Source organism: Rhizobium sp. Root483D2, from assembly GCF_001426685.1.
Lineage (GTDB): Bacteria > Pseudomonadota > Alphaproteobacteria > Rhizobiales > Rhizobiaceae > Pararhizobium > Pararhizobium qamdonense.
The window spans coordinates 336-56,343 of sequence record NZ_LMFB01000011.1 but is presented as its reverse complement, the minus strand read 5'-3'; the positions used below and the strand labels follow the sequence as shown (position 1 = coordinate 56,343).

The 56,008-nt window shown below is 59.2% G+C and carries 57 protein-coding genes and 1 tRNA gene (1 of these 58 running past the window's edge); 23 read left to right on the top strand and 35 right to left on the bottom strand.

All coding sequences use genetic code 11. The features are described 5' to 3' along the window. Positions 1–1,007: the 3' portion of an HlyD family type I secretion periplasmic adaptor subunit gene (locus ASD32_RS09325; protein WP_060637758.1), read on the top strand. 403 nt of this gene lie to the left of the window's left edge; the window shows 1,007 of its 1,410 coding nt (coding positions 404–1,410); its start codon lies off the left edge, out of view; its stop codon occupies positions 1,005–1,007. A gap of 85 nt (positions 1,008–1,092) precedes the next feature. Here ASD32_RS09325 and ASD32_RS09320 read toward each other — a convergent pair whose 3' ends face one another. From ASD32_RS09320 to ASD32_RS09305, 4 genes are all read right to left on the bottom strand, one after another. Then, a complete protein-coding gene (locus tag ASD32_RS09320; protein WP_060637757.1) occupies positions 1,093–3,210 on the bottom strand; it encodes a catalase in 2,118 nt (705 codons plus the stop codon). 391 nt (positions 3,211–3,601) lie between these two features. Continuing rightward, entirely contained in the window at positions 3,602–3,868 is a 267-nt protein-coding gene (locus tag ASD32_RS30000; protein ID WP_060637756.1) for a DUF982 domain-containing protein, read from the bottom strand. Between the two features lie 118 nt (positions 3,869–3,986). Next, the gene (locus ASD32_RS09310) at positions 3,987–4,433 is read right to left on the bottom strand and encodes a hypothetical protein (RefSeq protein ID WP_060637755.1); all 447 of its coding nucleotides are present in this window, start codon (positions 4,431–4,433) and stop codon (positions 3,987–3,989) included. Between the two features lie 326 nt (positions 4,434–4,759). Then, entirely contained in the window at positions 4,760–5,491 is a 732-nt protein-coding gene (locus tag ASD32_RS09305) for a GntR family transcriptional regulator (protein ID WP_060637754.1), read from the bottom strand. A 242-nt stretch (positions 5,492–5,733) separates the two neighbouring features. Here ASD32_RS09305 and ASD32_RS09300 point away from each other — a divergent pair, with 242 nt between their 5' ends. Continuing rightward, entirely contained in the window at positions 5,734–6,747 is a 1,014-nt protein-coding gene (locus ASD32_RS09300; RefSeq protein ID WP_060637753.1) for an SIS domain-containing protein, read from the top strand. A gap of 133 nt (positions 6,748–6,880) precedes the next feature. Further along, positions 6,881–7,693, top strand: coding sequence for a PfkB family carbohydrate kinase (locus ASD32_RS09295; RefSeq protein ID WP_060637752.1), 813 nt, complete (start codon positions 6,881–6,883; stop codon positions 7,691–7,693). Positions 7,694–7,756: 63 nt separating this feature from the next. Here ASD32_RS09295 and ASD32_RS09290 read toward each other — a convergent pair whose 3' ends face one another. From ASD32_RS09290 to ASD32_RS09270, 5 genes are all read right to left on the bottom strand, one after another. Next, on the bottom strand, positions 7,757–8,509 hold the full coding sequence (locus tag ASD32_RS09290; protein WP_060637751.1) for an amino acid ABC transporter ATP-binding protein: 753 nt from the start codon (positions 8,507–8,509) through the stop codon (positions 7,757–7,759). Between the two features lie 54 nt (positions 8,510–8,563). Further along, positions 8,564–9,535, bottom strand: a complete 972-nt coding sequence (locus ASD32_RS09285) for an amino acid ABC transporter permease (RefSeq protein ID WP_060637750.1) — start codon at positions 9,533–9,535, stop codon at positions 8,564–8,566. 19 nt (positions 9,536–9,554) lie between these two features. After that, positions 9,555–10,835 (bottom strand): FAD-binding oxidoreductase, encoded by a 1,281-nt coding sequence (locus ASD32_RS09280; RefSeq protein ID WP_060637749.1) that lies wholly within the window; start codon positions 10,833–10,835, stop codon positions 9,555–9,557. A gap of 54 nt (positions 10,836–10,889) precedes the next feature. Next, the gene (locus ASD32_RS09275) at positions 10,890–11,714 is read right to left on the bottom strand and encodes a transporter substrate-binding domain-containing protein (RefSeq protein WP_060637748.1); all 825 of its coding nucleotides are present in this window, start codon (positions 11,712–11,714) and stop codon (positions 10,890–10,892) included. Between the two features lie 292 nt (positions 11,715–12,006). Further along, positions 12,007–12,642, bottom strand: coding sequence for a TetR family transcriptional regulator (locus ASD32_RS09270; RefSeq protein WP_060637794.1), 636 nt, complete (start codon positions 12,640–12,642; stop codon positions 12,007–12,009). Between the two features lie 90 nt (positions 12,643–12,732). Between ASD32_RS09270 and ASD32_RS09265 the strand changes: the two genes are divergently transcribed. Next, entirely contained in the window at positions 12,733–13,386 is a 654-nt protein-coding gene (locus ASD32_RS09265; protein WP_060637747.1) for a class I SAM-dependent methyltransferase, read from the top strand. Between the two features lie 62 nt (positions 13,387–13,448). Then, positions 13,449–14,342, top strand: coding sequence for an SDR family oxidoreductase (locus tag ASD32_RS09260; RefSeq protein WP_060637746.1), 894 nt, complete (start codon positions 13,449–13,451; stop codon positions 14,340–14,342). A 62-nt stretch (positions 14,343–14,404) separates the two neighbouring features. Here the strand turns inward: ASD32_RS09260 and ASD32_RS09255 are convergent, their stop codons facing one another. Genes ASD32_RS09255 through ASD32_RS09240 form a run of 4 tightly spaced genes read right to left on the bottom strand, consistent with a single transcriptional unit; the run spans position 14,405 to position 20,813 of the window. Then, complete coding sequence (locus ASD32_RS09255) at positions 14,405–15,970, bottom strand: response regulator (protein ID WP_060637745.1); 1,566 nt, start codon at positions 15,968–15,970, stop codon at positions 14,405–14,407. 6 nt (positions 15,971–15,976) lie between these two features. After that, positions 15,977–16,543 carry a chemotaxis protein CheB gene (locus tag ASD32_RS09250; RefSeq protein ID WP_060637744.1) on the bottom strand — a complete coding sequence of 189 codons (567 nt, stop codon included), beginning with the start codon at positions 16,541–16,543 and terminating at the stop codon, positions 15,977–15,979. Beyond that, complete coding sequence (locus tag ASD32_RS09245) at positions 16,540–17,370, bottom strand: CheR family methyltransferase (RefSeq protein ID WP_060637793.1); 831 nt, start codon at positions 17,368–17,370, stop codon at positions 16,540–16,542. The genes ASD32_RS09250 and ASD32_RS09245 overlap by 4 nt, the downstream gene beginning before the upstream one ends. A 5-nt stretch (positions 17,371–17,375) precedes the next feature. Then, complete coding sequence (locus tag ASD32_RS09240; protein WP_060637743.1) at positions 17,376–20,813, bottom strand: response regulator; 3,438 nt, start codon at positions 20,811–20,813, stop codon at positions 17,376–17,378. 599 nt (positions 20,814–21,412) lie between these two features. Here ASD32_RS09240 and paoA point away from each other — a divergent pair. The 6 genes from paoA to ASD32_RS09210 all read left to right on the top strand — a co-directional run bounded on the left by paoA (position 21,413) and on the right by ASD32_RS09210 (position 27,375). Beyond that, positions 21,413–22,051, top strand: a complete 639-nt coding sequence (paoA, locus tag ASD32_RS09235) for an aldehyde dehydrogenase iron-sulfur subunit PaoA (protein ID WP_060637742.1) — start codon at positions 21,413–21,415, stop codon at positions 22,049–22,051. Continuing rightward, a complete protein-coding gene (locus ASD32_RS09230; protein ID WP_060637741.1) occupies positions 22,048–22,998 on the top strand; it encodes a xanthine dehydrogenase family protein subunit M in 951 nt (316 codons plus the stop codon). Before paoA ends, ASD32_RS09230 begins: the two co-directional genes overlap by 4 nt. 3 nt (positions 22,999–23,001) lie before the next feature. Beyond that, a complete protein-coding gene (paoC, locus tag ASD32_RS09225; RefSeq protein WP_060637740.1) occupies positions 23,002–25,197 on the top strand; it encodes an aldehyde oxidoreductase molybdenum-binding subunit PaoC in 2,196 nt (731 codons plus the stop codon). Positions 25,198–25,241: 44 nt separating this feature from the next. Next, positions 25,242–26,174 carry an XdhC family protein gene (locus ASD32_RS09220; protein ID WP_060637792.1) on the top strand — a complete coding sequence of 311 codons (933 nt, stop codon included), beginning with the start codon at positions 25,242–25,244 and terminating at the stop codon, positions 26,172–26,174. Positions 26,175–26,372: 198 nt separating this feature from the next. Then, on the top strand, positions 26,373–26,819 hold the full coding sequence (locus tag ASD32_RS09215) for a PRC-barrel domain-containing protein (RefSeq protein ID WP_060637739.1): 447 nt from the start codon (positions 26,373–26,375) through the stop codon (positions 26,817–26,819). Positions 26,820–26,907: 88 nt separating this feature from the next. After that, positions 26,908–27,375 carry an MgtC/SapB family protein gene (locus tag ASD32_RS09210; RefSeq protein WP_060637738.1) on the top strand — a complete coding sequence of 156 codons (468 nt, stop codon included), beginning with the start codon at positions 26,908–26,910 and terminating at the stop codon, positions 27,373–27,375. Positions 27,376–27,400: 25 nt separating this feature from the next. Here the strand turns inward: ASD32_RS09210 and ASD32_RS09205 are convergent, their stop codons facing one another. The 4 genes from ASD32_RS09205 to ASD32_RS29475 all read right to left on the bottom strand — a co-directional run bounded on the left by ASD32_RS09205 (position 27,401) and on the right by ASD32_RS29475 (position 28,675). Further along, entirely contained in the window at positions 27,401–27,664 is a 264-nt protein-coding gene (locus ASD32_RS09205; protein ID WP_162252653.1) for a DUF982 domain-containing protein, read from the bottom strand. Positions 27,665–27,815: 151 nt separating this feature from the next. Beyond that, entirely contained in the window at positions 27,816–28,061 is a 246-nt protein-coding gene (locus ASD32_RS09200) for a DUF982 domain-containing protein (RefSeq protein WP_060637736.1), read from the bottom strand. Positions 28,062–28,233: 172 nt separating this feature from the next. After that, complete coding sequence (locus ASD32_RS09195) at positions 28,234–28,470, bottom strand: hypothetical protein (RefSeq protein ID WP_060637735.1); 237 nt, start codon at positions 28,468–28,470, stop codon at positions 28,234–28,236. A 58-nt stretch (positions 28,471–28,528) separates the two neighbouring features. Continuing rightward, on the bottom strand, positions 28,529–28,675 hold the full coding sequence (locus ASD32_RS29475; RefSeq protein ID WP_156383115.1) for a hypothetical protein: 147 nt from the start codon (positions 28,673–28,675) through the stop codon (positions 28,529–28,531). A 242-nt stretch (positions 28,676–28,917) separates the two neighbouring features. On the opposite strand from ASD32_RS29475, the gene ASD32_RS09190 reads away from it, so the two are divergent. Continuing rightward, on the top strand, positions 28,918–29,313 hold the full coding sequence (locus ASD32_RS09190; protein ID WP_244490145.1) for a response regulator: 396 nt from the start codon (positions 28,918–28,920) through the stop codon (positions 29,311–29,313). Positions 29,314–29,419: 106 nt separating this feature from the next. Beyond that, on the top strand, positions 29,420–29,635 hold the full coding sequence (locus ASD32_RS09185; protein ID WP_060637733.1) for a hypothetical protein: 216 nt from the start codon (positions 29,420–29,422) through the stop codon (positions 29,633–29,635). Here the strand turns inward: ASD32_RS09185 and ASD32_RS09180 are convergent. Further along, the gene (locus tag ASD32_RS09180) at positions 29,619–30,137 is read right to left on the bottom strand and encodes a 2'-5' RNA ligase family protein (protein WP_060637732.1); all 519 of its coding nucleotides are present in this window, start codon (positions 30,135–30,137) and stop codon (positions 29,619–29,621) included. The two genes, ASD32_RS09185 and ASD32_RS09180, sit on opposite strands and share 17 nt — an antisense overlap. A gap of 52 nt (positions 30,138–30,189) precedes the next feature. Next, on the bottom strand, positions 30,190–30,510 hold the full coding sequence (locus ASD32_RS09175) for a hypothetical protein (RefSeq protein ID WP_060637731.1): 321 nt from the start codon (positions 30,508–30,510) through the stop codon (positions 30,190–30,192). 353 nt (positions 30,511–30,863) lie between these two features. Between ASD32_RS09175 and ASD32_RS09170 the strand changes: the two genes are divergently transcribed. Continuing rightward, positions 30,864–31,208, top strand: coding sequence for a DUF4112 domain-containing protein (locus ASD32_RS09170; protein WP_060637730.1), 345 nt, complete (start codon positions 30,864–30,866; stop codon positions 31,206–31,208). 70 nt (positions 31,209–31,278) lie between these two features. On the opposite strand, the gene ASD32_RS09165 is transcribed toward ASD32_RS09170, so the two are convergent. After that, entirely contained in the window at positions 31,279–33,198 is a 1,920-nt protein-coding gene (locus tag ASD32_RS09165; RefSeq protein WP_060637729.1) for an AI-2E family transporter, read from the bottom strand. 243 nt (positions 33,199–33,441) lie between these two features. Between ASD32_RS09165 and ASD32_RS09160 the strand changes: the two genes are divergently transcribed. Further along, a complete protein-coding gene (locus tag ASD32_RS09160; RefSeq protein WP_060637728.1) occupies positions 33,442–33,924 on the top strand; it encodes a pyridoxamine 5'-phosphate oxidase family protein in 483 nt (160 codons plus the stop codon). A 239-nt stretch (positions 33,925–34,163) separates the two neighbouring features. After that, positions 34,164–34,448: a hypothetical protein gene (locus ASD32_RS09155; RefSeq protein WP_060637727.1), complete on the top strand. Its 285-nt coding sequence runs from the start codon at positions 34,164–34,166 to the stop codon at positions 34,446–34,448. A gap of 46 nt (positions 34,449–34,494) precedes the next feature. Here the strand turns inward: ASD32_RS09155 and ASD32_RS09150 are convergent, their stop codons facing one another. The 6 genes from ASD32_RS09150 to ASD32_RS09125 all read right to left on the bottom strand — a co-directional run bounded on the left by ASD32_RS09150 (position 34,495) and on the right by ASD32_RS09125 (position 39,631). Next, positions 34,495–36,186 carry a response regulator gene (locus ASD32_RS09150; RefSeq protein ID WP_060637726.1) on the bottom strand — a complete coding sequence of 564 codons (1,692 nt, stop codon included), beginning with the start codon at positions 36,184–36,186 and terminating at the stop codon, positions 34,495–34,497. Then, complete coding sequence (locus ASD32_RS09145; RefSeq protein WP_244490144.1) at positions 36,179–36,472, bottom strand: circadian clock KaiB family protein; 294 nt, start codon at positions 36,470–36,472, stop codon at positions 36,179–36,181. The genes ASD32_RS09150 and ASD32_RS09145 overlap by 8 nt, the downstream gene beginning before the upstream one ends. Positions 36,473–36,504: 32 nt before the next feature. Beyond that, on the bottom strand, positions 36,505–36,852 hold the full coding sequence (gene kaiB, locus ASD32_RS09140; RefSeq protein ID WP_082546710.1) for a circadian clock protein KaiB: 348 nt from the start codon (positions 36,850–36,852) through the stop codon (positions 36,505–36,507). Then, on the bottom strand, positions 36,849–38,549 hold the full coding sequence (gene kaiC, locus ASD32_RS09135) for a circadian clock protein KaiC (RefSeq protein WP_060637724.1): 1,701 nt from the start codon (positions 38,547–38,549) through the stop codon (positions 36,849–36,851). Before kaiC ends, kaiB begins: the two co-directional genes overlap by 4 nt. A 5-nt stretch (positions 38,550–38,554) precedes the next feature. Next, the gene (locus tag ASD32_RS09130) at positions 38,555–38,743 is read right to left on the bottom strand and encodes a YlcI/YnfO family protein (RefSeq protein ID WP_060637723.1); all 189 of its coding nucleotides are present in this window, start codon (positions 38,741–38,743) and stop codon (positions 38,555–38,557) included. A 183-nt stretch (positions 38,744–38,926) separates the two neighbouring features. Next, positions 38,927–39,631 (bottom strand): GntR family transcriptional regulator, encoded by a 705-nt coding sequence (locus ASD32_RS09125; RefSeq protein WP_060637722.1) that lies wholly within the window; start codon positions 39,629–39,631, stop codon positions 38,927–38,929. Between the two features lie 267 nt (positions 39,632–39,898). On the opposite strand from ASD32_RS09125, the gene ASD32_RS09120 reads away from it, so the two are divergent. From ASD32_RS09120 to ASD32_RS09100, 5 genes are all read left to right on the top strand, one after another. Then, positions 39,899–40,987, top strand: a complete 1,089-nt coding sequence (locus tag ASD32_RS09120; protein ID WP_060637721.1) for an ABC transporter ATP-binding protein — start codon at positions 39,899–39,901, stop codon at positions 40,985–40,987. Positions 40,988–41,020: 33 nt separating this feature from the next. Beyond that, a complete protein-coding gene (locus ASD32_RS09115; RefSeq protein ID WP_060637720.1) occupies positions 41,021–42,310 on the top strand; it encodes a PotD/PotF family extracellular solute-binding protein in 1,290 nt (429 codons plus the stop codon). A gap of 210 nt (positions 42,311–42,520) precedes the next feature. After that, positions 42,521–43,390 carry an ABC transporter permease gene (locus ASD32_RS09110; RefSeq protein WP_244490146.1) on the top strand — a complete coding sequence of 290 codons (870 nt, stop codon included), beginning with the start codon at positions 42,521–42,523 and terminating at the stop codon, positions 43,388–43,390. 1 nt (position 43,391) lies between these two features. Continuing rightward, positions 43,392–44,213 carry an ABC transporter permease gene (locus ASD32_RS09105; protein ID WP_060637719.1) on the top strand — a complete coding sequence of 274 codons (822 nt, stop codon included), beginning with the start codon at positions 43,392–43,394 and terminating at the stop codon, positions 44,211–44,213. Between the two features lie 6 nt (positions 44,214–44,219). Next, positions 44,220–44,951 carry an aspartate/glutamate racemase family protein gene (locus tag ASD32_RS09100; protein ID WP_060637718.1) on the top strand — a complete coding sequence of 244 codons (732 nt, stop codon included), beginning with the start codon at positions 44,220–44,222 and terminating at the stop codon, positions 44,949–44,951. Positions 44,952–45,024: 73 nt separating this feature from the next. On the opposite strand, the gene ASD32_RS09095 is transcribed toward ASD32_RS09100, so the two are convergent. Then, a complete protein-coding gene (locus tag ASD32_RS09095) occupies positions 45,025–45,858 on the bottom strand; it encodes an AraC family transcriptional regulator (protein WP_060637717.1) in 834 nt (277 codons plus the stop codon). Between the two features lie 271 nt (positions 45,859–46,129). Between ASD32_RS09095 and ASD32_RS09090 the strand changes: the two genes are divergently transcribed. Beyond that, complete coding sequence (locus tag ASD32_RS09090) at positions 46,130–47,050, top strand: AraC family transcriptional regulator (protein WP_244490143.1); 921 nt, start codon at positions 46,130–46,132, stop codon at positions 47,048–47,050. A 94-nt stretch (positions 47,051–47,144) separates the two neighbouring features. On the opposite strand, the gene ASD32_RS09085 is transcribed toward ASD32_RS09090, so the two are convergent. The 7 genes from ASD32_RS09085 to ASD32_RS09055 all read right to left on the bottom strand — a co-directional run bounded on the left by ASD32_RS09085 (position 47,145) and on the right by ASD32_RS09055 (position 54,579). After that, a complete protein-coding gene (locus ASD32_RS09085; RefSeq protein ID WP_060637788.1) occupies positions 47,145–47,981 on the bottom strand; it encodes an alpha/beta hydrolase in 837 nt (278 codons plus the stop codon). 284 nt (positions 47,982–48,265) lie between these two features. Beyond that, on the bottom strand, positions 48,266–49,867 hold the full coding sequence (locus ASD32_RS09080) for an MFS transporter (protein ID WP_060637716.1): 1,602 nt from the start codon (positions 49,865–49,867) through the stop codon (positions 48,266–48,268). Beyond that, positions 49,864–50,307 (bottom strand): DoxX family protein, encoded by a 444-nt coding sequence (locus tag ASD32_RS09075; RefSeq protein WP_060637787.1) that lies wholly within the window; start codon positions 50,305–50,307, stop codon positions 49,864–49,866. The genes ASD32_RS09080 and ASD32_RS09075 overlap by 4 nt, the downstream gene beginning before the upstream one ends. Before the next feature lie 201 nt (positions 50,308–50,508). After that, positions 50,509–52,491 carry an amidohydrolase gene (locus ASD32_RS09070; protein ID WP_060637715.1) on the bottom strand — a complete coding sequence of 661 codons (1,983 nt, stop codon included), beginning with the start codon at positions 52,489–52,491 and terminating at the stop codon, positions 50,509–50,511. Beyond that, on the bottom strand, positions 52,491–52,781 hold the full coding sequence (locus ASD32_RS09065; RefSeq protein ID WP_060637714.1) for a XapX domain-containing protein: 291 nt from the start codon (positions 52,779–52,781) through the stop codon (positions 52,491–52,493). The genes ASD32_RS09070 and ASD32_RS09065 overlap by 1 nt, the downstream gene beginning before the upstream one ends. Before the next feature lie 72 nt (positions 52,782–52,853). Continuing rightward, positions 52,854–53,543, bottom strand: a complete 690-nt coding sequence (locus tag ASD32_RS09060) for a hydrolase (RefSeq protein WP_060637713.1) — start codon at positions 53,541–53,543, stop codon at positions 52,854–52,856. 106 nt (positions 53,544–53,649) lie between these two features. Further along, positions 53,650–54,579, bottom strand: coding sequence for a ring-cleaving dioxygenase (locus tag ASD32_RS09055; RefSeq protein WP_060637712.1), 930 nt, complete (start codon positions 54,577–54,579; stop codon positions 53,650–53,652). Positions 54,580–54,698: 119 nt separating this feature from the next. Between ASD32_RS09055 and ASD32_RS09050 the strand changes: the two genes are divergently transcribed. Continuing rightward, positions 54,699–55,598: a LysR family transcriptional regulator gene (locus ASD32_RS09050; protein WP_060637711.1), complete on the top strand. Its 900-nt coding sequence runs from the start codon at positions 54,699–54,701 to the stop codon at positions 55,596–55,598. A 177-nt stretch (positions 55,599–55,775) separates the two neighbouring features. On the opposite strand, the gene ASD32_RS09045 is transcribed toward ASD32_RS09050, so the two are convergent. Continuing rightward, positions 55,776–55,852: transfer RNA gene (locus ASD32_RS09045), tRNA-Met, on the bottom strand. Positions 55,853–56,008 lie beyond the last annotated feature (156 nt).

The following is a 56,008-nucleotide window of genomic DNA, read 5'->3' as shown; positions in this document are numbered from 1 at the left end:
GCACCAAATTTACGGCCCTCGATGCCCAGGTCAAGCGTATCAACGCCGAGATTGCCGGCACGGATTATTCGAAACTGGCGGGAGGGTCTCCCGACGAGCAGCTGCAGGTCCAGCTTTTTGCGCAGCGCCACGCTTTCTACACCGCCCAGGTGCAGAATTTCGATCAGCAAATCGCCGGGCAGGCCGCCGCGATCCAATCGGGTACAAACCAGGAGACGGTTCTCACCAGCCGCCGCGACAACCTGATCCTGATCGAAAAAGCGCGCGAGACGCTCTACAGGAACGATACCGGATCGCTCGTCGCCTTCCTCGGTTCGCGCGACGCGCGGCTTGATGTCGATGCCGATATCACTGCGCTGCACGGCAAGGCGGCGGAGGCCGGGCATTCGCTGGCCAAGCTGACAGCTGACCGGCAGGCGTTCATCGAGGACTTCCGGCGTGCCTCCATGGAGCAGCTGGTCGAATTGCGCAACCAGCGCGACATGGCGGGCGAAGAATTGAAGAAGATGGAGCTGCGCCGCAACATGGTGACGCTGACGGCCCCGGAAGATGCCGTCGTGCTCGACCTTGCACAACGCTCGGTCGGCTCGGTCGTTCGGGAGGCCGAACCGATCGTGACACTTGTTCCGCTGGATGTTCCGCTTGAGGCAGAGGTTTCGATCACCTCGCAGGACATTGGCCGTGTCGCCGTCGATAAGGAGGCGCGGGTCAAGCTTGATGCCTACCCATTCCAGAAATTCGGTACCGTGACGGGGACCGTCAGAACCATCAGCCGGGACGCGTTTCCGCCTCCGGAAAAACCAGCAGGTGGCGGCGAGCCAGCCGTGCCGTTCTTCAAGGCACGCGTGCTGCTCGCCAGCACACTTCTGCAAGCCCCAGGGGAGCCCGTTCGCCTCTTGCCGGGGATGACCGTTTCAGCAGAGATCAAGGTCGGAAGCCGGACAGTGATTTCCTATTTCCTTTACCCGCTGCTGCGCGGCCTCGACACAGCCATCCGGGAGCCTTGAAGCTCGACCTTCAGTTCAGGACAGAAGTTTGGCGATCTTTGTTTTGATCATGGGCAGGACCGCAAAGGCCCTGCCCATATCACGATCAGTTCAGCTTTACAGCGAGCTCACGCGGCCAGAAGCGTAGATTTCCGGCTTGATCCAGGAAGGACGCTGCCGTTGCTTTATCCTTGATTGCAACAGTGCCCTCATCGAGATCACCAGCTATTCCCACCTTTTCAAGCAAGGGCATAGCCTCGGCAACATAGGCGATATATTTGCAATGCGTGAACGCGTCGGCAACGAAGTCCTTGGCTGACGCCTCCTTGCAAAGATCGGCGACACCGGCAGCGGACACGACAAGCGCGACTGCATCGTAGAGGACCGAGGGACCGCCATCGATCATCTGATGCGCCTCCACCCGGCTGCCATCCGACATCACGGCGCCACCGATCTTTGGCGCAATGACCTCAAACGACGCTTTCTGCTTTTTCACGCTGTCAAGCAAGGCGTTGAAGGTCTGGATATCGGCGCCATCGGTGACAAGGATCCCAAGCTTGCGGCCTTCGAAGCGCTGAGGCGCACGGGCCGCGATGCTGAGCGCTGGCGACGCTTCCAAATCCTGCCGTGTCGGCACGGCCGCATCGGCTGCCTTTGGCATCGAAGCCAATCCAAGCGCATCGGCAACCTTTTTGGCAAGCGCCTCGTCGATGTTCAACAGGTGAGACACCATCCGTTCGCGGATGACCGGCATCTCCACTTTCGACAGCTCGAAAATTAGCGCAGCGGCGATGTGGCGCTGCTCCGGTTCCGTCTGGCTGATAAAGAATTGCCGCGCTTGGCTATAATGGTCGGCAAAGCTCTCGGGGCGCAACCGCGCCTTCGGCCCTTGTTCTTCGGCGGGGAAATGACGATAGCCCTTTACCGGCGATTCCCTCGGGCCCTCGCCAAACGAGTTCGGCTGATAGTTGACCTGGCCCACAGGATTGCGCATCGCCATGTGCCCATCCTGCTGGAAATGCGCGAACGGACACTTGGGCGCATTGATCGGCAGATGGGTGAAATTCGGCCCGCCCAGACGCTTCAATTGCGTATCGAGATAGGAAAAATTGCGGCCCTGCAGCAGGGGATCGTTGCTGAAATCGATGCCCGGCGGCACGTTCTGGGTCATGAAGGCAACTTGCTCGGTTTCGGCAAAGAAATTGTCGGGCATCCGATCGAGCACAAGGCGGCCGATCGGCTGCGGCGGTAGAATTTCCTCCGGAATGATCTTGGTCGGATCGAGGACGTCGAAGTCAAAACTGTCGGCGAAGGCCTGGTCGAAAAGTTGGACCTGCAATTCCCATTCCGGGAAATTACCGGACTGGATCGACTGCCACAAATCGCGGCGATGAAAATCGGGATCGGCGCCGTTGATCTTGACCGCTTCATTCCAAGCCACCGACTGAACGCCAAGCTTCGGCTTCCAGTGAAACTTAACGAAGGTCGATTCATCCTTGGCGTTGACGAGACGGAAGGTATGGACGCCAAAGCCTTCCATGAAGCGGAACGACCGCGGAATGGTGCGGTCCGACATGATCCACATCACCATGTTCATGCTTTCGGGCGTCAGGCTGATAAAGTCCCAGAATGTATCATGCGCGGTTTGCGCCTGCGGAAAAGACCGGTCGGGGTCCGGCTTAGCGGCATGGATGAGGTCCGGAAACTTGATGGCGTCCTGGATGAAGAACACCGGGATATTGTTGCCGACGAGGTCCCAGTTGCCTTCCTTCGTGTACATTTTTACGGCAAAGCCGCGCACGTCGCGTGCAAGGTCTGCCGACCCCTGGCTACCGGCAACGGTGGAGAAGCGCACGAAGGCGGGGGTGCGTTCGCCGGGGCGCTGGAACAAATCCGCGCGCGTATACGAGGCAAGGGATTCATAGGTTTCGAAGAAACCGTGCGCCGCATATCCCCGGGCATGGACCACCCGCTCCGGAATGCGTTCATGATCGAAATGGAACATTTTTTCACGGAAGTGAAAATCATCGACGACAAGCGGGCCGCGAGCGCCGACGCGTAGGGAGTTCTGGTCGTCGGCGACGGGGCCTCCCTGCGCCGTGGTCATGACCGGTGCGCCGTCTTCGGCGAACTGGTGCAGTTCCCCGCCTTCGCCCCGGTGCAGTTTTTGATCGTGGATGGTGGCGGCGTTTGCAGGCGACGCAGGTGTGGACTTCTTGGCCATCAAGGGGGCTCCGGATTTGAGGATAGAGCCAAGACAATCGCCTCATCTGCCTTTTGTTCCGTCAATTGAAGCCAAGCCGCCCTCATGTGCATTCAGCGCAGATCGCATGTGAGTCTGAAGGCCGACCGGAACTGAGTCTGAAGGCTGACCGGAACACGCTCCGATATGCCCGACCCCTGCCGAAAATACCATTTTTTCTAGGCACATTGACTAAGCGACAAAATTGAAATCAACGGAAACGCTAGCCAAAACCAGATGGCGCTGGCCAATCCAGAGGCTCTTGCACTGTTTTCAGCCATTGCATAACTGGAAGTAAGATGCTTGCAACCGGGCGCAGCATGAATGGCGTGTTTCAGAAGTCCTGATCAGACTCTGGCCGCTGAAGCCAACATTACTCGGCGAGGATATCAGCCTCAACGCATGCGGCGACAAAGTCGTCGCGGATGGATGCCGCCGGGACGCGTCTGCCAAGCGCCGCCATGCAGAGTTTTCGGGCGCGCTCATACTGCTCGCCGCCTGTCTGCGGCCATCGTTGCATCATGGTGTTTAAGGCGGATTGCGGGCCATCGATATTGACGGGGACACCATGGCCGACGCGCACGCGCACGGGCTCGGCCCAGCAGATATCGCTGCAATTCATTTCCGTTTCGATGATCATTTTGGGGCTCCTCCCAGAGCCATCAAAACAACTCGGATCGCTAATATTTGTTCCATGCCAGGAAACGGCATTGTTCTGACAAGGCTGGCTGTCAGACGGTCGGATGCAGCGAAAACGGTTATGACGCCGGGATGAATTTTCCCTCATAGCGCACCCGAAAATTGCGGCGTTCCGCTTCGTCGCGAAAGCAGACGAAAATCAGTTCGAGATCGCTGTTGCTGTCGGCCCGGCCCAGCAGGCAGAACGTGACGACGACGGCTTGCGCATAACTGCGGCTCAGGCGGATTGCAGCGCTGCGGATTTCGTTGATGCTGAGATCGTCGCGGCTCTCAACGCGCTGGTAGACCAGCCAAAAGCGCGTTGTCTGCCATAATGTTCTCAATGCGTCCGTCACCTCGTCCTTGAACTCGTCCGCGCTCATGGCCGGAGCCCAGGAAAGGGTCAACTCGTCCTCCTCACCATATTGATTGAAGTAGCCGTCGAAACCCTGTCCGCTCGACAGCCGTTCCTCCAGCATCGCGAATGCTGCGGCATCGGTAATCGCGGTTTTGAAAAATATCGCCATGCGGCACCCAAAATGATGGGTAGAAAGGCTTTAACGCTGGGTTCGATAAAGCGGCTGACTACGGATGAAGGAAAGACAGGAATTGCTCAAGCGCGACCGGTGGGACCGGGCTGCATTGCGGCCGGGAAGGGGGCTTTGCACTGGCGTTTTTTCTTCAGCACGCATCGTGCCTGATCGATTTCGTAATCGCGAACCCATACGTGCATTTGAAACCTTTGAGCGTGGACCTTTGAACGTAGTGGTAATTTATCGACTGTTCGAAAATTTACCAGCGGTGCAATGACCATTTCACTTGGCGCGCGCTATGGCGTGACGGCCGCTCAAGTCTACTTGCGCACCAGGCTGAAGGAAAAATGACTGCCGCGATGGTAGTCGATCGCGTAAATGACGGGGGTGCCCGCCGCGTTGAAACAGGTTTCGGTAATCAGGAGTGCCGGGCCGAAATCGCGCAAGTCGTTGCGCGCGACGACGTCATCGGGAAGCATCACGGCCGTTACCGAGGCGGCGGACATGCGTGGCCGCTGCTTTTGCTGATCCAGCAAGGACAGGAGCGATCCGCTCCAGTCGATATCGTAAAGGCGCATCGGGATAATGGCGCGCGGCACATAGTCGATGCAGTACATGATCGGGGTGTCGTTTTCCAGGCGCAGGCGCTCGATGCGAATGACGCGGTCGCCCGGTTCGAGCCGCAGCTGTTTCGCGACGGTTTCGTCCGGAGCAAGTTCGGAGATCGACAGAACCTTGTTTTTGGGCGTGTAGCCATATTGCTGCGCCATCTCCGTGACGCTTTCAAAGACGGTAATCGGCCGGTCGACCTGCACGGCAGAGATGGCCGAGACAAAGCGGCCGCGCCCATGCTCGACATAGATGATGTTGTCCTGTTCCAGCAGTTTCAGCGCCTCGCGCACGGCCGGGCGCGAGATCTTGAAGCGCGCGGTCAGCTGTGCCTCGGTCGGGAGTTTATCGCCGGGTTTCAGGCCTTCATCCCGTATGAGATCGGCAATGCGATCACGAAGCTGGATCACCAGGGTGCGGGCATCACGAAGGGGTTCGTCCAAGGCAATCCTCGATTTCCGTTCCGGCTATTCTTCTCATTGTCTGACAAATGTCGGGAGGTCAAGCCAAGTGTCAAAACTCTGCAGCAGTATGGTGCGCCGTACATTGATGATTTTGGGCCCTTCAACGAAGCAAAGACCCTTGACACCATAATTTCAAGATGTCAGTTGTCTTACAACTTGCCGGCCATGGCAGGATCAAACGATCGCGGGTGGGCCGTGGTCTCCACAACAGTGAGTTTTCCATGCTGAATTTCGATGAAGAAAGATACCTGCGCATCCAGTCCGGCGCTGCCGGTCTTGCCGGACGGTTCGATCAGGTGATTGCCGATTGCCTTAAAGCGGGCGCCGAAAACATATTCTTCCTTGGAACGGGTGGCGCCGCCATCCTGATGCAGCCGGCCTATCAGCTGCTGCAGCGCAAGTCCCGCTTTCCGTCTTTCATCGATCTGACAGCCGAACTCTTCATCACGGGCTCGGCAAATCTGACGAAAAACTCGATCGTCGTCATGCCGTCGCTGTCGGGAACGACCAAGGAGAGCGTTGCGCTGCTGGCAAAGGTCAAGGAAACCGGCGCTACGGTCCTCACCTTGGTTGGTCACGAGGACACACCGCTCGGCAAGGGTGGCGATCATGTCTTCGTCAATTTCGCCGAAGACGATACGTCCTGCGAATCCTTCTATCTTCAGTCGCTGTTCATCGCGCTGTCGATCATGAAGCATCGCAACGAGATTTCGAACTACGAGCAGCTCGCCAGTGAACTGCAGCAGCTTCCAAAGCGTCTTGTCGAGGTCAAGCGCGCCTATGAAGACAAGGCCGACGGTTTTGCAAAAATCCTTGCCGCCTCCGATTATCATATCGTCACCGGCAGCGGGAACGTCTGGCCGCAGGCTTTCTATTACGGCATGTGCATTCTTGAAGAAATGCAGTGGATCCGCACCCGCCCCGTCCATGCGTCCGACTTTTTCCACGGCACGCTCGAACTGGTCGAGAAGGGCGTCAGCGTCATCCTGTTCAAGGGCGAAGACGCGTGCCGGCCGATTGCCGACCGGGTCGAAAAATTCGCGCCCAATTACACCGACAAGCTCACGGTACTGGACACGGCGGACTTCGTGCTGCCGGGCATTTCGCCGGAGGTGCGTGGCCTGATCTCGCCGATCCTGCTGGCAACGGTGCTGGAGCGCATCAGCGCGCATCTCGAAGTCATGCGCAACCATCCACTGACGACACGGCGCTATTACAAGAAGGTTGCCTACTGAGCCCTCATCGGCAAGATGACCGTCAAGCGGCGGCGCATGTTTTTGCAAGTGTCAAAGCTGGCTGAGTTAAGAAGGCCGCGGCCGTCAAAATGACAGTCGCGGCCTTGCCGTTGCAATCAATCTTTGAGGTTCCATGTCTCACTACCGTTTCGCCATCGTTGGCGACAATTGTGTCGATCGCTTCCAGCCTCCCGTCGGCCAGTCGCTGGTCGGCGGTAACGCCGTCAATGTTGCCGTCCAGCTCGCTCTGTTGGGCCACATTGTCTATTATTTCGGCGCCGTGGGCGAGGACGCCGATGGTGCGCGCACCCGCAGCCTGCTGTCACAGAACGGTGTGAAGCTTGACCATCTCCAGACGCTGCCTGGAAAGAGCGCCTACACAAATATCGAGATCACAGAGAGCGGAGATCGCATCTTCGCCTTTGAGGATTTTGGTGTCTGCCAGGACTACAGGCCAAACGACACGGATTTTGCCGCACTTCTAACCATGGATCACGTTCATATCGGCTGGATTGCCGACGAAGGGGCCACGCGCCGCCGTTTGGCTGCCGCAGGCATCAGCGTGTCGCAGGATATTTCCGTCAACAATGATCCGGTTCATCTCGGAATAGACGGTCTGCGTATCGCCTTCGGTTCGGCGGGTGAAGACCGGGAGAGGGCCGAGACGTTGATGAAGCTATTGCTTGCTAAGGGCGCAAAGCTTGCAGTCGTCACGCGCGGCAGCGAGGGGTCGGCGGCAACCGACGGCAACGAATGGGCTGAGACCGGAATAACTCCTGTCGATATCGTCGATACCACGGGTGCCGGCGACAGCTTCATCGCCGGTTTTCTGCATGCGTTTATCGCAGGAAGCGGACTTCAAGCCTGCATCGTCTCCGGCCGCGACAATGCGGCCCGCACCTGCACCCATGTGGGCGGTTTTCCGCAGGAACCGCACCCGCTCTGAGCCCGCCGACCACGCAGCAAAAGAGCCGGTGCGACGGGTCCGGCTCTTTTCATCGTCCAGATGTCAGTGAAGGATCTGGCTGAGGAACAGCCGGCTCCGTTCGTTCTGTGGATTATCGAAGAATTGGGTCGGCGGCGCCTCTTCCACGATACGGCCCTGGTCCATGAAGATCACCCGGTCGGCAACCTGACGGGCAAAGCCCATCTCATGGGTCACGCAGATCATCGTCATACCCTCTTGCGCCAGCGATACCATCGTATCGAGCACTTCCTTGACCATCTCCGGATCAAGCGCCGAGGTCGGCTCATCAAACAGCATCACCCTGGGGCTCATGCACAGCGCGCGGGCGATGGCCACTCGCTGCTGCTGGCCTCCGGACAGTTGGCCCGGATATTTGTTAGCCTGTTCTGGAATGCGCACGCGCTCCAGGAAGTGCATGGCGATTTCGGTTGCTGCTGATTTGCTCATCTTGCGGACCCAGACGGGTGCGAGAATGCAGTTCTGCAGAACGGTGAGATGTGGAAAGAGATTGAAGTGCTGGAACACCATGCCGACTTCGCGGCGCACGTCGTTGATGTTTTTCTCGTCCTCGTTCAATTCGATACCACCAACGGCGATGATGCCTTCCTGGTGGGCTTCGAGCCGGTTGATGCAGCGGATCAACGTGGATTTGCCTGAGCCGGATGGCCCGCAGATCACGATCCGCTCCTTCTTGGCAATCTCAAGGTTGATATCTGTGAGCGCATGGTACGCACCGTACCATTTGTGCACGCCGGTCAGCGCGATCTCGATGTCAGGCTTGGATGATGGCAACATGGACGTTCCTTCAAGGATTTCCCGCAATGAGTGGTTCCGGCAGGCATTGTGGGATCAGCGGGCGTTGAAACGTCCGAAATGGCCTTCAATGCGCGACTGCAGGTATTCGAGGCCCATGGACAGAACCCAGTAGATCATCGAGGCGGTGATCAGCATTTCGATATGGCGGAACTCCGTCTGCCCCTGCGTGCGGGCGAGATACATGATCTCCCAGACACCGACGACGGAGACGAGCGACGAGTCTTTCAGCATGGCGATGAACTGATTGCCGGTCGGCGGGACGATAACCCGCATCGCCTGTGGAAGAATGACCAAGAACATCGTCTGATTGGGGCTCAGTCCAAGCGCTGTCGCCCCTTCCGTCTGGCCACGCGAGATGCTCTCGATGCCGGCGCGGAAAATCTCGGTCATGTAAGCACCGTAGCAGAGCGACAAAGCGAGGATGCCTGCGGGAACAGCGCTGATGACGTAGCCGACCTGCGGCAGCCCGAGATAGATGATATAGATCTGCATCAGCAAGGGCAGGCCACGGAAAAGCGACGTATAGAAAGTGGCAAGACCGTAGACCACACCATTCTTCGAGAGCTTCGCCATCGCCCCCGCCAGAGCAATGACGGTCGCAATCGCAATCGAGATGGCGGAGATGTAGAGCGTCGTGACCACGCCTTGCGAGATCATGAAACCGATCTTGCGGGCGATGAAGGACAAGGAGAGATCGAAGGAGTAGAAGAACAGCATCAGGAGGACGAACAACTCGATCCAGACCGTCACGATCTGTTGCCGGCGGGGCAGAAGCTGCAACAGTTTCCAGTTGAACGCGATGATCAGGGCAATCGCGACGGCAGAAAGGGCGCGCCCAAGCTGCTTGTTGTCTTTCAGCCAGTCGATCGCCGGCGGATAGAGCTTGCCGATCCAGGCGGAGCTTATTCCCAGCGCATAAAGTGCCGCAGCGACCAGGGCAAAAATCAGCAAGACGCCGATGCGGCGCGCCACCGTGGGATAGGTGAGTAACAGTCTTCCGAGCATAATGTCCCCGATTTTTTGATCAGGCGGCGCGTTCGCGCCACCAGTCCTGCGCCTGCAATTTCCAATAGGTGAGTTGTGCGGTCGCAAGCCCCGCAAGACCGCCCGCCCAAACGAGGCCGAACGGTTTGAAGAGCCGGTAGCGGTCCGATTGCTTGAGAATGCCTTCAGCCACCAGCTTGCCGCCAATCGCCGTCGTGTTGAGGCCGTGTCCCCCGAAGGCGGTGCAATGCCACACACCCGGCTGCATTTCCCCGATCTGGGGCATGAGATGGCGGGCATAGGACATGAGGCCGGACCAGGCCAGCTCGGTCTTCAGGTCTTTCAGCTGGGGATAGGTGGTCGTCATCTCGCGGCGTAGTTCACCGGCAAGCGCTGCGGGCGAGGCAGCCCGCGTGGTGATGCGGCCGCCCCAAAGGATACGCTTTCCATCCTCGACGACACGGTAGTAGTCGCCGGCACGGCGGTTGTCGCCGATCGCATCGCGGGTGGCAATCGCGCTACGGATGAGGTCCGGCGCTTCTTCCGTCAGCATGACATAGGTGGCAATCGGCAAATAGGCGCGATTGAGTTTTCCGACCAGCGAGGATGTGTAGCCCCCCGTGGTAAAGACGATCTGGCGGGCGCGCACCTGTCCGCCCTGGCATGTGACGAGCTTTTGTGCGCCCGCCAGGCTGCAACGCGTCGCCTGTGAATTTTCGTAGATACGGCCCCCCAGCCGCTCGATCTCTGTTGCGAGCGCCCGTAGATAATTCAGCGGGTGCATGTGGAAGGCTTTCGGATCGCGCAGCGCCTGGAAATAGCGGTTGGATTTGAGGCGCCCGCGGACCGCGTCGGTCCCGATAAACTCGAGTTCATAGTTGTATTCGCGGCGCATATGGTCCGCATGCGCCTTCAGGCTTGCGCCGTCATCGTAGCGTGTCACGCTCATGATGCCGGCCTGCGGTTTTGCCTCCGAGATTTCCAGTTCGCGGATCGTGTTGCGGATAAAATCCACGCCCTCGATCGAAAGCAGATGCAGTTTTCGCGCAGCATCAGGGCCTGCGGCACGGGCGATGGCGTCGCTGCCGGTTGCAAAACCGGGGCTGACGAAGCCACCATTGCGGCCGGATGCGCCAAAGCCGACGCTGCTGGCTTCGAGAACTGTGACGGAATGGCCCGCACGGGCAAGCTGCAGGGCGGTCGTCAGGCCGGCGAGGCCACCGCCAATGATCACGGTGTCGCAATCGACGGAGCCGGAGAGTGCAGGACGCTCGGCCGCGTTCGCCAAGGTGCGGCGGTAATAGGTATCTGGATAGGTCATGGGAGGCTCATCTGGCAAGAAGATGCCGGGCTCGCGCCCGGCATTATTGAAGGCTTAGTCGGCGCTGTAGTCCTTGCCATACCATTTGGTCGTCAGGGCAGCGAGCGTGCCGTCCTTTTTCATGTCGGCGATGAAGCCGCCGATCTTTGCGGTCCATTCCGGATCGGTCTTTTCGCCGATGACGACCAGCGGTTCGCGGAAGGCGTAGCCGTCTTCGAGAATGCGCAGCGGATAGCCATTCTTGATCGCGTTCTTGGCAGTCTGCTCGGGCGCAATGACGGCATCGAGACGCACACCGGCGCCAAGGCGCAGGTCGTCGAACGGCAGCATCGAATCGGCAAATGTGCGGATTTCGCCCGGCTCCAGCTTGTACTCGATCGGCGGCAGGCCGGGAGCATCGATTTCCAGCTGACGGCGGATAAAGTCTTCCGATGTCGTGGCGGTCTCGACGCCAATGACCTTCCCGTTCAGATCGCTCACCGCCTTGGCGGGGCTATCCTTGTGAACCACGTAGACATAGGGGCTGTAATAGTAGATGCCGGCAAAATCGATGACCTGCGCGCGCGCTTTGGTCGGCGTGACGGAACCGACGCCAATGTCGTAGCGGCCCTGCCAGCGTCCACCCGTCAGTGTGGCCCAGTCCGGTGTCTGGAAGCTCACTTCGACGCCGAGGCGCTTGGCGATCTCACGGGAGACATCGATATCGAAGCCAACCATTTCATTGTTGTCATCGAGAAAGCTCTGCGGCGGCCAGCTGCTGTTGGTCGCAACAACCATCGCCTTGTTTTCCATGACGCGATCCAGCGTTTCGCCTGCATAGGCAGAATTTGCGGCAGCCAGCAGCGCAGTGCCAGCAATAAGCTTTGCGAAAATATTCATAGTGCCTCCCAGCATACTCAGCGACATTTTGTAAGATGTCTGACAACGACATATTGAGGGTGCAGCCACGGCTGTCAATCGATGCATTGCCGGAGTTCATGAGGAATCAGGATGAGCATGTGCGACGGGGTCACAATGTATGCGCCGCAACATTTTTGTGCAGCGCAGGGGAAGACAGGCCCTAACGAAAAGTCTCAAGTCCGGTTTCAGTTTCCCGAGCGCTGGCATTCCACAGCTGTCAGCAAGGATACCCAGCGCTAAAAAGTTACTGCGCGTCCGGCACCCGTCTGCTTCATTTCCCTGCTGCCACACCGAGCAGGTATGAGCTGAACATGTCGGCCATCGCACCGGCATAGACCTCGATTTCCTTGTCTGTGCGTGGGCTGGTGGAAAATTCTTTTCCAACCGTGCTCAGCGTTGTGGTGACGAGATCGCCGGCGAGTTCGCGCGCTTGCGGCGATGCCTGCGGCAGAAGCTCCAGCATGAACCGGGCGATCAGCGGCTCGTCCGTCTCCTTGGCGGCATGCGCCTCCGACGCGTCGCGATAAAGCGGGGCCGCATCGCTCAAGGCTCCACGCACCGCCGCCTCCTCGCATTCGGACTGGAGGAAAGCGTGAACGAGGGATCGTAGCCGATCCAATGGTGGCCGGGAATAATCAGTGAGGATCGCGCCGAGCAGGCTCGACGTCTGCCGCCACTCGTCGCTTTGCAGCCGGAACAGGATCGCCGCCTTGTTGGGGAAATATTGGTAGAGTGAACCGACGCTGACACCCGCCCGCTCCGCAACCCGCGCAGTGGTGAAACGCTGCGCGCCTTCCTGCGCCAAAACCTGAATAGCAGCCTGGAGAATGGCTGTGACCAGATCGTTCGAGCGGGCCTGCTTTGGTGCTTTTCGTGAAGAAATACGGGCACTTGCGCGATCTGTCATCTGGGGCACCTGCAATGCGATTAGCGAACACGACGAATTATTCGTATTTTCACTCTCGAAAGCAAGTTACCTGACACAAAGGCATTTCCGATGACCACCCTGACACGCCAGCCACTGGGCGCACTTCTTGACCGCCTGTTCGACGAGGCCGATGCGGCGACCAGCCCCGCCATGGGCGCCCTATCCGAAGAGGAGCGTGAGCGCCTCCTGCGCAGCAAGACGGACTATCTGCATTTCTACGGCCTGATAAAGGAACTTTGGCTTCCGGTGTCGCGCGAGACAGGCCGTCTTCTGTACCTGTTGGCGCGCTCCAGTTACGCCCGCACGATTGTGGAATTTGGAACGTCCTTCGGTATCTCGACGTTGTTCCTGGCCGCAGCATTGCGCGATAATGGTGGCGGCCAATTGATTACGAGCGAATTCGAACCATCCAAAGTGCTTCGTGCAAAACAGAACCTTGACGCAGGCGGACTTCTTGACCTTGTCGATCTCAGGCAGGGCGATGCCCTCAAGACGTTCACCGACCTTCCAGACGCGATCGACCTGGTTCTGCTCGATGGTGCCAAGGCCCTCTACCTCGATATTTTCAAGCTGATTGAGCCGCAACTGAGCCCCGGTGCATTGATCATTGCCGACGATGCCGATGATTGCCCGGAATATGTCGATTATATCCGGTCCAACCCCGGCCGCTATATGTCCACATCCGTAGCAGACGATATTTTAGTGACCATGCGCAGCGCCTGATCCGGCATTTCAGACACAAACGTCCACCCGCTCAGGCGGCGACCTTATCAAGGAGAATATCAATGCATGTATTTGTTACAGGGGCGACCGGTTGGGTCGGCTCGGCGATCGTCAAGGACCTGATCGAAGCCGGCCATACGGTTTCCGGACTGTCCCGATCAGCGGACAAGGCGATTGCACTGACGGCAAGCGGCGCCCGCCCCGTCACAGGCAGCCTGGAGGATTTTGCCGTGCTGCAGCAGGCTGCCATGGAAGCGGATGCTGTTATTCACACGGCTTTCAATCACGATTTCATCCAAGGAAATTTGGGCAACGACTTTTCCAAGTTTCTGGAAAGTGCGGCGCTCGATGAGCGGGTCATCGAATTTCTCGGCAAGGTGCTGTCCGGTTCAGACCGTCCGTTGCTGGTAACTTCGGGCCTCTCGGGCCTGCCGCTCGGCGCCATCGAAACCGACCTCCCGAACCCGGCTGCGCCACGCAAATCGGAATTGGCCGCCCAGGCCGCTGCCGAGCGCGGCGTTCGGGCAGCAACCGTGCGGCTTGCTCCCTCCGTTCACGGACTAGGAGACTACGGCTTCATCCCGGTCCTCGTCCGCCTGGCCCGTCAAACAGGTGTCTCGGCTTATCTCGACAACGGCTCGAACTGCTGGTCGGGGGTGCACCGCGATGATGCCGCCCGCATCTATCGCCTCGCGCTTGAAAGCGGCGTGACCGAGCGTGTCTATCATGCCGTAGCTGACGAGGCGGTCCCGTTACGTCAGATTGCCGAGGTCATCGGCCGCCAGTTGGGCTTACCCGTTGAGCCGCGCCCTCGCGAGCATTTCGGCTGGTTTGCCAGCATGGCCGGCGGCACTATGGCGGCGTCCAGCGCCCGGACACGCGCTGTCCTTGGATGGGCTCCGGCCGGTCCGGATCTCTTGTCCGACCTGGATCAAGCGGACTATTACGCCGCCTGATCGGAAAACTACCGTCACCCTGGAGATGTATGGTCAGAACTCCCTCCAGGGTGACAAGCTCTTCACATTCCAGAAGCCTGCGGCAAGGCCGCCTCTGCCAAAAGCTTTTCAAGATCCTCGAAGGCCACGGGCTTGGTCAGATGATGATTGAACCCTGCCTCCTGCGCCAGCGTCTTGTCGCGGCTTTGTCCCCAGCCTGTCTGCGCGATGATAGGCGTATTCCTGAAGAGCTCGTCCTTTCGGAAAGCCCGGCAGACCTCGTAACCGTCCATGCCGGGCAATCCGATATCCAGAAGGATCGCATCGGGACGATACCGCTGTGCGGCTTCAAGCGCTTTTGGCCCATCCGACGCGATTTCGAAATCATGTCCCATCTCTTCCAGCATCAAGCCCAGCATGAAGGCGAGCTCGGCATTGTCATCGACCACAAGCACCTTCAAGGAATGCGCGGCCGGAATTTCGCTCGATGAAACTTCCATCGGACGGTCCTGCGTTTCCGTTTTGGACGACAGCGGCAAATGAACGCTGAACACGCTACCGATGCCATCGGCGCGGCCCTTTGCCTCAACGGTCCCGCCATGCAGGCCCACCAGCTGCTTGACCAGCGCCAGACCTATTCCGAGGCCTCCCTGCGCCCGGCCCAGATGATCATCGACCTGGGCAAAGAGCTGAAACACTTCGGATCGCATGGCGGCGGGTATGCCGATGCCATTGTCCGAAACCTCGATGACGGCCTCGCCACCCACAGCGCGCACGGAAACATCGATCCGGCCGCCAGAAGGTGTGTATTTCGCGGCATTGTTCAAAAGATTGGCGATGACCTGCGAAATGCGGGTGTGGTCGGCATCGAGCCAGAGCTGCTCTGGCGGAATATCGACAGTGAGTGAATGCTGCGCCGCTTCGATAAGGGGACGGCTCGCCTCGATCGCCGATCGCACGACATCCCCAACCACGATCGCATCCTTGCGAAGCTCGATCTTGCCCTGGCTGACCCGCGAGACGTCCAGAAGGTCGTCGATCAACCGCACCAGATGCACCATTTGCCGATCCATCATATCGCGAATGCTGCCGGCATCCGGCCCGTCGGGATCCCGGCGCAGGATATCCAGCCCGTGGCGCAAGGGCGCCAGCGGATTGCGCAATTCATGCGCCAGGGTTGCCAGAAACTCGTCCTTGCGGCGATCGGCCTGCTTTAAGGCGTCGGCCTGCGCCTCCAGCTCGTCGCGCTGCGATGCGATCTGCTGGCGCTGCCGGTAGAGTTCGAAGAACACATCGGCCTTGCTGCGCAGAATGTCGGTTTCGATGGGCTTTTGAATGAAATCGACAGCGCCTGCCTCATAGCCGCGAAAGCGGCGCTGGCCATCGGCGCTGCCGGCTGTCACGAAGATGATCGGCACACGCCGGGTGCGCTCATTGCCGCGCATCAGTTCTGCCAGCTCGAAGCCATTCAGGCCCGGCATCTGGACGTCGATAAGGGCGAGCGCCACATCGTTTTGCAAAAGCAGTTCAAGCGCCTGATCGCCGGAGCGCGCCTTCAGAAGGACCAGACCCTCGCGGCGCAAAAGCGCCTCCAGAGAGAGGAGATTTTCCTCAAGATCATCGACCAAAAGAAAGGATACGGGGCTCATGTTCGGTCAAACCTTTTGCAAAAATGAGAGGATGGCGTCGAGCGGCATGACGTGAGCGGTGGGACACATCGCTATCGCCGCTTGCGGCATCGCAGGCGCAAACGCGCCGTCTGGAGTTTGAACAATCGCCGTTCCGCCTGCCTCGACAACCGCACGCAGACCGGCAGCGCCATCGTGATTGGCACCGGTGAGAACAATGGCGATCAGGCCGGCGCCATAGGCATCCGCAGCCGTTTCAAACAGAACGTCGATGGATGGACGCGAAAACAGCACCGCTTCGTCGCTGGACAAGGACAGGCTTCCGTTGGCTTCGACAAGCAGGTGATAGTTCGGCGGCGCAAAATAGGCGGTGCCGCCACGGATCGGCTGTTTGTCTTCGGCCTCAAGCACAACGATCCGGCTTTTCGCCTGGAAGAGTTCCGCAAGCACGCTGCGCTTGTCAGGCGGGATATGAACGACCACGATGAGAGGCAGATCGAAATTGCCGGGCAGTGCCGGCAGAATGACCGACAGGGCCTCCAGCGCACCCGCCGAGGCTCCGATCACGATGGCTTGCGGCCGGTTCTGGTTCATTCGCCTGACCTCTGATAGATTTTCTCCTCGCGGACAAAATCCTTGAAGGCGCCAGAATGATCGGAAAAACGCAGGCTTTCCTTGGCACCGAGGCCGAGAAAGCCCTTGCGGGCGAGCGAATGCTTGAACAGGCCGATGGCGCGATCCTGAAGCGGCCGGTCGAAATAGATCAGAACGTTCCGGCAGGATATCAGGTGCATTTCGCCAAAAACCGCATCGGTCACCAGACTATGATCGGAAAAGACAACATTCTGCCGCAGCGACTTGTCAAACACGGCTCGTCCATAAGCCGCGCTGTAATAGTCCGACAATGAGGACTTGCCGCCGGATTTCCGGTGGTTTTCGGTAAACAGCTGGATGCGGTCGAGATTGTAGACCCCCGCTTCTGCAGTGCGAAGCGCCTCCTGGCTGATATCCGTGGCGTAAAAGATCGTCCGGCTCTCAAGCCCTTCCTCGCGAAACAGGATGACCAGAGAGTACAGTTCCTCGCCGCCGCTGCATCCCGCAATCCAGATCTTCAAGGATGGATAGGTGCTTAAATGAGGTACGACCTGTTCGCGGATCGCCTGGAAATAGCTCGGATCCCGGAACATTTCGCTGACCTGCACGGTCAGATATCCGAGCACGCGAGGCAGCATCTGCGGATCGTGCAAAACACTTTCCTGCATTGCCGAAATCGTTGCGAACCCCAATTGATCGCGTGCCTGCCGCAGGCGGCGCTTGATCGACGCCATCGCATAATTGCGAAAGTCATAATGATAGCGGACATACAGCGCTTCCAGCAGAAGCCGGATTTCAATGTCCTCTACCTTTTCTGGCGCTGACATTTCGGTCACCGGGGCATCCAGACGCGAACGAGGGACAGAAGTTTTTCGACATCCAGGGGTTTGGCCATGTAATCATTAGCGCCGGCGTCGATGCAGCGCTGCTGATCATCCGGCATCGCCTTGGCGGTGAGCGCGATGATCGGCAGCCTCTTCCAGTCCGCATTCCTGCGAATTTCCCGGGTGGCGGTCAGCCCATCCATGACCGGCATCATGACATCCATGAGCACGAGGTCGATCGCCGACCCAGGTTGACTTGCGGCCTTTGCAAGCGCGTCGAGCGCTTCCTGGCCGTTTCGCGCGATCTCGATGATGGCGCCGCGCGGCTCAAGGATATTGGTGAGCGCATAGACATTGCGGACATCGTCTTCGACAACCAGAATACGCCGCCCCTCAAGCAGCGCGTCTCTGTTTCTCGCCTTGCGGATCATCTTCTGCTGTTCGTCCGGCAGTTCGGAGACGACCTGATGCAGGAACAGCGTGACCTCGTCGAGCAGACGCTCCGGCGATTTCGCGCCTTTGATGATGATCGATTTGGAGTAGCGCCGCAGCTGCTGTTCGTCATCGGCTGACAGCACGCGGCCGGTATAGACGATCACGGGCGGAAAGGCGTAGGCGGTTTCCTTGCTCAGCGTCTCCAGCAGGGAATAGCCGGATGCGTCCGGCAGGGACAGATCCAGCACCATGCAGTCGAACGTCTGTTCCTTCAGAAGCTGCAGGCATTCCGCCGCAGTACCGGCGACCATGGTCTCGACGTCATGCGAGGTCAAAAGCTTTGCCACGGCATCGCGTTGGATCTGGTTATCCTCGACGATCAGGACGCGGTGGACACGCTGCGAGAGCTTGGCTTCGAGCTTCTGCAACACCTCGATCAGCTGCTCCCGCTTCACGGGCTTCAACATGTAACCGACGGCGCCGAGCGAAAAGGCCGTTTCGGCGTGATCGTCGCCGGAGACGATATGGATGGGTATGTGGCGGGTGCGGACATCGCGCTTCAGCCTGTCGAGAACGGAAAGGCCTGACTGGTCCGGCAGGCCGACGTCGAGGACGATGGCGCTCGGCATGAATTGCTTTGCAAGATCCAGAGCCTCCTGCGCCGTTCCGGCCACCAGGGTTCGAAAGCCCATTTCGCGGGAGATATCCCGCAGGATGGCGGCAAAGGTATCGTCATCTTCGATGACCAGAAGAACCCGCTTTTCGTCAGATGGCGCCGCCCGGTCGTCGTCCACGAGATTGTGCCGCTCGATGGAAACGGCGCGTGTTTCGATCGCCGGGGAAATCGTAGGCGCCGCTGACACCGCCGTGCTGCGAGCGTCGCGGGGTGCAACGGTTGCCGGATCGTAAGCTTCCGGAATGGTGATCGTGAACGTGCTTCCATGCCCTTGACGGCTGGTCAGATGGATCGCGCCGCCGAGCAGACGGACGAGTTCGCGCGAAATCGAGAGGCCAAGACCGGTGCCGCCATATTTGCGGCTGATCGTGCCGTCGGCCTGATGGAAAGCCTCGAAGATGCTGCGCTGCTGTTCCTCGGCAATGCCGATGCCGCTGTCCGTCACGGCGAGCGCGATCTGCCCGTCAGGAGCACGCCGGATCGAGAGACCGACGCGTCCGGTTTCCGTGAACTTGAAAGCATTCGACAGAAGGTTCTTCAGCACCTGTTCCAGCCGCTGCAGATCCGTCTGGATGATGGCAGGGCATTCCGGTGCAATGTCGATGTCGAATGTCAGCCGCTTGTTTTCCGCGATCGGCTGAAACAGCTGGCGGATATTGTTGGCCAGACGCTCCACTGACACGGCTTCCGGCCTGATATCGATATGCCCCGCCTCGATCTTCGAGAGGTCGAGGATATCATTGATCAGGTTGAGCAGGTCATTGCCTGACGACTGAATGGTCTGCGCATATTTGACCTGCTCTGCCGTCAATGTGTCATCCGGATTATCCGCAAGCAGCTTGGCGAGGATGAGGGAAGAGTTGAGCGGCGTGCGCAGCTCATGCGACATGTTGGCGAGGAAGTCCGATTTATACTGGCTGGCCTGCTGCAGCTCGCGTGCCTTCAGTTGAACGGCAGCATTCGCGCGCTCCAGATCGTCGCGCTGGCCTTCCAGCTGCTGCGTCTGTTCCTCAAGCTGCGAGTTCGTCTGCTCCAGCTCAACCTGCTGCTGCTCCAGCCGCACCTGCGATTCCTTCAGCGCCCGGCTCTGTTCCTCCAGCTCTTCGTTGGAAACGCGCAGCTCCTCGCTCTGAACCTGCAGCTCTTCGGACTGCCGCTGTGTTTCTTCGACCAGGTTCTGCAGCTCGACACGATAGTTTGCCGAGCGGACCGCTGTCGCGATCGAGGGGGAAACCTGCTCGAGCAAGACCAGTACACTTTCGTCGACCGGCCGCAAAAAGCCCAGTTCGATCACCGTATTGACATCGCCATCGACGCTGCCGGGAGAAATGACCAGATGCCGCGGCTTGTCCCGCCCCAGCGCCGATCCGAAGGTGATGTAACCATCGGGGATATCGCTGACCACGTTGGGCCGCCCCTCAGCCGCTGCCTGTCCAAGCAGACCTTCCCGCAATTTGAATTGCTCTGGAACCGCTGATACGTCCGGCACGCCATAAATCGAGGCGCGGCGAAATACGCCCTTGCCTCCGACGAAAACCGCGCCGGCGATCGCGCCGGCATATCCGGCCAAAAATTCGAGGATGCTCTCGCCCAGCTGCTCGGTACGCTTGTCGCCCATGATCGCGGCGCTCAATCCGACATGGCCTGACTGCAGCCATTCCTCACGTCTTCTCGCGAGCGTCGCCCGGCGCAACAACACCCCGATCGCGGCGGTCAGGAGAATTCCAAGAAGGCCAGAGAGTATGCTGCTGGCATAGGCCGTACGGTAGGCGCCATCCATTTCGGCAAGGCGCTTCACACGCAGATCGCTTTCTTCTTTTCCCATGGCCGAAAGCTGCATCCGGATCGCATCCATCTGGACTTTGCCCCGCTCCGAATTGACGACCGCAAGGGCGGCATCAATACCCTGCGTCCCGCGCAGATCGATGGTCTCCTTCAGCTCGGCAAGCTTGGCCTCCACATGGGTTTTGAGTGCCCCGATCCGGCGTTGCTGCGCCGGGTTATCGCTGGTCAGTTCAGTGATTTCAGTCAGCTTTTGCGGGATCGCGGCCACGGCGGAATTATAAGGCTCAAGATAGCGCTGGTTGTTGCTCAGCAGGAAACCGCGCTGCCCGGTCTCGGCATCCTGTACCCTCGACAGCAGCTCGTCCAGAGCGACGATCACGTCATGGGAGTGAACGACTTCCCCATTGTTTTCGCGCAGGCTCTGAAGATTGAGATAGGCAACCAGCCCGCTGATCAGAAAGAAAGCGATGGCGCCAGCCAGGCTGAAGGCCACAACCGGGTCCAGACCCAACTTTCGCGCTGATGTGTTGGGCATATTGCTCTGCTTCATGAAAGATCTCGTCGGATGGATAAGAGGACAGGTGGGCGCGGGGCCAAGTCGTCATGCGAAACTGTTCAGCGCAACCCCGTAAATTAGAAACACACGCATTATTTTCAGGGCGACCCCAACCGCCGGCAATTCGACCACGCCCGCGCGATGTAGCGCGCCGGACGAAACCTTCAAGCGAGAGGAAGGCAAGTTTCCGGTTCTTTCGACGCCCGATAAGGGCAAACCGCCCAAAGGCCGTCCTTCTGATTGCGGGCGATGGCAGGAGGCGATAACCCGCGCCGGTTCTGTCCCCTCCAAAACAGCCAGGCATCAACTGCACCGCCGCCCATCGAAATGCGGCAGACGTGTCCGCTCCTGCGCTTTTCAAGATTTCTGAGCCGTCCTGACGGAAGCGTGAACGCAGCGGAAAAATTTATCGCGAACTTTTCACCGGCTCGATGGTTATCGGGCCAGGGCAGGACTCGTTTTGCTTGAACGAACGCGGACTGCCGATGCGAGGGTCATGATGGCGCGATGGTGCGTCAGCCTCTTTCACCACGCCAACCCAGTCAAACTTCGCCTTTACACCTGCCCATTGGGCCAAAACACGGGAGCTGGATATGCAGCCTACGATCCAACTGGAAATATCCCGCCGGAACCTACTGATCTCGTCGGCTGCGACGATTGCGATCACCGGCGCCACGACGAACAAAGCCGCAGCACAAACAGGGGGAAACCAGATGCCGGATATGACCAACCTATCTTTCGTGGTCAACGGAGAAAGCCGGGATCTCGCCGTCGATAACAGAACCACGCTGCTGGATGCCCTTCGCGAGCATCTTCATTTGACCGGAACCAAAAAAGGCTGCGATCACGGCCAATGCGGCGCATGTACCGTTATGGTCGATGGCCGCCGTATCAACTCCTGTCTCACACTCGCCGTCATGCACGAAGGAGACGAGATTACAACGATCGAAGGTCTGGGCAAACCCGGCGACCTTCACCCCATGCAGGCCGCCTTCGTCAAGCATGACGGGTTCCAGTGCGGCTATTGTACGCCGGGGCAGATCTGTTCCTCCGTGGCGATGCTGGAAGAGATCAAGGCGAACATCCCCAGCCACGTCACCGAAAATCTGACCGCAGACGCAGGCGTTACCCCAGCCGAAATTCGCGAACGCATGAGCGGCAATATCTGCCGGTGCGGCGCCTATTCCAACATTGTCGAAGCGATCGTCGAAGCAGCGGGGACACGAGCATGAGAGCCTTCACCTACGAACGCGCGTCCTCCATCGAAGCGGCCGCCAAGGCAGCTGCCTCCAATTCGGACGCCAAATTCATTGCAGGCGGCACCAATTTGCTCGACCTGATGAAGCTTGAGATCGAGACCCCGACACATCTGATCGACGTGAACGGTCTTGGCCTCGCCGAAATCGAGGGCACATCGGACGGTGGCCTGCGCATCGGCGCTCTGGTTCGAAACACCGATCTTGCCGCCCACGCAACCGTGCGCCGCGATTACGGGCTGTTGTCGAGAGCGCTTCTCGCAGGAGCGTCAGGCCAGCTTCGTAACAAGGCGACCACCGCAGGCAATCTCTTGCAGCGCACCCGCTGTCCGTATTTCTATGACACCAACCAGCCGTGCAACAAGCGCCAGCCGGGCAGCGGCTGTTCCGCCATTGGCGGCTTCAGCCGCCAGCACGCCGTCACAGGAACCAGCGAAGCCTGTATCGCAACTCATCCCAGCGATATGGCCATCGCCATGCGGGCGCTCGATGCCGTCGTAGAAACCGTGCAAGCGAACGGCAGCCGCCGCTCGATCCCGATCGCCGATTTCCACCGCCTGCCGGGTGATACGCCACATATCGAAACCGTTCTGGAGCCCGGCGAATTCATCATCGCAGTATTGCTGCCCGCACCGATCGGCGGCCGGCACATCTACCGGAAGGTCCGGGACCGCGCTTCCTATGCCTTTGCGCTCGTCTCCGTTGGGGCTGTCATTCAACCGGACGGGACTGGACGGGTCGCAGTCGGTGGCGTTGCCCACAAACCCTGGCGCATCGATGAAGCGGACGAAGCACTGCCAAAAGGTGCGCGGGCAACGGCCGGCATTCTTCTTGCCGGTGCCCACCCGACCGAACAGAACCGATTCAAGGTCGATCTCGTCGAGCGCACGCTCGGCGCAGTCATCGCCGAAGCAAGGGGTTGAGCCATGCAGTTCGATACACCAGCAACCACCAATCCCATCGACAATCTCAAGGTCGTCGGTCAGCCGATCCCCCGCATCGACGGTCAGTTAAAGACAACCGGGCGGGCAATGTACGCCTATGAATGGCACGATGCAGATGTGCGCTACGCCTATGGCTATCCGGTCGGTGCTGCAATCGCCAAGGGCCGTATCAAATCGATGGATATCTCCGCGGCAAAGAAAGTGCCGGGCGTGATCGCCGTGGTGACGGCACCGGAAGTCGGTAAGCTGAAGAAGGGGAAATACAACACCGCCAATCTTTTCGGTGGAGACGAAATACAGCATTATCATCAGGCGATCGCCGTCGTGGTGGCGGAGACCTTCGAGCAGGCACGCGCGGCCGCAGCCCTGATCGAGGTCGATTACACCGAAGAAAAGGGCGCATTCGACCTGAAGGCCGCGATGGATACCGCCGTGAAGCCCGAGACGGAAGAGCCGGACTCGGCCGCCGGCGATTTTGAAAGTGCCTTCAAGACCGCGCCCGTCACCCTCGACCAATCCTACACAACGCCTGACCAATCGCATTCAATGATGGAGCCGCATGCCTCTATCGCCGCATGGGACGGCGACACGTTGACGCTGTGGACGTCGAGCCAGATGATCGACTGGTGGCGATCCGATCTGGCGACCACGCTCGACATCGACAAGGAGAAAATCCATCTGATGTCGCCGTTCATTGGCGGCGGTTTCGGTGGTAAGTTGTTTCTGCGGGCAGATGCCCTGCTGGCCGCTCTCGGGGCCAAGGCTGCGAAACGCCCGGTCAAGATCGCGCTGCCGCGCCCGCTTCTCGTCAACAACACGACCCACCGCCCGGCGACCATCCAGCGCATCCGCATCGGCGCCGAACGCGACGGCAAGATCACGGCCATCGCGCATGAGAGCTGGTCGGGCGACATTGAGGGTGGAAATCCCGAGACCGCCGTCATGCAGACACGTCTGCTTTATGCCGGTGAAAACCGCATGACGGCGATGCGGCTGGCGACACTCGATCTTCCAGAGGGCAACGCCATGCGGGCACCGGGAGAGGCGCCCGGCCTGATGGCGCTCGAGATCGCGATTGACGAGATCGCCGAGAAAGTCGGCATCGATCCCGTCCAGTTTCGTATTCTCAACGACACCAAGGTTGATCCCGAAAAGCCCGAGCGGCCATTTTCCCATCGCGACCTCGTCGGTTGTCTGAAGCTTGGTGCGGAGCGTTTTGGCTGGGATGTGCGTGGCAAACCCGGATCAAAGCGCGAAGGTCAATGGCTGATTGGCACCGGCGTTGCGGCGGCGTTTCGAAATAACCTTGTGATGCCGTCAGGCGCGCGCGTGAAGCTGGACAGCGAGGGCGTCATCACGGTCGAAACGGATATGACCGACATCGGCACCGGCAGCTATACGATCATCGCGCAGACGGCCGCAGAAATGATGGGTGTCGCGATGGACAAGGTCGGCGTCCACCTTGGCGATTCCCGTTTTCCCGTTTCGGCCGGTTCCGGCGGGCAGTTCGGTGCCAATTCCGCAACATCCGGCGTCTATGCCGCCTGCGTAAAGCTGCGGGAGGCAATAGCGCAAAAACTTGGCTTCAATTCCGACGATGTGGCCTTCGAAAATGGCACCGTTCGCTCCGGCAACCGGTCCGTCCCGCTGGCGGAGGCGGCAGGTTCCGGTGGTCTGGTGGGCGAAGACACGATGACATGGGGTGACCTCTCGAAGACCCATCAGCAATCGACGTTTGGCGCGCATTTCGTTGAGGTCGGCGTCGATGCCATGACGGGAGAAAGCCGGATTCGCAGGATGCTGGCCGTTTGTGCGGCCGGACGTATCCTCAATCCGGTCACGGCGCGCAGTCAGGTGATCGGGGCCATGACGATGGGCGCTGGTGGTGCGCTGTTTGAAGAGCTTGCGGTTGACAAGAGCCGTGGGTTTTTCGTCAACCACGATCTGGCCGGTTACGAAGTGCCCGTTCATGCCGATATCCCCCATCAGGAGGTCATTTTCATGGACGAGACCGATCCGATGTCGTCGCCGATGAAGGCAAAGGGGGTCGGCGAACTTGGCCTGTGCGGCGTGGCAGCCGCCATCGCCAATGCCGTCTACAATGCGACCGGGGTCAGGGTGCGCGACTATCCGGTCACGCTGGACAAGCTGATCGGCGGTCTTCCGGAGATCGCGTGACCATGCAGCCGGTATCGATGGCTGATGTTGGGAAAGGGAACAGCATGCTTGAAATCTCCACTACCGCTCTGCTCCCAACACCGGTCAGGGCGCTGCTAATCGATGACCCTGCGGAAATCCTTGGCTTTGCAGTCGAGTGTTTCCGCGAAGGTGCCGGAGTTGCATTGGCCACCCTCGTCGAAATACGCGGCGGTGCGGCCCGCACTCTGGGATCCCATGTGGTGGTCGCCGCCGATGGCCGCTTTTGCGGCTATGTTTCCGGCGGCTGTGTCGAGGCAGCCGTTGCTGCGGAGGCTTTGCTTGCCATGGAGGCCGGACGCGACCGCACGGTCCTGTTCGGCGATGGCTCGCCCTTTATGGATATTGTTCTCCCATGCGGCGGCGGAATTTCCGTTGCAATCCACCTGCTACGCGACGTCACCGGCATAGAAAGGGTGCTTGAAAGTCTGAACGGACGCCAGCCAATGGGTCTCAGATATGCGCCCAGGCATCAGTCGCTGGACCTCGTGGAAGCACCTCCAAGGGCTGGTTGGCAGGAGGACGAATTCCTGACCGCGTACCGCCCGCGCACACGGCTGCTCATTTCCGGACAGTCGATCGAAGCAGAAACCGTGGCACGGCTCGGCAAAGCGTCCGGCTATGACGTTGTCCTCACCCGCGCAGGGGCGGGCAAGCCGGTTATGACCTCACAGATCGATGCATACACCGCCATCGTCATGCTGCATCACGACCTGGAGCAAGAGATACCAGTTCTGGAGGTGGCGCTCCACTCGCCCGGCTTTTATATCGGCGCATTGGGAAGCACGAGAACGCACCGGCACCGCGTCGAGCGCTTGGCGGCATTGGGATATGGTGACGCGGAATTGCGCCGCATCAAGGCACCGATAGGCGTCTTCGGTCCGGCGCGGGACTCCGCTTCGCTGGCGCTTTCGGTGCTTGCCGATATCGCAGCGTCCCGTTTGATGTCTTATGGATGACCATGCCAGGCATCACCGGTTTGCCGGATTGCCCCGAAAAGCCAAGGCCATAGCCGGCTATCCATTGCTGTGTGGAGTGGTCGCGCCGGCTCGTTTTGAACCGAAGGTCTGGAACCTTATGCCCGGTCGCGTGTTAAGTGCCGCCGGGCAGACGGCTTCATCTCTGTCACATGCATTCGATACAGGAGCCTACCCAATATGAGCCTACGTCCCATCCTCGCTGGCGTCGCACTTTCCCTTTTCGCCGGCGCCGCCCTCGCGCAGACTGCCGCCGCAACAGGCGCCGATGCGACCCTCAGCGGTCCCGGTATTACAATGGGCACTGCTGCCACCATTCCGCTCAAGTATGTGAACATTCAGGACACCGACCTGATGACGTCGAAGCTGATCGGCATTGACATCGTCAACAAGCAGAATGAGGAAATCGGTGAGATTTCCGATATCGTTGTCGGCGACGGCAAGGCGGTCATCGGGATCGTTGCCAGCGTCGGCGGCTTCCTCAGCATCGGCGAAAGCTATGTCGTGCTCGACCCCGCCTCGGTTGCTCTTGCCGAGACGGACGGAACCTGGAAAGCCTATGTTGATACGACCAAGGATGATCTGTCGAACGCGCCCAAGCTCGACTATTCTAAGATGAAAAAATAAACCGGTCTTGGGCCAGCTTTCGGGCTGGCCCTTAGCCTCCGGGGCGCGCCGATAAGGAATCTTTCTGCATCAATATGGGGACAAGGCTATGCTGAACCAGATCTACGATATCGGCCTGTCCTTCAATATCGTGCCGCATATCGGCGCGCTCGTCGTCGCCTATATCCTGGCATTGCCCATCGGCTGGGATCGCGAAAAGAGCGAACGCAGCGCGGGCTTGAGAACATTTCCCCTCGTGGCCATTGCCAGTTGCGGCTTCATTCAAGCCACGGAGAACCTGACGGCGGGAAATGCAGAAGCCACCGCGCGCATTGTCGAAGGCCTGATCACCGGGATGGGCTTTATCGGCGGCGGCGCTATTCTGGTGGTCAGCAAAAGCGTGCGTGGTACCGCGACCGCTGCCAGTCTTTGGGCCACCGGCGCGATCGGCACCGCTGTCGGGCTCGGCGCCTATGATATCGCGCTCGTCCTATCCGTCATGACTTTCCTGACGCTTCGCTTGAATGGCAATTTCAAGCCACCCGAGGAACCCGGCGAGAAAAATCCCGACCGGTGATCTGGAAGCCGTGATCGGCACCGTCTCAATTGGCGCGTAGCTCCTGGTCCATCGTGGCGGCGACAAATGCCTGACGGGCCTGTTCCGGCGTCATCTTGCGCTCAAGCGCCAGCCGGCAACAGCGGGCAGCATTTGCAGAGATATTGCTGTTGGGACCGACCATATGCCGGCTCAGGATTTCAAACCCTTGAAGCGGCCCGCAGACCTTGCGCTCGATGCCGCCCCGAAGCCGGACAATAACGGGCTGCCACTGGATTTCAGTCGGATTGCAGATTTCATTCGGGTGCATGCCTTCCTCCATAAGAAACGAGATCTCCCGCGCCGCAAACGTTGGATGAGAGACTTTGTTCCTCGGCAGTTGAACAGCATGATTTTTGACGCTGCGGATGGTTCGCTTTCACCAAATTTGCGGGGAAAAGCTGTGACAATTACCCGAATCTCTAAGGCGCCAGGACGGGATTTTCGGCCTCGATCGCCGCGCGGACGAAAGCGCCGCGGGATTCCTCAATTTCTTCACCGGGCTGCAGCGCAGCGGTGCATGCGACCTTGGCAGCTTCGCACAGCGGACCACAGTCAACCGGCCAATTATTTTCGAGATAATGCAAGGCCTCTTTCGGGCCATTGATCGTGTACGGGCCCTCGTCGCTCGTGATGGTAAGGGGAATGTCCCAAATGATGTCCGGCATATCAATCCTTCCTGCAAAACAGCGCAACATTCGAGGAAGGGCAATGTTCCCAGCCATCACGCAGCCGTGTCCAAAAGTCGGGAATAAGACCGCAAAATTGATGGCAGGCACGCGTTGTTGATGCGCGATGAGGCTCCAAGGCGGGAAATGCGGCACCCCAGAGAGGATGCGATCACCACGGGCGCCGATAGATTGGCCGTGTGAAAATCTTGCCCTGTTCGACGAATGATACCGTGCCGACAAGGCAATGCTTTTCGCCGCTCTCAAGCGTACCGGCGCCAAACTGCTTTTCTATCGCTTCAGATAAAGTCAGGCCTGAAACCACGACGAGGTCACTATCGACCAGCGTGCCGCCGGCATCGAAGTGCATCGGATGGATGAAAACATTGCCTCGGAAGGGCTCAGCCATCAGGCGTCACTCAAGATCTGCGTTGGAGGGCGGGGTGGGCAAAAACGGCTGACATGCGTCATTGCGCGCCAATGGCGATGACGACAGGAGCGGAGTCTATCGGGAGCGTGCTGCCGCTGGGCAGCGTGTAGATATAGCCGATCGTCAGTGCCAGCACGCCAAAGGCAAGGTTCATCAGCGCGACTGCGAAAATATCGTCGTCCATCGTGGTTCTCCTTTGAGCAAGGGAACCCCATCGATCGGAGAAAGTTCCGGCCGTAATTGCGAGCGATACGCCAACCGGGGACTAGCAGCTGACCGCGCGCTATCTGCAGTCCCGGCGCGCTTCACAGTCGATTGTTGGCATTTTATTCATATTGTTTCCAAATACTGTTAGCCAAAGGCAATCTAAATCTGGGCAGGCGCGTTGATCGAGTAACCAGAGTGGAGACCGCCATGGACAATGACATGCGTACCATACTCGTTGTCGAAGATGAGCCGCTCATCCGGATGCTGTTGACGGAGGCGCTCGAAGACGAAGGCTACGGCGTCCGCGAGGCGCGGACCGTCCTTGAGGCCGTCGCGATCTTGGGCCTGCACGAGATTGATGCCGTCATCACCGATATCGACATGCCGGGCGGTTTGACTGGTCTTGATCTCGCAAAGCTCCTGCAAGGCTACGGGAAACGTATTCCCACGATCGTAACCTCCGGCGGTCACCAACTCGACGACGATATACTGCCGGGCGAGGCCCGCTTTGTCCCGAAGCCTTATAGCGTGGTTGCGATGCTTTCGCTGCTCGGCGAAATGTTTCTGGCCCAGCCGGACCGGCAGCGCGAAGGTGCTCAGAAAACAGCATCCTAGATTGTGGAAACGGTGGTCCAAGGGGCCAAAAATATCGCCAAGCCCATGGAAAGCCTGGACCAGCGTCCCCATTTCCTTGATTAGACATCAGTCAAGTGAGGTTATCATGTCAACGACGGGCGCCAATGCTTCAAAAGCGTTGCTGATTGAGATCATTCCACCGGAAAAGACTTCGATGGATCGCATCATGATGTGTGACTGTTGCCGCGAGAGAAAGCTTGCGAGCCAGTTCGATCAGGATTGCTGCGGGATCTGCATCGACTGCATTGACGCCGATCCGGTCTGCTTTAACGGGGATATCGAACTCAAGCACCGCTCCTGAACGGCGCGGCAAATTCGTGTTCCCACGGACCATCCAGATATCTCCACAGGTCGAGCCCGATGATATCGATCTCATGCGGACTGAAGGTCCCGGCGAGATCCGTGTAAAGCCTGTCTGCTGCAGGTCTTGATACTTTATTCTGCACCGTGATGTGCGGCTGCCATTTTTGCATGTCCTGCGACACCAGATAAGGCGCGAAGGCGGATTTCAGCCCGGCACGGACAGTTTGGAGTTCCGGGCTGATGACCGTGAACGCCACGCCGGCACCAATGTGGCGAACGCCGTTAACCTCTGCCTTGATTATGCTGGTTGCTACCGCCGCGTCCGTGAGTTGCTTCATGATCTGGCCGGCATATTCCCCCGGCAAGCGGTAAAACACCGTCAGATGCGCACGCAGAAAGTTTCTAGCCTGCGGAAAATGCGCTTGCCGCAGACGGTCGAACGGCTTCAGATCATCCTGCGCAATCTGCGCGGTCACAATAAGGGGATGAAGCGTCTTCATTCTGCGGCGCTGCCTCTCATTCCATATTCTATGCAGAACAGCCTCCGCACAATCATAGACGCAAATCCTCGGCCCAAACGGCATAGGGCGTGTTCTTGACCAGATGCCGGTTGAAGTCCGGCGCGCCGTCGTTCCACCAGACAGGGCCACGTTCGCCGAGCGAAACCTTGGCCTCATCGACACGCTGCCGGGCCAGCGCCAGCGCAGCGGCATCACCCTTCGCATCGCGAACTGCACGGCGGGCCGACATCAGCGCCTTGACAAGGCGCTCACGGGTTTCCTCATCAAGGTCCGGATTGCTCCGGCGCCAGAGGCGGCCGCGAACGACAAAATACCTGCCGTCCGGCGTATTCGGATAAGCCGCGTGGCTCAAGCGTTTTCCCTCCCAACCAGTCTGACCCTATGCTTGCCGCTTTTGCCAACGACCAGCGTGAGCTGGCGTATGGAACCTTTGCGTCAGCTTGGTGTTTAGGAGCGGCAAAAAGGTTGTGAACGCGTCGCGGATATTCCTCCGCAATTCGCCGAGCCAGGCACTGGCAGCGGCCTTTAAGCCTTCCTAAGTGAGTGACATGCCGCCAAGCGTGACGATTTTCAAGCGTGACGATGGTCCCGATTTTCCACCCCAAATCCGAGGCGACACATGGCGGATGATCCGGCACCGAAGGCAGGTACAAAGTGAACGCTCCCGGCATCGACCATGAGGATCGGATACGGCGGCTGCGCCGGATGCATGGCATAGCCAGGCTGATGGATACGGCGATCCGGATACCGGGAACGGGTGTGAGACTGGGCGCGGATTCGATCCTCGGGCTTTTGCCTGGCGTGGGCGATGCCGGTGCCGCGCTGGTGGGCCTGTTTCTCGTCAACGAGGCCCGCCAGCTTGGTGTGCCACCCCAAACTCTCCTGCGCATGCTGGGAAATCTGGGCGTCGATACCATCGGTGGAAGCGTGCCGCTGCTTGGCGATATCTTTGACGTCTACTTCAAATCCAATCGCCGTAACCTGAACATCGTTCTCGACCATTTCGGCATTTCGGAAGAGGAGCTTCTGCGGACGCGCAGAAGGACGTAAAGCGAGCAATAGCGGGTTCGGTCCACCCTTGCCGTGCGAAAGCTCTCCCTCCGTATGGCCACTATCGCCGTTACGCATCCACAGCCTGACCAGCCCGCGGGCGTGGTTTTGACAGCTTTCGCGCGATGCTTTTCAAAACCACGGCATCGGTCTGACCGAGCGCATTGCGAACAGCTTCCGTCAGGCTGATGGACACAAAGTCTGCATTGATCTCCTCAGGTTCGATACGTGGCCGCTCATCACCGTCTGCCATTGGCGTGATGATGCCCACGCGCAGAGACGGCTTGGCGCGCTTCAGGCGCCGGACGATCTGACGCGCGTGTGATTTGGAATTGTCGTTGAGGAAAGCCACAAGAACCGTGTCAGCGCCTTCCGTGGATATCGCGTTGCGGCCCGCAAAGATGGTGTGTTCCGCCGTCACCACGTCTGCACCTTGAACGGCGATGACCTGCGCCATCATCCATGCGGCGGCGTCATCGAGCGCACCTCTGCCCCCCACGCAGACGATTGTACGTCCTTTACCATCGGGAAGGTCGAGGTCTTTTTCGTCCTCGCCGCCCTCATCCGGCTTATCCGGCTTGTCCGCCTCATCCTCTTCGTTTTCCTCTTCCTCGGCGATCTCGGCGAGATTGCCGATGAGGATCTGCGCGCTTGAAGCGACCAGTGCGATCTGCTGCTCGGACATGACCCCTCTTTGACGATCCGTCTCGCCCAGCACCAGCGCCGGCAAGCCGACCTTTTCGTAATAGTCGATCAGATACTCATCCTCGAGAAACTCCTCCGCATTATCGGTGGCTTCGCTGGGATCGCCGGCAAGCAGGCGCTGATAGAGTTTTTCCTGCGGCTGGAGCACAGGCTCGTTGCCAAGCAGAACGTCGAGGAAGCTGAACTGCGGAACATATCGTCCAAGGACCACCAGGCAGACCGTTAGGGGTGTCGAGAGCATCAACCCCAGCGGCCCCCATAGCCAAGACCAGAAAATGGCTGAAATGATGATGGCGAGTGGAGACAGGCCGGTATGGCTGCCATAGAGCCATGGTTCGATGATGTTATTGCTGATCAGTTCGGTGACGATGAACAATCCCGCGACCCAGGCGACAAGCGACCAGCCAGGGGAAATCGCCAACGCCAGGAAGAGCGGCAGGATCATGCCAATCACCGGGCCGATATAAGGCACGAACCGCAGCACCAGCGTCAGCAGGCCCCATAGGACTGCGTTTGGGATACCCAGCAGCCAGAGCCCGATGGTGATCGGTACGGCATAGAGTGCGTTGACCACCAATTGCATCAAAAGGTACTTGCCGACCCGTTTCCCCGCGTCCTGTAGGGCGGCCGTGGTACGGTGAAGATCGCCAAGCCCGACCAGGCGGATGAAGCGGTCGCGCAGCTCTTCGCGTTCCAGCAGCATGAAAATCACCAGAACGATGACCAGGCCCGCAGTCGCGAACGGACTGATGAGGGGCAGGATGACGTTCACCAAAGTTTCGATCGGCTTGGAGCGCGTGATGATCTCGACCGGCATTGGTTCGCGGATGTTCGCCTCCGGTGCAGACGCGTCCTGGCTTTCCACCGCGCGGTTCTGCATCTCGGCTCCGACCCGCTCGACGACCTTACTCAGGTGTTCGAGCACACCATTGCCGGATCCGGCCTGACTGAGGGCATGCACCTTTCCGACGATGTTGCGCTGATAGGTCGGAATATTCTCCGCCAGATTGGCAACCTGACCGGCGACAATGAAGCTGAAGGCAGCAATCACCAGAAACGCGGAGACGACCGCCAGGATCACGGCGGCAATTTTCGGCACATACCGCTTGCGCAGGAAGGAGACGATCGGTGCAAGGGTGAAGGTCAAAAGCAGTGAGAGCGCCAGCGGCACGAAAATTTCCTGCCCCACCCGCAGGATGACGGCGACGCCGATCAGGATCAGGATCGTCCGCCCCGACAAAGCAGTGTTGGCCAGTGAACCCTGGCTTGGAACCGCGCCGTGCATATCTGTGACCTTGGATGCTTGCGTGCTCAACGGCCGACTCCTCGTGATGCTATGCGGCGGCAATCTGGCGCCTGAACGCTTAGATACGGCAGTCTTGGTGTTTATCGAGGTGGCTTCAAAAATATTGGCTTATCGCCAAAGGCACGGATTGCAAAGAGCCGATAAGGCGGCAGCAAATTGCCGCCTGGCGGAACCTTACAGGGGTCTGCGGGTTGCTGGTGCGAAGCCATGGAGAAAGACGAAATGACCCAGACGATAGACGACGTGACGCGGGCCTATGACCTGATGGAAAAGATCACGTTCTGCATGCTCGCGACGCGGGATGACAGCGACATCCGCGCCAGGCCAATGGCGGCCCATGTCGAGCGCATGGAAAACGCGATTTATTTCCTGACCGACGCTGAAAGTCACAAGGACGAGGAGATCGAGAAGTTTCCGGACGTGTGTCTGGCCTTCGCGGATTCCAAGGGCCAAAAATATGTGTCGGTCTCCGGCAAAGCCACGGTTTCCAATGATCGCGAGAAGATCAGAGAACTGTTTTCCACTCCGTCGAAAGCCTGGTGGGATGATGCTGACGACCCGTCGATCCGCGTGCTCAAGATCGATCCTTCGTCCGCCGAATACTGGGATAGCCCCGGTACGGTGGTCAGCTATATCAAGATGTTTGCTGCCGCAGTGAGCGACAGCCGGCCGGATATGGGCAAAAACGCGAAGGTTGATATGTAATAAGCCGGGTCTGGAAAGGCGCTTCGTAAAAAAATTCTGCAGGCGTCCAATTCTGCCTTCACCGATAGCAAAGCGCCTTAAACGGTCCACTGTTCAAGGCGCTTTTCCGTGCCCGGCATCGAAAATTTAGGCGCAGAACCTGCTGATGGCGATGGCAAACCGGGCGAACTTACCGAAATGGTTGACACCAGCATCGTCCAATGAGAACAAGAGGGGAACATTGAATAAGGGAATGCAAGATGATCCGCTATAAACGCCACGACGAGCCGGACACGAAGGTCCAAAAAACACCATCAAAGCCGAATGCAGATCGCGCGACAGCCGCAGTAGCGGGTCAATCCGTTGAACATGTCGACGCTGCTCCGTTAAACCTAGAACCGGCGCCGGCAGGTGAGCCGCTGACGCTCTCATTGACCGAGGATGTACCGCGCAAAACCCGCAAGCCTGCGAAGCGAAAGGTCAAAAACGCGGATGCAAATGAGCCAGCGGCCACGTTGCCATTGCTGACGAGCCTCGACGGCTGACATTGCTTCCTGAAAAACTTTTGTAGCTATTGCCCGCAGGCAATCGCTATGGCTGCATCAGTTCCAGCAATACCGCAGACAGCTCTTCCATTCTGTAGGGCTTTGCCAATATCCGCACGCCCAACGCATGGGCCTCGGCCTGAAATGCGGCGGCATAGCCGCTGGTCAGCAAAACCGGGACATCGTATTTGCGCGTGTGGATTTCCTTGGCAAGGTCCACACCGTTCATCCCGCCGGGCATCATGATATCGGAAAAGACCAGATCGATATTACGGCCATTGGCCAAGGCACCAAGGGCTGCCTGGGCAGAAGCCACGCGCGTCACCCGGTATCCGGAACTCCTGATCATCTCTGCGGTGAATTCCGCCACTTCATGATCGTCCTCGACGAGGAGCACATGGCCGTTGCCCGGCCCTTGATCCAGCTCCGTTTTCGCATGGCCAATCTCGGCAGTACGGGCGTTGGGTGAGAGGTCGGAACGGGGAAACAGCAGCGAAATACTCGTGCCCTGTCCCACCTCGCTCTTGATATCCAGCTTGCCGCCTGCCGAGTTTGCAAACCCATATGCCTGCGCCAATCCGAGTCCGGAGCCCTTGCCGACATCCTTTGTCGTATAAAACGGCTCCAGAGCATGCGCGAGAACCTCAGGCGTCATGCCGGACCCATTGTCGGCAATGATGACCTGAACGAAATCGCCGGAGAACCGGCCCGCTTTCAAGGAAGGTTTGTTTTTTGCAGAAACGGTAATCGTACCGCCGTTCGGCATGGCATCCCGGGCGTTGATGCACAGGTTCATCACGACGAGTTCAAACTCGTTGGTATCGAGATAGACCGGCCACAGGTCGGCGGCGAAATCGGTGACCACCTGAATGTCGCCGCGTAGCGACCGCTCCAAAAGCTCGCGCATTCCGGCAATCTGGCGGGGGATGTCAATCGCTTCGGGATCGATGGCCTGGCGCCTGGAAAACGTCAGAAGCTGGCGGGTCAGCCCGGCGCCCCGGTCGACCGCCTGGCGCATGCCGATCTCGATCCGTTCGCGGCGAACCGGATCGTCGGTCCGCTTCAGCATATCGAGACCACCGGAAATCGCCATCAGCAGATTGTTGAAATCGTGCGCAACACCACCGGTGAGCTGGCCGACGGCTTCCATCTTCAAACTGTGGCGCAGAAGCTCCTCGGTGCGCTGGCGCTCCTCCACCTCCAACAGCAGCCGTTCATGTGCGGAACGCAGTTCCTCTCCCGTGCGGTTCTGATCGGTCAGATCCGTCACCACGCAACAGAACGTCTCAGGTGACCGCTCGTCTCCACCGAGCCTGGCGAAGGAGAAGTGAACAGGAACAAGCAAGCCGTTCACCGAGACCAGGTCAAATTCACCCTTGCCGGACTGGGCTGCAGCCACATCGAGCCGGGCGATGTCGTTTGGAGACACGTACCGTGACAGGAGGCCGCCAACGATGGAGCTGGTATTGACGCCGACGAGTTCGGCAAACCGCCTGTTGCTGTAGAGAACAGTGCCGTCGGCCGACAGGGTCACGGCACCTTCGCGCATTTCCTCGACAAGGATCCGGTAGGTCTGGTCGGCGGTCTCCAAGGTATAGACCTGCGGCACGCCACCTTCACCGGCAACGACGACCGCATCGACTTCACCGTTGCGGATCGCATCGAGTGTTTCTTCCGCCTCCCTCAGGCGCTCGCGCAATGCCTCCGTCTCGCGAGAAAGGCTGCCGTCTTCAATCATCTTTGCCGGTCCTGTTCGTACTCTTTCGCTGCACGATGCCCAGCGCCTCAAGGGCCCTTGGCTCGTCGGACAGATCACCGATAATGCGCCGGATCGGGCCGGGCATGATCTTCACCAGCGTCGGCGCGGCAATGATCTGATGCTCCCTTGCCGCCTCCGGATGCTGATAGAGGTCGATCACCTCCAGCTCATAGTCATCCGTGTAATGCGCGTCGCAGATGCGCCGGGCATTCGAAATTGCATGCACGGAGCGTGCGGTCGTTCCGGTTACGTAAAGTCTCAACACATATGTCCGCCTCGGGGTTTCATCCATGCCGCTCACGTCAACGGCTGCAGGTCGAGGCCGACGAGAACGCGCTCGGAGTCCGAAAGATTACCGATGATGCGTTTCAATGGTGGCGGCAGACGCCGCACGAGGGTAGGGACCGCTAGGATTTGGTCACCGGCAGCAAGCTGCGGGTTTTCCAGGAGGTCGATGACCTCGATCCGGTACCGTCCGGCAAGATGTTCCTCGCATATCTGCTTAAGATTGGCCAAAGCCGCAGCAGACTTGGGCGTATTGCCAGCCACGTAAAGGCGCAAATTGTAGTGGCCGTCGTCAACGGCCTCGCCGCCTACTCCCAAACCGTCATTCAAGCCCTGTTCTTCATCATCCAGCCCGCTCATTCCGCAGCTCCCCGGCGCGCGGCCATCGCGTCCCTGTTCTTGGCAAAGGACGTCTCGCGCGCGGCATCCTGTTCGAGTACCCGGTTGACCTCCTCCTCCTCAGCCTCAAGTGCAGATCTAAGGTCGGCGATCTGGCGCTCGATCGTTTCGCGCCGCCGCTCGATATCACGCCGGCGCCGCGTGTTCTCCTGTTCCCGGCGCGTTTCTTCCACCGCGTCCGCCGCTTCCTGTGCCAAGCGCGAAGACCCTGTCAGCACCCCGCCGGCGCCGACATAGGCATTGATGAGATGGATACCTCGGGTGCCCAGAACATATTCGCGGATTTGGTTGGAGTGGCTCATGCCACGGGATTTCAAAACGTAGAGACCCCGGTTGCGCTCGCCGTTCGATTCGACATGTACAAGCGAAAGCCACGTATCCATCAGTGACGACATGCCGATATCCGTGGCGTCGGTCACCTGCTGGCCGGAGACGAGATTGGTCAAAATTGCGGTCGTACCGTTGCTTTTGAGAAGGTCGATGACGCGGAGCAGGGCCGAGTGCACTTCGCCCTGTTCCCCGCGCAACGACGAGATCGGATCGAGCACAACGGCGTCCGGTTTGAACCGTTCGATTTCGCGGTGCATGCGGGCCAGGTGCATCTCAAGCCCGGACAGGCTCGGGCGTGCGGCCTCGAACTTCAACAGGCCGGCATCGACCCATGGCTCAAGATCGATGCCGATCGATCGCATGTTGCGGACGATCTGCGCTGGCGATTCCTCGAAGGCAAAATACAGACACTTTTCACCGCGCCGGCAGGCAGCATCGACGAAGCTGCTGGCGATGCTGGTTTTTCCGGTCCCTGCCGTCCCCGAGATGAGGACGCTGGAGCCGCGATAAAACCCACCGACGCCCAACATGCCATCAAGGCCGGGGATCCCGGTCGATACCGCGTCGTTATTGGTCGAATGGGCAAGCCCGGCCGAGGTGATCGGCAAAACGGAGATGCCCTGATCGTCGATGAGAAACGGATACTCGTTGGTGCCATGCGCAGAGCCGCGATATTTGACGATGCGGATGCGACGCGTGGTGATCTGATGCTCGACGCGATTGTCGAGCAGGATCACACAGTCAGAAATATATTCCTCCAGCCCGTAACGGGTGAGGGACCCTTCGCCCCGCTCCGCCGTGATGATCGCAGTGACGCCCTGTTCCTTCAGCCAGGCAAACAGGCGCCTCAGTTCAGCGCGAAGAATATCCGTATTGCCAAGACCGGCAAACAGGACCTCAAGCGTGTCCAGAACGACCCGCTTGGCGCCGATGCTCTTGATCGCGTGATCGAGCCGGATGAACAATCCGTCGAGATCATAATCTCCCGACTGCTCTATCTCGCTCTTCTCCACCCGGACATAGTCCATCACGATCTTCTTGGCATCCATCAGGCTCTGCAGATCATAGCCCAGCGACTGGACATTCAAGGCCAGATCCTCGCTGGCTTCCTCGAAGCTCATGAACACGCCCGGCTCGTCAAACATCGTCGCGCCATTGACGAGAACCGTCATGGCAAACAGGGTCTTGCCACAGCCCGGCCCGCCGCAGACGAGGGTCGGCCGTTGGGCGGGAAGACCGCCCAGCGTAACGTCGTCGAAGCCTAGGATCCCGGTTGCGGCTTTCGGAAGCGCCGTTCCTGCCACGAGGGAGGGAGAGATGGATGTCATGCTGATTATCGTCCTTCCGTCGATCCGGCCATCGTCTTGGGCCGGGTATGGGGCGCAAGCGCAATATTGGCTCCGATGCGGTCACGAAGCGCTGTCTCGATAAAATTGGTCAGATTGCGATTTTCTCGAACCGCACAATCGCGAACGGCATCCAAGAGATCCGGATCGATACGCACTGTGATGGGGATTTTCATAGGCGCTGCTCCGGTTGGTCTTGAGGGGGTACATGGAGCAGGCAATGCCATTTGCAATACGGCCTATCGTAATTTTAAAGCCTTGAACAACGCGGGCCGGAGGCAGCACCGTGATCGCTCCCGGCCGGCTTGCTGCAGACATTGAGGATAATGAAAGATGCACTCTTTACAGGGACCAGCGGCCTATAGCCGGAATGCTTCGCGCAGGTTGTGTCCCTTGTTTTCCCGCATGTCGAGATCGGCTTCGATATGGTCGATATGATGGATCATCTGATGGCAGGCGCTGTCGAGATCGCCGCGTTCGATGGCGGTGACGATGTCCTGATGTTCCTGGTGGCCGCAGCTTGAAATGGCCGATTGACCATAAAGGGCGATGACCAGCGAGGAGCGGGCGACGAGCTCATCCATAAAGCGCTGCATGACGGCATTGCCGGTCATCGATGCCAGCATCAGATGGAAATCGCCCGACGCCTTGATCTCAGCGCGCCGTGCCGTCTGGCCGCGCTCGTTCATCAGGCGGCCCTCTTCCAAAAGCACCTGCCGCAAATGCTGGAAATGCGACGGCCCCATATGCTTGGCGGCCTCGCGCAAAATGCCCGGCTCGATCATCCGGCGGGTGGCGAAGATCTGGCGGGCCTCCTCCGGCGAGGGATAGGCAACGAAGGCGCCGCGGTTCTTTTCGACATTGACGAGGCCTTCATAGGACAGAGCCTGCAGAGCGCCGCGCACCAGCGTGCGGCTGACATTGAACAGCGCGCCGACATCGGCCTCCGACAGCTTGGTGCCGGGGGCAAGCCGGCGATCGACGATCGCATCACGAATGGAATCCCGGATATAATCGGTGCTGACGTCGATCTGGTCTTCGGCGGGCGCTGCTGCGGTTTTCATTGCATCTCATTCCGGGTTGCTTGCTCTATACTAGCGTTTTCCCCCAGCAAAGTTAACCCGAATTTGTCGGCACTCATATGGCCAAATTGTATACGATTTGATGAGCACATTGCAGACGAATGTCTATATTTTAAGCAAAACTGAAATTGTCCAAATTTCAAGCGATTTCACCGTTATCAATTTTTCCCAATCTTGTCAGATATTTGTCTGCGGCGATGGAGTCTGGCACGCTTGATGCATTGCTCTTCCCGTCACAGGGGAGACATGATGTCCAAAGCGGCTGAAATCGATATCGTATCCGTTTCCAAGGTTTATGGCAGCACGACCGCCGTCCATGCCATCAGCCTGAAAATACCTTCCGGCAGCTATTGCTGTTTCCTCGGCCCTTCCGGCTGCGGCAAGACCTCGACGCTGAGGATGATTGCCGGTCACGAAAGCATTTCGTCGGGCGATATCCGGCTCGGCAATGTTGTGGTCACCGACTTTCCGCCGGCCAAGCGCGGCACGGCGATGATGTTTCAGTCCTATGCGCTGTTTCCCCATCTCGATCTCATCGACAATGTCGCCTTCAGCCTGAAGATGAAGGGCGTTGATAAGCAGGAACGCCGCGCCAAGGCGCTCGATATGCTGAAACTGATGCAGATGGAGCCCTATGCCAATCGGCGCCCGGCCCAGCTTTCCGGAGGCCAGCAGCAGCGCGTGGCGCTGGCCCGCGCTCTGATCACCGATCCGGAAGCGCTTCTCCTCGACGAGCCGCTGTCGGCGCTCGATCCGTTTTTGAAGATCCGCATGCGCGCCGAACTGAAGAAGCTGCAGAAAAGCCTCGGCATCACCTTCGTGCATGTGACCCACAGCCAGGAAGAGGCCATGGCGCTGGCCGATATCATCGTCATCATGAATGACGGCCGCATCGAGCAGGCAGCGCATCCGCGCGACGTCTTCGAGCGCCCGGCGACGGCTTTCGTTGCCCGGTTCATGGGCGATCACAACGTTCTGACCGGCCGCGTCATCGGCAGCGGCGAGGGCAGGGTGACGCTGGAAGTGGCGGAGGGCCAGACATTCACCGTGGCCGGTCCCGATCAGGAGCCGGGCGCTCCGATCGATATCGGCGTGCGCACCGACCGCGTCCGGCTGGCCGCGCCATCGGAGAAGACACTCGGCTTCAACGGCGTGGTCTCCAATGTCGAATACCGCGGCGCCTCGGTGAAAATCACCGTCACTGGGGCCGGCAGCGACGATTTCACCGTGATCACGACCGATGCCGATTATTTCGAGAAACCCGTATCGGTCGGCGATGCGGTGCCGCTCAGCTGGGGCCTCGAAGATGCCGTTCTTTTGGGCCGCATCGCCGCCTGATCCAGTCACACAATCAAAAAAGAGGGAACTGACATGACCAATGAAACAAAGACATCTAAGGGAATTTCAAGGCGCGGCCTGCTGAAAACCGGTGCCGCCGCGACCGGCGCCATGATCGGCTCCGGCCTCATCACCGGTTTCCCGACCATCTGGGCGCAGAACCCGATCACGCTGCGCCAGTTTGGCACCGGCGTCTCCAACATCAATGCCATCGCCGAAAAGTGCAAGGCCGATCTCGGCATCACGCTCGAGATGACGGCGACGGACAGCGACGCTGCCGCCCAGCGCGCCGTTACCCAGCCGGACAGCTACGATATTGCCGATATCGAATACTGGATCCTCAAGAAGGTCTTCCCGGCCGGCGTCATCCAGCCGATGGATGTCAAGAAGCTGAAATATTACGACAAGATCGTGCCACTGTTCAAAACCGGCAAGCTCAAGCCCGACAGTGTCATCGCCCAGGGCACCGCGCCGCATACGGTCGGCTATGTCGAAAAGGCCGGCGACAAAACATTCGCCAACGGCGAAACCGAGCTCTTCACCATGGTACCGACCATCTACAACGCCGATACGCTCGGCATCCGCCCGGACCTCGTCGGCCGCGACATCACCTCCTGGGCCGATATCATGGACCCGGCTTTCAAGGGCAAGACCTCGATCCTCAACATCCCGTCGATCGGCATCATGGATGCGGCGATGATCATGGAAGCACTCGGCAATATCAAATATGCCGACAAGGGCAACATGACCAAGGAAGAGATCGACGCGACGATCGACTTCCTGATCAAGGCCAAGCAGGACGGCCAGTTCCGCGCCTTCTGGAAGTCGTTCGACGAGAGCGTCAACCTGATGGCGTCCGGCGAGGTGGTCATCCAGTCAATGTGGTCGCCGGCCGTTGCCGCCGTCCGCTCGAAGGGCATCGCCTGCAAATACCAGCCGCTCAAGGAAGGCTATCGCTCATGGGGCGGCGGTCTCGGCCTTGCCGCGCATCTGGAAGGTGCGCAGCTCGACGCGGCTTATGAGTATATCAACTGGTACACGTCCGGCTGGGTCGGCGGTTACCTCAACCGCCAGGGCTACTATTCCGCCGCCATGGACACCGCCAAGGAATTCATGACCGCCGACGAATGGGGTTACTGGATCGAAGGCAAGGCCGCGACCGGCGACATCATGTCTCCGGAAGGCAAGATCATGGAAAAAGCCGGCGCGATCCGCGATGGCGGCTCGTTCGAAGAACGCATGGGCAAGGTTGCCTGCTGGAACTCGGTCATGGACGAGGACCGCTACATGGTACGGCGCTGGAACGAGTTCATCGCTGCTTGATGATCTCTACCCTCCCCTTGAGGGGGAGGGTCGGCACGCAGTGCCGGGGTGGGGTGATCGTATTGCGCCAAACAAGGGATCACCCCCACCCGCAGCTTTGCTGCGACCTCCCCCCTCAAGGGGGAGGTAAAGAAACAACCGGAGACCCGACACGTGACCGCAGTCATCACGCAGGACGAGACGCAGATCGAAGCAGGCGGGAAGCCGGGGCTGTCTGAGCGCATCGGCAGGGCTGCGGCCACGCTCGCCTCCTATTTGCAGGCCGTGCCCTTGGCGTTAATCCTCGGCTTCTTCTTCTTGCTGCCGATCCTGATGATCGCCGTCGTCAGTTTCTGGGACTATGACTTTGCCGGGCTCTATCCTGATTTCCTGACCATGAACTATACCGACACGCTCGGCTCCTGGGTCACCTGGAAGACCTATCTGAACACACTGAAATATACGGCACTGGTCTGGGGGCTGACGCTGCTGATCGGTTTCTGGGTTGCCTATTTCCTCGCCTTCCACATCCGCACGACGACCATGCAGATGGTGCTGTTTCTCATCTGCACCGTGCCGTTCCTGACATCGAACATCATCCGGATGATCTCCTGGATCCCGGTGCTTGGCCGCAATGGTCTGGTCAATACAACCCTGATCGAAATGGGCATCATCCCGAGCCCGATCGAGTGGCTGCTCTATTCCGATTTCGCCGTGATATTGGCCATGGTGCATTTGAACACGCTGTTCATGGTGACGCCGATCTTCAATACGCTGATGCGCATCGATCGCTCGCTGATCGAAGCGGCCCGCGATGCCGGCGCCAATGGCTGGCAGATCCTCTGGAACGTCATCATCCCGCTGGCAAAACCGGGCATCGCCATCGGCTCGATCTTCGTGGTAACGCTCGTCATGGCGGATTTCTCCACAGTGCAAGTCATGTCCGGCGGGCAGAGCGCGTCGGTGGCGCTGATGATGAAGAACCAGATGTCGCTGCTGCAATATCCAGCGGCCGCCGCCAATGCCGTCGTGCTTCTGATCGTCGTGCTCCTGATGGTCGCCGCCATCCTGCGCGTCGTCGATATCCGCAAGGAGCTTTAAGATGAGCCACGAGAAACGCACCCTTGAATTCTACGTGCTGGCCGCCTTCTTCACGCTGTTTGTGCTGTTCCTCTACGGACCGCTATCGGCCGTATTCATCCTGTCGTTCCAGGGCCCGGATGGAGGCCTGACATTTCCGCTTAACGGCGTTTCCGTGCACTGGTTCTTTAACCTGTTCGAACAGCAGGCGGTCGGTGATTTCGGCGCCTCGTTCAAACGCTCGTTCACGCTCGGGCTGATGGTCATGATCGTCAATGTCGCGGTGTCGCTGCTGGCCGGTCTTGCCTTTCGGCGCAAGTTCCGGGGATCGACCGTGCTGTTTTATCTCACGGTTGCCAGCCTCGTCGTCCCGTCGATCATCATTTCGCTCGGCATCGGCGTCGTCTTCCAGCAGTTCGGCCTGAAGCCCGCCTGGTATTCCTCGGCATTCGGAGCACATCTCACCTGGACGCTGCCGTTCGGGGTGCTGATCATGTTCGCCGTTTTCAATCGTTTTTCGCCGGCTTATGAGGAAGCCGCGCGCGATCTCGGAGCGTCGTCCTGGCAGACCTTTGCGCATGTCGTTCTGCCGATGATCGCGCCGAGCCTGATCGGCGTTGGCCTGTTCGGCTTCACGCTCTCCTATGACGAATTTGCCCGCACGCTGATGACGTCGGGCACCTACAACACCTTGCCGCTGGAAATCTACGGCATGACGACCAATGTTACCACGCCGGTGCTCTATGCGCTCGGTACCGTCACCACGCTGTTCTCCTTCTCCATCATCCTCTTGGCGCTCGCGATCATTCTGGGCCTGCGCCGCCGTCAGGCGAAAGTGATCTGATCCCGCATGCGCATCCTTATCGTCAATCCCAACACCACCCGATCCATGACGGACAAGGCGGCAGAGGCTGCCCGCGCGGTTGCAAACCCTGGCACCGAAATCGTCACCGCGACTGCAAGGATGGGCCCCGCTTCCATCGAAGGCCATTATGACGGCGCGCTGGCGCTGCCGGGCTTGCTCTCGGAGATCGCAGCCGCCGAAGGCATCGATGCCGCTGTCATAGCCTGCTTTGATGATACGGGGCTGGACGCTGCCCGCGCGCTGGCCAAATTTCCCGTGCTTGGCTTGTGCGAATCCGCATTGGTAACGGCAGGTTTTCTGGCGCAGCGCTTTACAGTGGTTACGACGCTGGAACGCTCGCGCATCCTCCTGGAAAACCTGACGCGCCATTACGGCTTTGGCGGGCGGGCGCGGGTGAGGGCGGCCGACATTCCTGTGCTCGAACTGGAAGACGTCGCCTCCGGGGCGCTTGGCAAGCTGCGGCGGCAGATCGAACTCGCGCTTGCCGAGGATAGCGCCGAGGCGATCGTTCTCGGTTGCGCCGGCATGGCCGATCTGGCCTTTGCGCTGCAACAGGAATACGGCGTGCCCGTCATCGACGGTGTCTCTGCAGCGGTCAAGCAGGCGGAAGCGCTGATCGCCCAACGTCTGACCACCAGCAAGCGGGGCTCTTACGTCACGCCGTTTGCCAAGACATATTCAGGCGTGATGGCGGAGTTTTCACCGGGCGGCAGATAGGGCGCCTGCGGCGTCCCCGAGTTCCACATTGTGATTTCGCGCGCGAGACACGCGTAGACATGGCGTCTACCGATCAGGAATTCCTGCGCCAATTCCCCGGCGTCACGCCGGCGATCGTGGAGAATACCCGGGTAAAATGGCTTTGGTCGGCAAAGCCGCAGGCGATAGCCACCTCGGCGAGCGGTGCATTGGACGTTCGCAGCAGCCCGCGGGCCCGGTTGATCCGTTCGCTCAGAAGCCATTGATACGGTGTCATCCCGGTCGTTTCCCGGAAGGCGCGGATGAAATAGCCGCGTGACAGGTTGCAGGCCTCCGCAACCTGCGCAATCGAGATGTCACCCTCCAGATTCTCAAGTAGGATGCTCTTTGCCAGATCCTCATGTACCCGCGAGAGGGTTCTGATCCGCACCGGCGCCGCTTTTCCCTGTCCGCCATACCGTTGAACCAGATAGGTCCCGATTGCAGTGGTCATCTGCTCGACGAACAGCGCACTGGCTTCTTGCGGCCGTTCAAGCGCCGGCATCAGCGCGCGCGCAAGATTGGAAAGCACGATGTCCTTGGATGCGGTTTCCACCGAAAGCGACGTTATTCCGCTCAGTTCGGCGTCATCGGCAAACCTGGTGAGCGACGCCTGCGAAATCTGGAACAGGAGGAAATCAAAGGGCGTGCTCAGATCCGCTTTGTAGTTTTCAGCGAGATCGCGAATATAGATCGTATTCTCGGCGAATTCGTGGGTCGTGACCTGATGCGGGTGGAAGATGCGGCGCGTATGGCCTGCGGCCAGGGAGACCCCGAGCACAAAGCCCCGATCGCTCGCCGCTGTCTTGACCTGGTCGAGCCGGGCACCGCTCGTGGCCTTGCGGAAAATCGCGATGTCGGACCCCGTCAGCGATTGATTGACCGACAATTGCGTCAACGGGCAGCCGAACCCATCGGTTGCTTTTGCAGGAGCGGTTCCGATCGTACGGTCGGAGACTTGGGCCAAAGGATTACCTTTCTCGCGAAAATACTGGGTTCTGAATCAGGGTACCGCCGCTGCCTTCCGGTTCTACGCGGTTTTTTCCTGATCGTCGAATTTTCTCTCCAAAGATGCTTTTCTACAAGATAGACGTTGGAATGAAGGATAGATACGGTCCAATGGTGGACATCCGGGTTGCAGACCCGGATTCGCAGGTGAGATGATCGAGACAGATGTGAGTGAAGCATTGGCGGCTGGCGACGGAATTGCGGCAGGTTTCGGCATCCCAACAGCAAGGACACTGGTGATCCGGCCGCTTCGCGACGCGCATCTCTCCGTCGTGCATCTCGATCGCTTTTACGAAGACGGCGACGCTCCGGTCCTGTTGCCCCCCGATGATGCATTTCTGGTGATGCTGTATTTGATCGACGTGGATCACTGCGACATCTGGTCGGACCGGCCGCCGGCACCCGTGAAGACATATGCCAAGGGCTCGATTTGCCTGATCAGCCTGAAAAACGGCTCTGCAATTTCGGTGCGGGGACGTTTCGAAGCGCTCGCCTTTCATATTCCCAGTGCTCATCTCGCCGAGCTGACGGAGGAGGCGGGCGAGCCGCAGATCGACAATCTTGAAATCTGCCGCGGCATTGACGATCAGATCATCCGCAACATCGGGGCGGCCCTGATGCCGATGTTCGACATGCCGGACGAGGTGAGGGACATGCTGCTTCCGCATGTCGGGCTGGCATTCAATGCCCATCTTGCGCACCGTTACGGACGGTCTCCAGCCCAGAGCCTTGCGCCGTCCGGCCGGCTGACGTCCATGCAGGAAAAACGCATAAAGACATATATAACCGCGAACCTTTCCAGACCGATGACAATCCATCAGATTGCCGATGCGAGCGGGTTTCATGCGGACGACCTCTGTTCCGGCTTCCTGGCGGCAACCGGACAGCCGGTGCTCGAATGGATTTCGGAATGCCGCGTGAACATGGCCAAATCCTTTCTCAGCAAAAGCGGTGAACCCATCGCCAAAATCGCCGAAATCTGCGGTTTCTCCGATGAAGATGTCCTTATCGAAATCTTCCAGAAAGTGGCAGGTATGGCGCCGCAGGAATGGCGTTCGCGCAACCGCCACTAACATCAGGGAAAGCATTCTCCCGCAACGCTGCAGTAGTCTGGTGATTGGCTGACCCCAAAGGCACATCGCCTTCGGCGCCATCCTGCTTGTTCCTTTACGCCTTGATGAAAGCGAGGAGATCGGCGTTCAGCACGTCAGCATTGATGGTGAGCATGCCATGCGAAAAACCCGGATAGGTCTTGATCGTGCCGTTCTTCAACAGCTTGATGGATTTATGCGCGGCGTCTGCAATCGGCACGATCTGGTCGTCTTCCCCATGCAAAACCAGTGTCGGCACGCTGATGGCCTTCAGGTCTTCGGTCTGGTCCGTTTCGGAAAAAGCCTTGATGCCATCATAGTGTGCATTTGCGGCACCCATCATGCCCTGGCGCCACCAATTTTGAATGACCCCCTCATGCACCACGGCACCTTCGCGGTTGAAGCCATAGAACGGCCCGGTAGGTACGTCACGGAAGAATTGCGCCCGGTTGGCGGCCAATGCAGACCGGAAACCGTCAAAGACCTCCAACGGAAGGCCTTCAGGATTGGCATCGGTCTTCAGCATCAAGGGCGGCACGGCGGAAACAAGCACAGCCTTGGCGACACGGCCAGACGGTTCGCCATGCTTGGCAACGTAGCGGGCCACTTCACCGCCACCCGTTGAATGCCCGATATGAACCGCGTTCTTCAGGTCGAGTGCTTCAACGACGGCAAAGGCGTCGGCGGCGTAGTGGTCCATGTCGTGACCGCTTGAAACCTGCGCCGAACGTCCGTGACCACGGCGGTCATGCGCGATGACACGATAGCCCTGTGCCAGGAAAAACAGCATCTGCGCATCCCAGTCGTCGGCCGAAAGCGGCCAGCCATGATGAAAAACGATCGGCTGCGCGTCCTTTGGACCCCAGTCCTTATAGAAGATCTCCGTGCCGTCTGTGGTTTTAACAAAGCCCATGGTGTTCTCTCCTGTTTGTGCCTGTGTGGCGGTTGCAGCGAAGGTTGAATGGAACGGCAGCGTGATGCCTGCCGCAAGGACAGCGCCGGCACGAAGTGTATCACGCCGGGTGAGCGGAAAAAGACGGTCTGTCATAGCGGCTCCTGCCAGGTTGGATGCGGTTGTTTTGTCTCGTGCAAGTTCATGGGGAGGGAATGAACCAGCACGCTATCGCCCACAATTGCAATAAATCTCATGGTTTAACTGTCCTCATCACAATTGTGGATAGCGTTGGACGTCTCGTATCAGGTCGCTTTGCCCGGCTTGTTGATGGTCAGCAGATGCCGAACGAGCGGTTTTTCCGGGCCGGTGTGAAAAGCCAGAACCTTGCTCTGCAGGTCGGCATCCGCATGCGAGACGCGTTTATGCTGGCGCAGATGCTCAGCCCAGGATTCGACCATGAACCATTCGGTGATCTTTTCCGGATCGGCCGAATCCTCCGTCACGCCCCAGCCATAGGCCCCATCCCGGCGGCGCTCCGACGACATGTCGTTAAGCGCGTGCAGGAACTTGGTACGGTTGAGCTTTTCAACGTGATAGTCGATCAGGATGAGCACGGGGCCGCGGTCATGGGCGACCGGCTCGGCCACGAGCGGTTCCGGCCAATGATTGGACGCGACCAGGTCGGCTTCACCGGAGGGAAGCTTGATCCGGTGCATGATAAGACCGGCGATGAGGAGCCCGACGGCCCCGATCAGAAGCGTGCCGGGAACACCCGCCGCTTCCGCGACCGCACCCCATCCAAGGCTGCCAGCCGTCATCGCGCCGTTGAAGACGGTGAGATAGACGGCCAGTCCACGGCCGCGCACCCAGTTTGGCAGGACGGCCTGTGCCACACCGTTCAGCGTGGTGAGGGCGGTGATCCATGCAGCCCCGAGGAAAAGAAGGACGGCGATGGCCACCCATTGCGGCGGAGCGAGCGAAAGTACGGCCATGACCAGAGCCGTGACGACAGCTGCACCGAGAAGAAGACCGTCGGCATCAAGGCGCTGGCGCAAACGCGGCATCACCAGCGCGCCGCCGATGGCGCCTGCACCGACCGAGCCGAGAAGGAGACCGTAGAAGCCTGCATCACCGCCCAGGAGCTGACGGGCGACCAGCGGCAAAAGCGCCCAGACAGCACTGGCAAAAGCAAAGAAGATCGCAGCCCGCAACAGCACGACATGCAGAGGCTTGCTGGCGCGGGTGTAGCGAAGCCCGGCCCGGAATGCGCCGAAGAAGTTTTCCGACAGTGCATCATCGGCGTTTTTGGCGCGCGGCCACCAGACGAGGGCGGCAATGACGAGAATATAGCTTGCAACATCTGCACCATAGGTCACGGCGGCGCCGAATGCGGCGAGCAGCAAGCCCCCAGCCGCCGGACCGATGGAGCGCGCGATATTGATCCCGAGCGAGTTGAGCGCAACCGCACCCTTCACATCCTCGCGCGGCACCAGTTCCGGCACGATCGCCTGCCAGGTCGGCCCCATCAGTGCCGCTCCGATGCCGCCGAGAAACGTCAGCCCAATCAACGCGCTGACCGACAACATGCCGAAGTGGGACAATGTCATCAGCGAGATGCTAACGCTGGCAAGCAAAAGCTGGATTGCAATCAGAAATTTGCGACGGTCCAGGATGTCCGAAAGCACACCTGCCGGGATTGCCAACAGGAAAATAGGCAGCGTACCGGCGGCCTGGACCATCGCAACAGCCGCGGGGGCCGCCGAAAGGTCGGTCATCAACCATGAACTGGCGACGTCGCGCATGAAACTGCCGGTATTGCCCAGAACCGTCGCTGCCCAGAGGACCGCAAACACCGGCTGACGAAGCGGCGCAAAACTGCCGCCTGACGATTTTATGGCGGTCATTTGCGCGCTCCCTGCGTGAGGTCGGTGATGGCAACCAGGACGAAGGCACCAGCCAGGCCAAGATGCTCAAAGAAGGCATTGGTTGCCATCATGCGCTCCATGCCGGCGGGCATCTCCCAGAACCGCAGCGCAACGAAAGTCGCCAGAAGCGTGAAGACGGCGAGAGAAAGCGCGCCCAGCCAGCGCAGAATGCCGGACAAAACCATTGCCGAGGCCGTGAGTTCGAATGCGATGACACCGGCGGCAGAGAGAGTTGCCGGATGGAGGCCGAAATGCTCCATCTCGGCAACCGCCCCTGGAAAATCAAACAGCTTGGTGAGCGGCCCCTGGATATAGGCTGCACACAGAGCAAGCAGCGCGACAACCCGCGTTGCCGGTGCAGCGAGTATATCGGCTAGAAGCGAGCCCTGGCGGCGGGTGGACAAAAAAGGGTCGATCATGTCTGCTCCTGTAATGCTGTCGGCGAAAGCCATCATTTTGTTTGCGGCTGATGGAGCGATAGTGACTGGAAAGATTATCGCCAACAATTGCATCAATTCTTTCGAATTCATTGCGATTTTTGCAATGAACCATTTGACATCAATCCGGAAAGGCTGGCTAGCGGCAACGGCGGCCCAACCCTTCCGCGGAGCCGCCCGCCGTCACACGGCCCAGCAGGCGCAACCCAGCGCCCCGAAGAAACCCTTCAAATCCGCAATCGGCAGCTTCGCTGTCCATGCTCCGGCATGGTCGTGGCCGTGGACGTTGCAGGAATTGGCGCAGCCGCAGGTCGAGATCGCGGTGCGGCGCAACGAATTCAAGCCCGCGCCTTGCGGCTCGCCCCAGGCAGCATAGCCGCCGAACGTGCGCACAGGAGACCAGTCCGGCATGGCGGGAGGAACATGGTTTTCGTCAAGCGCCTGGAAGTCTTCAGCGCCATAGACGATCTTGCCGCCGACCATGGTCAACAGCGAGGACAGAAACGAAATCTCGTCCTCGGCACAGGTGAAAAAGTCCTTGTCCGGCACGACCAGATCGGCAAACTGGCCCTTTTCGATCCGGCCTTTCTTGCCTTCCTCATTGGAAAACCAGGTGACCTTTTCCGTCCACATGCGCAGCGCGGTCTCGCGGTCGAGGCAGTTGGCGCGGGGATAAAGCTGCATGCCGCCAACCGTCTTGCCCGTGACCATCCAGGACAGCGAGACCCAGGGATTATAGGAGGCCACACGGGTCGCATCGGTACCGGCCGAGACATTGACGCCTTTTTCCAGCATCCGCTTGATCGGCGGCGTGGCCTCCGCAACACCATGGCCATAGCGCTCGACAAAATACTCGCCCTGATAGGCCATGCGGTGCTGGGTCGCGATCCCGCCGCCAAGAGCCGCAATCCGGTCGATGGAGCGATCCGAAATGGTCTCGGCATGGTCGAAAAACCAGTTCAGGCCTTCAAGCGGGATGTCCTTGTTGACCTTCTCGAAGACGTCGAGGGAGCGGCTGATGGTCTCGTCATAGGTGGCATGCATGCGCCACGGCCAGCGGTTTTCAGCGAGAACTCGAACCACCTCTTCAAGCTCGCCTTCCATTTCCGGTGCCATCTCGGGCCGCGGCTGACGGAAGTCTTCGAAATCCGCAGCGGAGAAGACAAGCATTTCGCCAGCGCCATTATGGCGGAAATAGTCGTTGCCCTGCTTGTATTTGACCGACTGCGTCCAGTTGAGAAAGTCCTGCTTCTCCTCCTTCGGCTTCTGCGTGAACAGATTATAGGCAAGGCGCACCGTGAGCTGGTCTTCGTCCGAGAGCTTCTGGATGACAGCGTAATCATCCGGGTAGTTCTGAAAGCCGCCGCCCGCATCGATCACGCCGGTAATGCCGAGCCGGTTCAGCTCCCGCATGAAATGGCGGGTGGAATTGACCTGATATTCGAACGGCAGCTTCGGCCCCTTGGACAGCGTCGAATACAGAATACCGGCATTCGGCTTGGCGAGCAGCAGCCCCGTTGGGTTGCCATTGGCATCGCGGGTGATCTCGCCGCCGGGCGGGTTCGGCGTGTCCCCGGTATAGCCGACAGCGCGAAGGGCAGCCCCGTTGAGCAGCGCGCGGTCATACAAATGCAGCAGAAAGACAGGCGTATCTGGCGCAATTGCATTGATCTCGTCGATCGTCGGCAGCCGTTTTTCGGCAAACTGGTGTTCGGTGAAGCCGCCGACCACGCGCACCCATTGCGGGGCAGGCGTGATGGTCACCTGCCGCCGCAGCATATCCATCGCATCGGCAAGCGAGCGCACGCCATCCCAGCGAAGTTCCATGTTGAAGTTCAGGCCCCCGCGCACGACATGGGTGTGGTTGTCGATGAGGCCTGGCAGCACGCGCTTGCCCTTGAGATCGACGATCTTCGTCTCCGGGCCGGCCAGCGCCATAACCTCGCTGTCCGTACCCACCTCAATGAACAATCCATCCTTGATGGCAACCGCGGTGGCGTTCGGATTGGCGCGGTCAAGCGTCGTGATCAATCCATTATGAAGAACAATATCGGCGTGCATGGAAGCGTCTCCGGTCAGAAAAGGATCGGCGGCATTGGCCGGTGAAAACAGGTTTGCAAAGGCGAGGCTCGATGCCGCGCCCAGGAATGTGCGGCGCGTCGTCATCAGCTTTTCCCCGATACCGGATCGTCACCCTGGGAAGCCGCCGTCGCGATCGTCGCTCCACCTTTGGGGAGATGACCGAACATATGCGGCTTGACCTGATGCAGCCAGGACACGGCGGCTGGCTCGCGGGCCCAGATGCTTTTGACCAACGGTACCAGCTGCTCGCCCACGAGAATTCCAAGCAAACCGACAAGCGCGACGACAGGCGGAGCAGGCGAGCGGACATTGAGCAGGCTATAGACCACACCCACCAGCAGACCGGCGCCAAGTGAAAGGAGATAGAGTTTCATCAGGGATGACCTTCGCTATGAGGACGCGGGCCCCCTCCGGCAGGTGGCGTCCTGCCGGGGGAGGTGACGGCTTTACTGCGCGGGGTTTGGACCGATCCGCTTGCCATGGCTGACGCGCTCAGTGCCACCGTGAACATGCGTCACGGCATAGTCGATCCCCATGCCATAGGCTCCGGAATGTTCCTTCACCAGGGAGGTCACCGCATCATAGGTTTCCTTGCGGGCCCAGTCGCGCTGCCATTCCAACAGGACCTGCTGCCAGGTAACGGGAACGGCGCCCGCCTGCACCATGCGGTCCATCGCATATTTATGCGCATCGACGGACGTGCCGCCGGATGCATCCGCAACCATGTAGATTTCGTAGTCGGTGTCGTTCATGCAGGAGAGCGCAAAGGTCGTGTTGCAAACCTCGGTCCAGAGACCAGCGACGACGATTTTCTTGCGGCCATCGGCGGCATGCTTGGCAAGCGCATCGCGGACGTTCTGATCGTCCCAGGAATTCATCGATGTGCGCTCGAGAATGTCATTGCCGGGAACGACGGCGAGCAGTTCCGGGAAAGTGTTGCCCGAGAAACTGTCTGTCTCGACGGTGGTGATCGTCGTCGGAATGTTGAAGATTTTGGCCGCCTTGGCAAGGCCGACCACATTGTTCTTCAGGACCTGGCGGTCGATCGACTGGACACCGAAGGCCATTTGCGGCTGTTGATCGATGAAGATGATCTGGCTGTTCTGCGGCGTGAGGACCTGGAGTTTATGGGACATCTGACATTTTCCTTTTGACTGGATTGAAAGTAGGCATGGGGCAGGGAAGACATTTCGTCTTGAATGTTCGGACGCTGAATTGTCGGAAAGCGACGTGGCGGTCATGTTAGGCCGCCAGTGGCTGCAGACCGGCTTCGATCTGACCGCGGTACGGCTCATACCGGGCCGGCAGCTTCAAAACCTCGCCGAGATGCGCCGTATCCTCGTCGCGGTCGAAACCGGGCTCGTTGGTGGCAATCTCGAACAGCACGCCGCCGGGCGTGCGAAAATAGATCGCCCAGAAGTAGTCGCGGTCGATGACCGGCGTGACTTGATAGCCCGTATCCATCAGAGCTTTGCGGACTTCGAGTTGCTTTTCGCGATTTTTGACCGCAAAGGCGATGTGATGAACCGAACCGGCACCCTGCCGCGCATGGGGCGTCCCGGACAGTGCCTCAAGATCGATCGTATCGGCGCCATTGCCGCCGGGAATGATGAAGCGGGTCACATTCCCGTCCGTCTCAGCCCGCTCATAGCCCATGAAGCCGAGAAGTTCGGCCGTTGCAGCGGCCTCATGCAGGCGAAACTTCGCGCCTGAAAATCCACGGATAGCCGCGCTGCCGGGGATACCGGAGCCAGTCCAGCCTTGGCGGACATCGTCAGCTTCGATCAAGGCAAAGCCTTCGCCATCCGGTCCCTGGAACATGAGGCTGCCGGCGCCGAACACCGTCCCACTCCGGACATTGCCTGCGCCCTTTGATGTCAGGCAATCCTGCCAGAAGGAGAGGGCGCCCTTTGGAACGGAAAACTGCGTTTCGCTGACTTCGCCGACGCCAGGGCGTGCGCGCATCATATTCGGAAACGGAAAGGAGGTCATGACGCTGCCGGGGGTGCCGGTTTCGTCGCCGTAATAGAGATGGTAGACATTGGGATCGTCGAAATTGACAGTCTTCTTCACACGGCGCAGGCCAAGCGTGTCCGTGAAGAAAGCGTTATTCTCCCGCGCGCCGGATGCCATCGACGTGATGTGATGCAGTCCCTTGATATCCTTGATCATGACGTTTTCCTTTCGGTGCAGATGTTGTTCGTCTTGCGTGATTGGAATTTACGTCAGTTGCTCAATGGCCAGAATTGTAATAATTCTTGTCAATGTATTGCAACAGGTGAAACAATCCGATGAATGACTACAAGGCTCTGCGAACGTTTCTTCTGGCTGCCGAAAAGCGGAATTTTGCTCAAGTGGCACGCGAACTGGACATGACGCCGGCTGCCGTCACGCGCGCCATTGCCGCCCTTGAAGAGGATCTCGGCGTTCAGCTCTTCGTTCGAACCACACGCCAGGTCTCCCTGACGACGGATGGAGCGATCTATGCAGCTCAGGTTCAGCCTGCGATGGAGGTGCTGGAAAACGCGCGCAAAGAGGTGATGAACATGCATAAAGCCGATCACGGCCGGCTGCGGATCAGTGCGCCGACCTGGTTCGGCCAGCAGATCCTGCCACCGATCCTGTCCGGTTTCACGGAACTTTACCCAAAGATCAGCTTCGAAATCTCGCTCGCGGACGGGCTGGTGAACATTATCGATGATGATTACGATCTGGCGATCCGCATCTCGGCCGCACCTTCGGACAAGTTCACCATCTGGCGAAAGATCAGCATCGTACACCGCATCCTCGTCGCCGCGCCGGGAAGCCGGTTTGCCGACATGAAACACCCGAACGAGCTGACACCGGACGATTGCCTGGCCTATAGCGGCGAAAGCAAACGCGAGACCTGGACCTTGTCGGATGGAAGCGGCAGTGCCACGATTTCAGCGGGTAGAGCCTTCAGCACCAATAGCGGCGGCGTTCTCGCCGACATGGCCGCACATGGCACAGGCGTCGCGATGCTCCCAAAATTCCACGTCGCCGAACATCTGCGCACAGGCAGACTGATCCACGTCCTGAACGGCTGGTCGCCCCCGGACCTCTGGCTGACGCTGTACTATCCGCCCTACCAAGCCTTGCCACCCCGGATCGCGTCGTTCTCGAAATTTTTCGAACAACAGGCGCCGGCATTTATGACCGCGATCGAGTGATCGTCTGTGATTTTGATTTGGGGGGAGGGAGACGACACGATCCTATACGGACCGCAGCAGGCAGACGCGTGGCGCCTGATCGGCAGATGACAGATCTTCCGATCAGGCACTCACCTGCACCTTAAACGCCAAAAAGCCCGCGAACATTTCTGTCACGCGGGCTTTTTGTTGTTATTTTGGTTGCGGGGGCAGGATTTGAACCTGCGGCCTTCAGGTTATGAGCCTGACGAGCTACCGGGCTGCTCCACCCCGCGGAAAGCGCCAATCCCTTTCAGGGATTTGTCGCGTTGCGTCACCGCTTTGCGGTGATGCTGACGTCCTGAGCAAATTGCCGAGGGCAATTTGTCTCATGTAAGGGACGGGGAGATAAATTCTCAGCGACCCTGTTTGATGTCTGTTTCCCGGCATTA

Excerpts from the sequence above, each read along its gene's own strand:
- ASD32_RS09320 (WP_060637757.1), bottom strand. The coding sequence starts at position 3,210 with ATGGCCAAGAAGTCCACACCTGCGTCGCCTGCAAACGCCGCCACCATC.
- ASD32_RS30000 (WP_060637756.1), bottom strand. The coding sequence starts at position 3,868 with ATGATCATCGAAACGGAAATGAATTGCAGCGATATCTGCTGGGCCGAG.
- ASD32_RS09310 (WP_060637755.1), bottom strand. The coding sequence starts at position 4,433 with ATGGCGATATTTTTCAAAACCGCGATTACCGATGCCGCAGCATTCGCG.
- ASD32_RS09300 (WP_060637753.1), top strand. The coding sequence starts at position 5,734 with ATGCTGAATTTCGATGAAGAAAGATACCTGCGCATCCAGTCCGGCGCT.
- ASD32_RS09295 (WP_060637752.1), top strand. The coding sequence starts at position 6,881 with ATGTCTCACTACCGTTTCGCCATCGTTGGCGACAATTGTGTCGATCGC.
- ASD32_RS09290 (WP_060637751.1), bottom strand. The coding sequence starts at position 8,509 with ATGTTGCCATCATCCAAGCCTGACATCGAGATCGCGCTGACCGGCGTG.
- ASD32_RS09285 (WP_060637750.1), bottom strand. The coding sequence starts at position 9,535 with ATGCTCGGAAGACTGTTACTCACCTATCCCACGGTGGCGCGCCGCATC.
- ASD32_RS09280 (WP_060637749.1), bottom strand. The coding sequence starts at position 10,835 with ATGACCTATCCAGATACCTATTACCGCCGCACCTTGGCGAACGCGGCC.
- ASD32_RS09275 (WP_060637748.1), bottom strand. The coding sequence starts at position 11,714 with ATGAATATTTTCGCAAAGCTTATTGCTGGCACTGCGCTGCTGGCTGCC.
- ASD32_RS09270 (WP_060637794.1), bottom strand. The coding sequence starts at position 12,642 with ATGACAGATCGCGCAAGTGCCCGTATTTCTTCACGAAAAGCACCAAAG.
- ASD32_RS09265 (WP_060637747.1), top strand. The coding sequence starts at position 12,733 with ATGACCACCCTGACACGCCAGCCACTGGGCGCACTTCTTGACCGCCTG.
- ASD32_RS09260 (WP_060637746.1), top strand. The coding sequence starts at position 13,449 with ATGCATGTATTTGTTACAGGGGCGACCGGTTGGGTCGGCTCGGCGATC.
- ASD32_RS09255 (WP_060637745.1), bottom strand. The coding sequence starts at position 15,970 with ATGAGCCCCGTATCCTTTCTTTTGGTCGATGATCTTGAGGAAAATCTC.
- ASD32_RS09250 (WP_060637744.1), bottom strand. The coding sequence starts at position 16,543 with ATGAACCAGAACCGGCCGCAAGCCATCGTGATCGGAGCCTCGGCGGGT.
- ASD32_RS09245 (WP_060637793.1), bottom strand. The coding sequence starts at position 17,370 with ATGTCAGCGCCAGAAAAGGTAGAGGACATTGAAATCCGGCTTCTGCTG.
- ASD32_RS09240 (WP_060637743.1), bottom strand. The coding sequence starts at position 20,813 with ATGAAGCAGAGCAATATGCCCAACACATCAGCGCGAAAGTTGGGTCTG.
- paoA (WP_060637742.1), top strand. The coding sequence starts at position 21,413 with ATGCAGCCTACGATCCAACTGGAAATATCCCGCCGGAACCTACTGATC.
- ASD32_RS09230 (WP_060637741.1), top strand. The coding sequence starts at position 22,048 with ATGAGAGCCTTCACCTACGAACGCGCGTCCTCCATCGAAGCGGCCGCC.
- paoC (WP_060637740.1), top strand. The coding sequence starts at position 23,002 with ATGCAGTTCGATACACCAGCAACCACCAATCCCATCGACAATCTCAAG.
- ASD32_RS09220 (WP_060637792.1), top strand. The coding sequence starts at position 25,242 with ATGCTTGAAATCTCCACTACCGCTCTGCTCCCAACACCGGTCAGGGCG.
- ASD32_RS09215 (WP_060637739.1), top strand. The coding sequence starts at position 26,373 with ATGAGCCTACGTCCCATCCTCGCTGGCGTCGCACTTTCCCTTTTCGCC.
- ASD32_RS09210 (WP_060637738.1), top strand. The coding sequence starts at position 26,908 with ATGCTGAACCAGATCTACGATATCGGCCTGTCCTTCAATATCGTGCCG.
- ASD32_RS09205 (WP_162252653.1), bottom strand. The coding sequence starts at position 27,664 with ATGCACCCGAATGAAATCTGCAATCCGACTGAAATCCAGTGGCAGCCC.
- ASD32_RS09200 (WP_060637736.1), bottom strand. The coding sequence starts at position 28,061 with ATGCCGGACATCATTTGGGACATTCCCCTTACCATCACGAGCGACGAG.
- ASD32_RS09195 (WP_060637735.1), bottom strand. The coding sequence starts at position 28,470 with ATGGCTGAGCCCTTCCGAGGCAATGTTTTCATCCATCCGATGCACTTC.
- ASD32_RS29475 (WP_156383115.1), bottom strand. The coding sequence starts at position 28,675 with ATGGACGACGATATTTTCGCAGTCGCGCTGATGAACCTTGCCTTTGGC.
- ASD32_RS09190 (WP_244490145.1), top strand. The coding sequence starts at position 28,918 with ATGCGTACCATACTCGTTGTCGAAGATGAGCCGCTCATCCGGATGCTG.
- ASD32_RS09185 (WP_060637733.1), top strand. The coding sequence starts at position 29,420 with ATGTCAACGACGGGCGCCAATGCTTCAAAAGCGTTGCTGATTGAGATC.
- ASD32_RS09180 (WP_060637732.1), bottom strand. The coding sequence starts at position 30,137 with ATGAAGACGCTTCATCCCCTTATTGTGACCGCGCAGATTGCGCAGGAT.
- ASD32_RS09170 (WP_060637730.1), top strand. The coding sequence starts at position 30,864 with ATGCATGGCATAGCCAGGCTGATGGATACGGCGATCCGGATACCGGGA.
- ASD32_RS09165 (WP_060637729.1), bottom strand. The coding sequence starts at position 33,198 with ATGCACGGCGCGGTTCCAAGCCAGGGTTCACTGGCCAACACTGCTTTG.
- ASD32_RS09160 (WP_060637728.1), top strand. The coding sequence starts at position 33,442 with ATGACCCAGACGATAGACGACGTGACGCGGGCCTATGACCTGATGGAA.
- ASD32_RS09155 (WP_060637727.1), top strand. The coding sequence starts at position 34,164 with ATGATCCGCTATAAACGCCACGACGAGCCGGACACGAAGGTCCAAAAA.
- ASD32_RS09150 (WP_060637726.1), bottom strand. The coding sequence starts at position 36,186 with ATGATTGAAGACGGCAGCCTTTCTCGCGAGACGGAGGCATTGCGCGAG.
- kaiB (WP_082546710.1), bottom strand. The coding sequence starts at position 36,852 with ATGAGCGGGCTGGATGATGAAGAACAGGGCTTGAATGACGGTTTGGGA.
- kaiC (WP_060637724.1), bottom strand. The coding sequence starts at position 38,549 with ATGACATCCATCTCTCCCTCCCTCGTGGCAGGAACGGCGCTTCCGAAA.
- ASD32_RS09130 (WP_060637723.1), bottom strand. The coding sequence starts at position 38,743 with ATGAAAATCCCCATCACAGTGCGTATCGATCCGGATCTCTTGGATGCC.
- ASD32_RS09125 (WP_060637722.1), bottom strand. The coding sequence starts at position 39,631 with ATGAAAACCGCAGCAGCGCCCGCCGAAGACCAGATCGACGTCAGCACC.
- ASD32_RS09120 (WP_060637721.1), top strand. The coding sequence starts at position 39,899 with ATGTCCAAAGCGGCTGAAATCGATATCGTATCCGTTTCCAAGGTTTAT.
- ASD32_RS09115 (WP_060637720.1), top strand. The coding sequence starts at position 41,021 with ATGACCAATGAAACAAAGACATCTAAGGGAATTTCAAGGCGCGGCCTG.
- ASD32_RS09105 (WP_060637719.1), top strand. The coding sequence starts at position 43,392 with ATGAGCCACGAGAAACGCACCCTTGAATTCTACGTGCTGGCCGCCTTC.
- ASD32_RS09100 (WP_060637718.1), top strand. The coding sequence starts at position 44,220 with ATGCGCATCCTTATCGTCAATCCCAACACCACCCGATCCATGACGGAC.
- ASD32_RS09090 (WP_244490143.1), top strand. The coding sequence starts at position 46,130 with ATGATCGAGACAGATGTGAGTGAAGCATTGGCGGCTGGCGACGGAATT.
- ASD32_RS09085 (WP_060637788.1), bottom strand. The coding sequence starts at position 47,981 with ATGGGCTTTGTTAAAACCACAGACGGCACGGAGATCTTCTATAAGGAC.
- ASD32_RS09080 (WP_060637716.1), bottom strand. The coding sequence starts at position 49,867 with ATGACCGCCATAAAATCGTCAGGCGGCAGTTTTGCGCCGCTTCGTCAG.
- ASD32_RS09075 (WP_060637787.1), bottom strand. The coding sequence starts at position 50,307 with ATGATCGACCCTTTTTTGTCCACCCGCCGCCAGGGCTCGCTTCTAGCC.
- ASD32_RS09070 (WP_060637715.1), bottom strand. The coding sequence starts at position 52,491 with ATGACGACGCGCCGCACATTCCTGGGCGCGGCATCGAGCCTCGCCTTT.
- ASD32_RS09065 (WP_060637714.1), bottom strand. The coding sequence starts at position 52,781 with ATGAAACTCTATCTCCTTTCACTTGGCGCCGGTCTGCTGGTGGGTGTG.
- ASD32_RS09060 (WP_060637713.1), bottom strand. The coding sequence starts at position 53,543 with ATGTCCCATAAACTCCAGGTCCTCACGCCGCAGAACAGCCAGATCATC.
- ASD32_RS09055 (WP_060637712.1), bottom strand. The coding sequence starts at position 54,579 with ATGATCAAGGATATCAAGGGACTGCATCACATCACGTCGATGGCATCC.
- ASD32_RS09050 (WP_060637711.1), top strand. The coding sequence starts at position 54,699 with ATGAATGACTACAAGGCTCTGCGAACGTTTCTTCTGGCTGCCGAAAAG.